The organism is Hansschlegelia sp., assembly GCF_035538955.1.
Lineage (GTDB): Bacteria > Pseudomonadota > Alphaproteobacteria > Rhizobiales > Methylopilaceae > Methylopila.
Window position 1 is genome coordinate 114,257 of the sequence record NZ_DATLJK010000009.1, and the last position, 57,671, is coordinate 171,927.

Annotated in this window: 46 protein-coding genes and 1 pseudogene (1 of these 47 cut by a window edge); 22 read left to right on the forward strand and 25 right to left on the reverse strand. The window is 68.5% G+C overall.

Annotated features, from left to right (window positions below; all coding sequences use genetic code 11):
• The first annotated feature begins 84 nt into the window (after positions 1-84).
• The 8 genes from VM780_RS05085 (at position 85) to VM780_RS05120 (ending at position 9,504) form a co-directional block, all read left to right on the forward strand.
• Positions 85-1,539: an NAD-dependent succinate-semialdehyde dehydrogenase gene (locus VM780_RS05085; RefSeq protein ID WP_414652797.1), complete on the forward strand. Its 1,455-nt coding sequence runs from the start codon at positions 85-87 to the stop codon at positions 1,537-1,539.
• 14 nt (positions 1,540-1,553) lie between these two features.
• Positions 1,554-2,282: a ribose-5-phosphate isomerase RpiA gene (gene rpiA / locus VM780_RS05090; protein ID WP_325445787.1), complete on the forward strand. Its 729-nt coding sequence runs from the start codon at positions 1,554-1,556 to the stop codon at positions 2,280-2,282.
• Complete coding sequence (locus tag VM780_RS05095) at positions 2,279-2,770, forward strand: DUF2059 domain-containing protein (protein ID WP_325445788.1); 492 nt, start codon at positions 2,279-2,281, stop codon at positions 2,768-2,770. Before rpiA ends, VM780_RS05095 begins: the two co-directional genes overlap by 4 nt.
• 24 nt (positions 2,771-2,794) lie before the next feature.
• Complete coding sequence (gene gor, locus VM780_RS05100; protein WP_325445789.1) at positions 2,795-4,159, forward strand: glutathione-disulfide reductase; 1,365 nt, start codon at positions 2,795-2,797, stop codon at positions 4,157-4,159.
• Positions 4,144-5,652, forward strand: coding sequence for an MFS transporter (locus VM780_RS05105; RefSeq protein ID WP_325445791.1), 1,509 nt, complete (start codon positions 4,144-4,146; stop codon positions 5,650-5,652). The genes gor and VM780_RS05105 overlap by 16 nt, the downstream gene beginning before the upstream one ends.
• Before the next feature lie 133 nt (positions 5,653-5,785).
• Complete coding sequence (locus tag VM780_RS05110; RefSeq protein WP_325446239.1) at positions 5,786-7,171, forward strand: class II 3-deoxy-7-phosphoheptulonate synthase; 1,386 nt, start codon at positions 5,786-5,788, stop codon at positions 7,169-7,171.
• Positions 7,172-7,294: 123 nt separating this feature from the next.
• The gene (locus tag VM780_RS05115) at positions 7,295-7,954 is read left to right on the forward strand and encodes a Spy/CpxP family protein refolding chaperone (RefSeq protein ID WP_325445793.1); all 660 of its coding nucleotides are present in this window, start codon (positions 7,295-7,297) and stop codon (positions 7,952-7,954) included.
• A 173-nt stretch (positions 7,955-8,127) separates the two neighbouring features.
• Complete coding sequence (locus VM780_RS05120) at positions 8,128-9,504, forward strand: glutamate--tRNA ligase (protein ID WP_325445795.1); 1,377 nt, start codon at positions 8,128-8,130, stop codon at positions 9,502-9,504.
• On the opposite strand, the gene VM780_RS05125 is transcribed toward VM780_RS05120, so the two are convergent.
• Positions 9,459-10,703, reverse strand: a complete 1,245-nt coding sequence (locus tag VM780_RS05125; protein ID WP_325445797.1) for a TIGR03862 family flavoprotein — start codon at positions 10,701-10,703, stop codon at positions 9,459-9,461. The two genes, VM780_RS05120 and VM780_RS05125, sit on opposite strands and share 46 nt — an antisense overlap.
• A 251-nt stretch (positions 10,704-10,954) precedes the next feature.
• Between VM780_RS05125 and VM780_RS05130 the strand changes: the two genes are divergently transcribed.
• Entirely contained in the window at positions 10,955-13,102 is a 2,148-nt protein-coding gene (locus VM780_RS05130; protein WP_325445799.1) for a putative bifunctional diguanylate cyclase/phosphodiesterase, read from the forward strand.
• Positions 13,102-15,693, forward strand: a complete 2,592-nt coding sequence (locus VM780_RS05135; RefSeq protein WP_325445801.1) for a hybrid sensor histidine kinase/response regulator — start codon at positions 13,102-13,104, stop codon at positions 15,691-15,693. Before VM780_RS05130 ends, VM780_RS05135 begins: the two co-directional genes overlap by 1 nt.
• 6 nt (positions 15,694-15,699) lie before the next feature.
• Here VM780_RS05135 and VM780_RS05140 read toward each other — a convergent pair whose 3' ends face one another.
• Positions 15,700-16,641 (reverse strand): crotonase/enoyl-CoA hydratase family protein, encoded by a 942-nt coding sequence (locus VM780_RS05140; RefSeq protein WP_325445803.1) that lies wholly within the window; start codon positions 16,639-16,641, stop codon positions 15,700-15,702.
• Positions 16,642-17,228: 587 nt separating this feature from the next.
• On the opposite strand from VM780_RS05140, the gene VM780_RS05145 reads away from it, so the two are divergent.
• Positions 17,229-18,266 carry a phytanoyl-CoA dioxygenase family protein gene (locus VM780_RS05145; protein WP_325445805.1) on the forward strand — a complete coding sequence of 346 codons (1,038 nt, stop codon included), beginning with the start codon at positions 17,229-17,231 and terminating at the stop codon, positions 18,264-18,266.
• A 10-nt stretch (positions 18,267-18,276) separates the two neighbouring features.
• Here the strand turns inward: VM780_RS05145 and VM780_RS05150 are convergent, their stop codons facing one another.
• Positions 18,277-18,696: a VOC family protein gene (locus VM780_RS05150; RefSeq protein WP_325445807.1), complete on the reverse strand. Its 420-nt coding sequence runs from the start codon at positions 18,694-18,696 to the stop codon at positions 18,277-18,279.
• A 294-nt stretch (positions 18,697-18,990) separates the two neighbouring features.
• Here VM780_RS05150 and VM780_RS05155 point away from each other — a divergent pair, with 294 nt between their 5' ends.
• Entirely contained in the window at positions 18,991-19,545 is a 555-nt protein-coding gene (locus tag VM780_RS05155) for a cold-shock protein (protein WP_325445809.1), read from the forward strand.
• Positions 19,546-19,570: 25 nt separating this feature from the next.
• Positions 19,571-20,041 carry a DUF192 domain-containing protein gene (locus VM780_RS05160; RefSeq protein ID WP_325445811.1) on the forward strand — a complete coding sequence of 157 codons (471 nt, stop codon included), beginning with the start codon at positions 19,571-19,573 and terminating at the stop codon, positions 20,039-20,041.
• An 18-nt stretch (positions 20,042-20,059) separates the two neighbouring features.
• Here the strand turns inward: VM780_RS05160 and VM780_RS05165 are convergent, their stop codons facing one another.
• The 7 genes from VM780_RS05165 to VM780_RS05195 all read right to left on the reverse strand — a co-directional run bounded on the left by VM780_RS05165 (position 20,060) and on the right by VM780_RS05195 (position 24,014).
• Positions 20,060-20,197 (reverse strand): hypothetical protein, encoded by a 138-nt coding sequence (locus VM780_RS05165; RefSeq protein WP_325445813.1) that lies wholly within the window; start codon positions 20,195-20,197, stop codon positions 20,060-20,062.
• Between the two features lie 112 nt (positions 20,198-20,309).
• The gene (locus tag VM780_RS05170; RefSeq protein WP_414652792.1) at positions 20,310-20,603 is read right to left on the reverse strand and encodes a BrnA antitoxin family protein; all 294 of its coding nucleotides are present in this window, start codon (positions 20,601-20,603) and stop codon (positions 20,310-20,312) included.
• A gap of 13 nt (positions 20,604-20,616) precedes the next feature.
• Complete coding sequence (locus VM780_RS05175; RefSeq protein ID WP_325445815.1) at positions 20,617-21,456, reverse strand: tetratricopeptide repeat protein; 840 nt, start codon at positions 21,454-21,456, stop codon at positions 20,617-20,619.
• 239 nt (positions 21,457-21,695) lie between these two features.
• Positions 21,696-21,917, reverse strand: a complete 222-nt coding sequence (gene rpsU / locus VM780_RS05180) for a 30S ribosomal protein S21 (protein ID WP_183393587.1) — start codon at positions 21,915-21,917, stop codon at positions 21,696-21,698.
• A gap of 193 nt (positions 21,918-22,110) precedes the next feature.
• Complete coding sequence (locus VM780_RS05185; RefSeq protein WP_325445819.1) at positions 22,111-23,193, reverse strand: 5-(carboxyamino)imidazole ribonucleotide synthase; 1,083 nt, start codon at positions 23,191-23,193, stop codon at positions 22,111-22,113.
• Between the two features lie 3 nt (positions 23,194-23,196).
• Positions 23,197-23,706, reverse strand: coding sequence for a 5-(carboxyamino)imidazole ribonucleotide mutase (purE, locus tag VM780_RS05190; protein WP_325445820.1), 510 nt, complete (start codon positions 23,704-23,706; stop codon positions 23,197-23,199).
• A gap of 83 nt (positions 23,707-23,789) precedes the next feature.
• Entirely contained in the window at positions 23,790-24,014 is a 225-nt protein-coding gene (locus tag VM780_RS05195) for a YdcH family protein (RefSeq protein ID WP_325445822.1), read from the reverse strand.
• A 178-nt stretch (positions 24,015-24,192) separates the two neighbouring features.
• On the opposite strand from VM780_RS05195, the gene VM780_RS05200 reads away from it, so the two are divergent.
• Positions 24,193-24,375, forward strand: a complete 183-nt coding sequence (locus VM780_RS05200) for a YdcH family protein (protein WP_325445824.1) — start codon at positions 24,193-24,195, stop codon at positions 24,373-24,375.
• A gap of 106 nt (positions 24,376-24,481) precedes the next feature.
• Here the strand turns inward: VM780_RS05200 and VM780_RS05205 are convergent, their stop codons facing one another.
• From VM780_RS05205 to VM780_RS05265, 13 genes and pseudogenes are all read right to left on the reverse strand, one after another.
• A complete protein-coding gene (locus VM780_RS05205) occupies positions 24,482-25,078 on the reverse strand; it encodes a L,D-transpeptidase (protein ID WP_325445826.1) in 597 nt (198 codons plus the stop codon).
• Positions 25,079-25,308: 230 nt separating this feature from the next.
• A complete protein-coding gene (locus VM780_RS05210; protein ID WP_325445828.1) occupies positions 25,309-26,619 on the reverse strand; it encodes a UDP-glucose/GDP-mannose dehydrogenase family protein in 1,311 nt (436 codons plus the stop codon).
• Positions 26,620-26,721: 102 nt separating this feature from the next.
• Complete coding sequence (gene glgA / locus VM780_RS05215; RefSeq protein WP_325445830.1) at positions 26,722-28,161, reverse strand: glycogen synthase GlgA; 1,440 nt, start codon at positions 28,159-28,161, stop codon at positions 26,722-26,724.
• A 73-nt stretch (positions 28,162-28,234) separates the two neighbouring features.
• Positions 28,235-29,497 (reverse strand): glucose-1-phosphate adenylyltransferase, encoded by a 1,263-nt coding sequence (gene glgC / locus VM780_RS05220; protein WP_325445832.1) that lies wholly within the window; start codon positions 29,495-29,497, stop codon positions 28,235-28,237.
• A gap of 34 nt (positions 29,498-29,531) precedes the next feature.
• Complete coding sequence (locus tag VM780_RS05225; protein WP_325445834.1) at positions 29,532-32,042, reverse strand: glycogen/starch/alpha-glucan phosphorylase; 2,511 nt, start codon at positions 32,040-32,042, stop codon at positions 29,532-29,534.
• Positions 32,043-32,221: 179 nt separating this feature from the next.
• Positions 32,222-32,452 carry a hypothetical protein gene (locus tag VM780_RS05230; protein ID WP_325445836.1) on the reverse strand — a complete coding sequence of 77 codons (231 nt, stop codon included), beginning with the start codon at positions 32,450-32,452 and terminating at the stop codon, positions 32,222-32,224.
• A 118-nt stretch (positions 32,453-32,570) separates the two neighbouring features.
• Positions 32,571-35,213, reverse strand: coding sequence for a malto-oligosyltrehalose synthase (treY, locus tag VM780_RS05235; protein ID WP_325445838.1), 2,643 nt, complete (start codon positions 35,211-35,213; stop codon positions 32,571-32,573).
• Entirely contained in the window at positions 35,210-37,297 is a 2,088-nt protein-coding gene (gene malQ, locus VM780_RS05240; protein ID WP_325445840.1) for a 4-alpha-glucanotransferase, read from the reverse strand. Before malQ ends, treY begins: the two co-directional genes overlap by 4 nt.
• Positions 37,294-39,048, reverse strand: coding sequence for a malto-oligosyltrehalose trehalohydrolase (gene treZ, locus VM780_RS05245; protein ID WP_325445842.1), 1,755 nt, complete (start codon positions 39,046-39,048; stop codon positions 37,294-37,296). Before treZ ends, malQ begins: the two co-directional genes overlap by 4 nt.
• A 4-nt stretch (positions 39,049-39,052) precedes the next feature.
• Positions 39,053-41,179, reverse strand: a complete 2,127-nt coding sequence (glgX, locus tag VM780_RS05250) for a glycogen debranching protein GlgX (protein WP_325445844.1) — start codon at positions 41,177-41,179, stop codon at positions 39,053-39,055.
• A 78-nt stretch (positions 41,180-41,257) separates the two neighbouring features.
• Positions 41,258-43,444, reverse strand: a complete 2,187-nt coding sequence (glgB, locus tag VM780_RS05255) for a 1,4-alpha-glucan branching protein GlgB (protein WP_325445846.1) — start codon at positions 43,442-43,444, stop codon at positions 41,258-41,260.
• On the reverse strand, positions 43,441-46,755 hold the full coding sequence (gene treS / locus VM780_RS05260) for a maltose alpha-D-glucosyltransferase (RefSeq protein ID WP_325445848.1): 3,315 nt from the start codon (positions 46,753-46,755) through the stop codon (positions 43,441-43,443). The genes glgB and treS overlap by 4 nt, the downstream gene beginning before the upstream one ends.
• Positions 46,755-48,725 (reverse strand): annotated as a pseudogene (locus tag VM780_RS05265) (alpha-1,4-glucan--maltose-1-phosphate maltosyltransferase); the annotation flags it as partial. The pseudogene VM780_RS05265 and the gene treS, both read right to left, overlap by 1 nt.
• A gap of 163 nt (positions 48,726-48,888) precedes the next feature.
• Here VM780_RS05265 and VM780_RS05270 point away from each other — a divergent pair.
• A complete protein-coding gene (locus VM780_RS05270; protein WP_325445849.1) occupies positions 48,889-49,269 on the forward strand; it encodes a DUF2934 domain-containing protein in 381 nt (126 codons plus the stop codon).
• Positions 49,270-49,374: 105 nt separating this feature from the next.
• Entirely contained in the window at positions 49,375-51,447 is a 2,073-nt protein-coding gene (gene glgX / locus VM780_RS05275) for a glycogen debranching protein GlgX (protein ID WP_325445850.1), read from the forward strand.
• Positions 51,448-51,474: 27 nt separating this feature from the next.
• Here glgX (VM780_RS05275) and VM780_RS05280 read toward each other — a convergent pair whose 3' ends face one another.
• Both VM780_RS05280 and VM780_RS05285 read right to left on the reverse strand, forming a co-directional pair.
• On the reverse strand, positions 51,475-53,472 hold the full coding sequence (locus VM780_RS05280; RefSeq protein ID WP_325445852.1) for a hypothetical protein: 1,998 nt from the start codon (positions 53,470-53,472) through the stop codon (positions 51,475-51,477).
• Positions 53,473-53,659: 187 nt separating this feature from the next.
• On the reverse strand, positions 53,660-54,049 hold the full coding sequence (locus VM780_RS05285) for a hypothetical protein (RefSeq protein ID WP_325445854.1): 390 nt from the start codon (positions 54,047-54,049) through the stop codon (positions 53,660-53,662).
• 259 nt (positions 54,050-54,308) lie between these two features.
• Between VM780_RS05285 and purC the strand changes: the two genes are divergently transcribed.
• The 6 genes from purC to purL form a co-directional block, all read left to right on the forward strand.
• Entirely contained in the window at positions 54,309-55,112 is an 804-nt protein-coding gene (gene purC / locus VM780_RS05290; RefSeq protein WP_325445856.1) for a phosphoribosylaminoimidazolesuccinocarboxamide synthase, read from the forward strand.
• A 116-nt stretch (positions 55,113-55,228) separates the two neighbouring features.
• Complete coding sequence (gene purS / locus VM780_RS05295; RefSeq protein WP_325445858.1) at positions 55,229-55,471, forward strand: phosphoribosylformylglycinamidine synthase subunit PurS; 243 nt, start codon at positions 55,229-55,231, stop codon at positions 55,469-55,471.
• Complete coding sequence (locus VM780_RS05300; RefSeq protein ID WP_325445860.1) at positions 55,471-56,055, forward strand: hypothetical protein; 585 nt, start codon at positions 55,471-55,473, stop codon at positions 56,053-56,055. The genes purS and VM780_RS05300 overlap by 1 nt, the downstream gene beginning before the upstream one ends.
• 40 nt (positions 56,056-56,095) lie before the next feature.
• Positions 56,096-56,782, forward strand: a complete 687-nt coding sequence (gene purQ, locus VM780_RS05305; RefSeq protein ID WP_325445862.1) for a phosphoribosylformylglycinamidine synthase subunit PurQ — start codon at positions 56,096-56,098, stop codon at positions 56,780-56,782.
• Positions 56,782-57,597: a DUF72 domain-containing protein gene (locus VM780_RS05310; RefSeq protein ID WP_325445864.1), complete on the forward strand. Its 816-nt coding sequence runs from the start codon at positions 56,782-56,784 to the stop codon at positions 57,595-57,597. Before purQ ends, VM780_RS05310 begins: the two co-directional genes overlap by 1 nt.
• Before the next feature lie 60 nt (positions 57,598-57,657).
• Positions 57,658-57,671: the 5' portion of a phosphoribosylformylglycinamidine synthase subunit PurL gene (purL, locus tag VM780_RS05315; RefSeq protein ID WP_325445866.1), read on the forward strand. It continues 2,218 nt past the right edge of the window; 14 of the gene's 2,232 nt are visible here — the first part of the coding sequence; it begins with the start codon at positions 57,658-57,660; the stop codon falls past the right edge of the window.

The following is a 57,671-nucleotide window of genomic DNA, read 5'->3' on the forward strand; positions in this document are numbered from 1 at the left end:
GCGGGAGGCGTCGCTGACGCCGCTCTGGCCGCGCGGTGCGGCGTCGTGTTAAACCGCGCCACTCTCAGCATGGAGCTCGCCCGGATGGACGGCCCGACCGATCCTTCGCTGCATCTCATGCCGGCCTATATCGACGGCGCTCTGGTGGGCGAGCCGACCGAGGCGGTGACGGACCCCGCCACCGGCCGCCTGGTCGGCCGCGTGCCGGATCTCGGGGCGGACCACGCCGCGCAAGCGATCGAGGCCGCCCAGCGCGCCTTCCGCCCCTGGGCGGCGAAGACCGCCAAGGAGCGCTCCGCGATTCTGCGGCGCTGGTTCGATCTCGTCATCGCCAACAAGGAGGAGCTCGCGCTGCTGATGACGCGCGAGCAGGGCAAGCCCCTGGCGGAGGCCCGCGGCGAGATCGACTACGCCGCCTCCTTCATCGAGTTCTACGCCGAAGAGGCGAAGCGCGTGTCGGGCGACACGCTGCCGAGCCACCGCGCCGACGCCCGGATCCTGGTGTTGCGGCAGCCGGCGGGCGTTGTGGCGGCGATCACGCCGTGGAATTTCCCGGCGGCGATGATCACCCGCAAATGCGCGCCGGCGCTGGCGGTCGGCTGCACCTTCGTGGTCAAGCCCGCGATGGAGACCCCGCTCACCGCACTCGCGCTCGCGCGCCTCGCCGACGAGGCGGGACTCCCGAAGGGCGTGCTCAACGTCGTCACCGGGCAGGACGCGGCGGCGATCGGCAAGGTGTTCACTAGCCATCCCGCCGTACGGGTGGTGTCGTTCACCGGCTCGACCGAAGTCGGCAAGATCCTGATGAAGCAGGCGGCCGCCGGCGTGAAGCGGGTAGCGTTGGAGCTTGGCGGCAACGCGCCCTTCATCGTCTTCGACGACGCCGATCTCAACGCTGCGGTCGAGGGCGCCATGGTGTCCAAGTACCGGAACATGGGGCAGACCTGCGTCTGCGCCAATCGCATCTATGTGCAGTCGGCCGTCTATGACGCCTTTCTCGAGAAGCTGACCTCCGCCGTCTCCCGTCTCAAAGTCGGCTCGGGAGCCGAGGAAGGCGTCACGCAGGGGCCGTTGATCACTGCGGAGGCGGTGGAGAAGGTGGAGCGCCATCTGAGCGACGCGGTGTCGAAGGGCGCGCGTGTCGTCGCTGGCGGCAAGCGCCATGCGCTCGGCGGCTCCTTCTTCGAACCGACGGTCGTCGCCGACGTTACGCAAGACATGGCGGTCGCCCGCGAAGAGACCTTCGGGCCCGTCGCGCCGATTTTCCGCTTCGAGACCGAGCAGCAGGCGATTGAATACGCCAACGCCACCGAGTTCGGACTCGCGGCTTACTTCTATGCGCGGGATGTGGGGCGGATATTCCGCGTCGCGGAGGCTCTTGAATACGGCATGGTCGGCATCAACTCTGGGCTACTATCGACCGAGCTCGCGCCGTTCGGCGGCGTGAAGGAAAGCGGTCACGGCCGCGAAGGATCGCAGCGCGGCGTCGACGAGTTCGTCGACATCAAATATCTGCTCGTCGCCGGGATCTCCGGCTGAAAGGACGGGACGTCTTGAGCATTGAGGATTTCAAACGCGCCGCCGCGGAGGCGGCGCTTGCGCATGTCGAGCCCGGGATGAAGCTCGGTCTCGGCACAGGCTCCACCGCGGCGATCTTCGTCGAGCTGCTCGGCCAGCGGGTTGAGCAGGGGCTCGACGTCGTCGGCGTCCCGACTTCCGAGGCGACGCGCGAACTGGCGGAGCGCTTCGGCGTCCCGCTGACGACGATGAAGGACGAGCCGGAGCTCGACCTCACCATCGACGGCGCAGACGAGGTCGACCCGCAATTGCGACTGATCAAGGGCGGCGGCGGCGCGCTGCTGCGCGAGAAGATCGTCGCCTATGCGAGCAAGCGGATGATCGTCATCGCGGACGAGAGCAAGCGCGTCGAACGGCTGGGCAAGTTCCCGCTGCCGATCGAGGTGGTCCCGTTCGGCAAGGAGTCGACGCTGCGCGCGATCGCCAAGCTCGCCATCGAGCTCGGCGTAAACGGCGAGGTGGTGCTGCGGCGCTCCGAGGACGGCTGCCCTGTGGTGACCGACAGCGGCCACGTCATCCTCGACGGCCACTTCCACCGCATTGATGAGCCGGAGCGGCTCGCGGCGGCGCTCGTCAGCCTTCCCGGCGTGGTCGAGCACGGCCTGTTCATCGGGCTCGCCAGCCTCGCCATCATCGCCGGCGAGAACGGCGTCTCGACCATCGAGCCAACCGAAGTCCAGCAAGCCTCCAGGAGGATCGCATGATCCTGTCGCTCGCTCCGCGTCGCGTCGCATCGGCGGTGCTGTTCGCAGCCGTGCTTGCGAGCGCGCCGGCGTCCGCAGCGGACCTGAAGCTCGCCCGGGAAGTCGTCGAGGTCTCCGGCGCCGCCGCGAGCTTCAAGGACATCGTGCCGATCTTCCTCGACGAGGCGAAGCGCACCTTCGTGCGCACCAACCCCGAGCTCTCCAAGGATCTGGATCAGGCGATCAAGGTTGTCATGCCTGAGTTCGAGCGCCGGCGGGAGCAGCTTCTGGACCAGATCGCAGGCGTCTACGCCGCGCGGTTCACGGACCAGGAGCTGACGGAGATCAAGGCGTTCTATGAGACGCCGGCCGGCGTGAAGCTGGTGAAGGCGCTGCCGGGCGTGCTGCAGGACAGCTACGACAAGACCAACGCCTGGAGCCGGCAGATGAGCCAGGACGTGGTCACGCGGCTCCGCGAGGAGCTGAAGAAAAAAGGTCACGATATGTGACTTGGCGTGCGGAGTGCGGTTCCGGTGAGTGAGTACGACGTCGACCTCTTCGTGATCGGGGCGGGTTCCGGCGGGGTGCGCGCCGCGCGCGTCGCGGCGGGCTATGGCGCGCGGGTCGCGATCGCGGAGGAGTTCCGCATCGGCGGCACCTGCGTCGTCAGGGGCTGCGTGCCGAAGAAGCTGCTCGTCTACGCCAGCCGGTTCCCGGACGCCTTCGAGGACGCGCAGGGTTTTGGCTGGAGCCTGCCGCAGGCGCCGCAGTTCTCCTGGCCGGCGCTGATCGCCGCCAAGGACCGCGAGATCGCGCGGCTCTCGGGTCTCTACGAGGCCAATCTCGAACGCTCGAACGTCATTGTTCACCAGCAGCGCGCCGTGATCGACGGACCGCACGCGGTGCGGCTTGCCGATGGCGGCCGGATCACGGCCGGCGCCATCCTGATCGCGACCGGCGGCCACCCGGTGGCCATGGAATTCCCCGGTCTGGAGCTCGCGATCTCATCGAACGAAGCTCTCGATCTAGCTGAACTTCCTGAGCGAATTGTCATCCAGGGCGGCGGCTACATCGCGGTCGAGTTCGCGTCGGTTTTCGCCGCCCTCGGCGTCGAGACGATTCTGATCCATCGCGGCAGCAAGGTTTTGCGGGGCTTCGACGAAGATCTGCGCGACGACGTCCAGGAGGCGATGGCGCGGCGAGGCGTGAAGTTCCTGCTGAACGACCACGTCGTCGGAATCGAGCCGACGGACGCCGGCAAGCTTGTCCGCACCGATTGCGGCGAGACGCTCGAGGCGAGCGAAGTCATGATGGCGATTGGGCGGCGGCCGCTGACCGCCGGGCTCGGCCTGGAGTCCGTCGGCCTCGAGTGCGACCACAAGGGGGCGGTCGCAGTCGACGCGTTCTCCCGCACCTCCGTGCCTTCGATCTATGCGATCGGCGACGTCACCAACCGGATGAACCTGACCCCGATCGCGATCCGCGAGGGCCACGCGCTCGCCGACACGCTGTTCGGCGGCCGCCCGACCAGGATCGATTACGCGAACGTGCCGACTGCCGTCTTCACGACGCCGGAGATCGGCACGGTCGGGCTGAGCGAGGAACAGGCCCTCGAGGGCGGGGGTGCGATCGACATCTACAAGACCCGCTTCCGGCCGATGAAGGCTACCTTGTCGGGCGCCGAAGACCGGATGCTGATGAAGCTCGTGGTGGACGCGGAAAGCGACCGCGTGCTTGGCGTCCATGTCCTGGGCGAGGACGCCGCCGAGATCATCCAGGTGGCGGCGATCGCCGTGAAGATGGGCGCGACCAAGGCCGACTTCGACCAGACAGTCGCCCTCCATCCCACGGCCAGCGAGGAACTCGTCACGCTGCGGACGAAATGGACGGGGGTCTGAGCTCGGCCGCGCCTCCCGCTTCCCGGCCGCCGCGGGAGACGCCGCCCGCGGCCAGCGTCCAGACCGGCGGCTCGCCGCTTCCGGAGGCCCGCAAGCGGCAGATCGTGGTCGGCGTGCTGGTCGCGATGCTGCTCGCGGCGCTCGACCAGACGATCGTGGCGCCGGCGATGACCACGATCGGCCAGAGCCTGGGGCACACCGAATACCTGCCCTGGGTGATCTCGGCGTACTTCGTGACCGCGACCGCCGTCACGCCGCTCTACGGCAAGCTCGCCGACATCCACGGCCGGCGGAGCATGATGTTCCTCGCGGTCGCGATCTTTCTCATCGCGTCGGTCCTGTGCGCCCTGGCGCCGTCGCTCTGGGCGCTGATCGCCGCCCGCGCGCTTCAGGGACTTGGCGGCGGCGGGCTGATCGCGCTCGCCCAGACCGTCATGGGCGACCTCGTGCCGCCGAAGCAGCGCGCGCAATACGCCGCGCAAATCTCCGCCGTCTGGGCGACCGCGAGCGTGCTCGGGCCGCTCGTCGGCGGCGTGTTCGCGCAGCACATGCACTGGTCGCTGGTGTTCTGGATCAACCTTCCGCTCGGCGTGGCCGCGCTCGTGATGATGAACGCGCCGCTGAAGGACCTGCCGTTCCGCCCGCACCCGCACCGGCTCGACGCGCCGGGCGCCGCGCTCGTCGTGCTGGGCACCTCCATCGCGATGCTGGCGCTGTCGATCGGCCGCCAGAGCGGCGACTGGAGCTCGCCGACCGTGCTCGGCCTTGCCGCTGCGTCGGCGGCGTCCTGGCTGCTGTTCGGCATCCGCCTTAAAACGTTCGCAGAGCCCCTGATCCCGGTCGAGGTGTTGCGGGACAGGGTTGTGCTGTGCGGCACCGTCGCTGTCGCCATGGGGATGGCGAGCTTTGTCGGGCTGGCGGCGATCGCGCCGGTCTATTTCGAGGTGCAGAACCAGGTCAGCCCGGACGTCGCGGCGCTCGGGCTCATCGGCATGGCGGCCGGATCGGTCTCCGGCGCCGCCATCACGGGGCGCTCCATCCCGAAGCTCTTGCATTACCGCCGCCCGGCGGTGTTCGGCCTCGCGCTCTCGGCGGGCGCGCTGGTCGCGCTCGCAGCGACCATCGAGATGCGCTCCTTCGCTCTCGCCGACGGGCTGCTGTTCCTCTACGGGCTCGGTCTCGGGCCGATCTTCCCGACCGTTACGGTCAGCGTGCAGAACGCGGTCGCGCGCCGCGACCTCGGCGCCGCGACCGGCCTGCTCGCCTTCCTGCGCTCCCTCGGCGCGGCGTTCGGCGTGGCGATCCTCGGCGCGATCGTGCTCGGCGCCGGCGGGGAGGGCGCAGCCAATGCCGGACTCGCCGTCGATCCAGCCGACTTCCGCCTCGCCTTTATCGCAGCGCTGATCGCGATCCTGATCGGGCTCGGCTGCCTCGCCGCCATGCCGGAACGGCCTCTGCGGGACACGATGGAGCCGCACGTCCCAGGCGACTGAAGGGTGGCGTGACTGACGGGTGGCGGTGGTGGCCGGGCGGTGCTAGAAGCCCGCCAACGAGCGGCCGGCTGCGGCCGGGCGACGCATGGTCGTTTCCATAATTGAGCCGCTCGCGACTGAGATGGAGCAGGACATGTCGGAGCGTTGGAGCCCGTCGAGCTGGCGCGACAAGCCGATCGAGCAGTCGCCGGTCTATCCGGATACGGCTGCGCTCGCGGCCGCAGAGGCGCAGCTCGCAAGCTTTCCGCCGCTCGTCTTCGCGGGCGAGGCGCGCAAGCTGAAGCGCCAGCTCGCCAAGGTCGCGGCCGGCGAGGCGTTCCTGCTGCAGGGCGGCGACTGCGCCGAAGCCTTCGCGGAGCACTCCGCCGACAACATCCGCGACTTCTTCCGCGTGCTGCTGCAGATGGCGGTGGTGCTGACCTATGCGGCCGCCTCGCCGGTGGTGAAGGTCGGCCGCGTGGCGGGCCAGTTCGCCAAGCCCCGCTCGTCTCCGACCGAGGTGGTCGACGGCGTCGAGCTGCCGATCTATCGCGGCGACATCGTCAATGGCACCGAGGCGACGCCCGAGGCCCGGATCCCCGATCCGCGCCGGCAGCTCGAGGCCTATCGTCAGTCGGCCGCGACGCTCAACCTGCTGCGCGCCTTCGCGAATGGCGGCTACGCCAATCTCGATTTCGTGCACCAGTGGATGCTCGGCTTCGTGAAGGAGAGCCCTCAGTCCGGCCGCTACCGCGAGGTCGCCGACCGGATCGCGGAGGCGCTCGACTTCATGCGCGCCTGCGGCATCGATCCGGAGTCGCATCCGGAGCTGCGGACCACCGACTTCTTCACCAGCCACGAGGCGCTGCTGCTCGGTTATGAGCAGGCGCTGACGCGCGTCGATTCCACCACCGGCGACTGGTACGCGACCTCCGGCCACATGATCTGGATCGGCGACCGCACGAGGCAGCTCGACCACGCCCATGTCGAATACGCCCGCGGGGTGAAGAACCCGGTCGGCCTGAAGTGCGGCCCATCGCTCAAGCCCGACGAACTGATGCGCCTCATCGACGCGCTTGACCCGGACAACGAGCCCGGCCGGCTGACGCTGATCGCGCGGTTCGGCGCCGAGAAGGTGTTCGATCACCTGCCGGGGCTGGTGCGCGCCGTGAAGGCGGAGGGCCGCAACGTCGTGTGGTCCTGCGATCCGATGCACGGCAACACGATCAAGTCCGCGTCCGGCTACAAGACCCGGCCGTTCGAGCGCATCCTTCAGGAGGCGAGGGCGTTCTTCGAAGTCCACCGCGCCGAAGGCACCTATGCGGGCGGCATCCATGTCGAGATGACGGGCAAGAACGTCACCGAATGCACCGGCGGCGCCCGGGCGATCTCGGACGCAGACCTGCACGATCGCTACCACACGCATTGCGATCCGCGGCTCAACGCCGAGCAGGCGATCGAGCTCGCCTTCCTGGTCGCCGAAGAGCTCAAGAAGGAGCGGCTGGCGCGCGGTCCCAGGCAGGTGATCGCCGCAGAGTGATCGCGGCGGAGTGATCGCGGCGCCCGAAGAAGGGGCGGCGCCCTGAGCAGGGATGCGCCTTGGGCGGCGTGGCAGAGGGAAGGGCGGCACAAGCGCCGCCCGTCCCGCCACACGAGGAAACCGATGCGCAAGCACCTGCTCCTTCCGTCCGCTCTCGCGCTCGCCGTCTGCCTGACCGGCGCGGGATTCGCCGCCGCGCAAGCCGGGCCGCCGCCGCCTCCGCCTCCGCCGCATCATGGAACGGCCCCCGGCGGCGAAGGCCCCGGCGGGATGCGCGGCATGCCGATGGATGGCATGCCGATGCACGGCATGCACGGCATGCACGGCCATGGGCCGGGAATGCGCGGCGCTGATCGCGCGATGCGGCTGGCGAAGCATCTCTCGACCATGGAGACTCTGCTCGGCATCCGGTCAGACCAGCTCGACGCCTGGCGGGCCTTCACCTCCGCGGCGATCGATTTCGTGTCGCCGTCGCGGCCGAAGCCGATGGCGGACGATGACAAGCCGGACCGCGGCGAGGCGTTCGCGATGGCGGATCGCATGGCCGACAAGGCGATCGCGCGGGCCGAAAAGGCGAAGGCCCTGAAGGACGCCGTCGCGGCGCTTCGCCAGAAGCTGACGCCTGAACAGCTCGACCGCGTGAAGGCCGTCGAGGGCGAAATGCGCGAGCGCTTCCGCGGCCGCCATGGCGGCTTCGGGGGGCCTGGCCGCGCCGGACCGATGCGCGGGCCCGGCGGACCGGGCCCGGACGCGCCGTCTGCGCCCGATCAGCAGCCCAACTGATCAGGTCCAGAGCCCCGAAAGCCCCGCAACCGCTGCGGGGCTTTCTTCTGGAGGCCGTCGCCGATTGCCCAAAGAGGGGCGGGCCGCTAGACGACCCTCATGCCGCACCGTTCACCCGCACCCGGCCTGCCCGGGACCTCGCCTGAAGCGCCGGCGCCTGCGGGGTCTGGGCGATGAACGTCTACCGTTTCGCGCCGTCGCCGACGGGCTATCTGCATCTCGGCAACGCCCGCACGCTGCTGCTCAACGCGCTGCCGGCGCGCGCCGGCGGCAAGTTCATCCTGCGGCTCGACGACACCGACGCGGCGCGCGTGCGCGAGGAGTTCGTCACAGGGATCCGGGAGGATCTCGCCTGGCTCGGCATCGCCCCCGACGAGGAGCGCCGGCAATCGGAACGGACAGAGATCTACCGGGCCGCCTTCGAGCGCCTCCGGGTAGCGGGGCGCATCTATCCAGCCTACGAGACGCCGGAGGAACTCGAGCGGGCCCGGCGGCTGGCGCGGCTCTCGGGCCGTCCGCCAGTCTATGACCGTCGCGCCTTGAGGCTGACGGAGGCGGAGCGGGCGGCGCTTGAAGCGGAAGGTCGCCGGCCGCACTGGCGCTTCCGCCTCTCGCAAGGCCGGGCAGGCTGGGCCGATGGCTTCCGCGGCCCGCAGGAGATCGATCTTGCAAGCCTCTCGGACCCGGTGATCGTGCGGGACGACGGCGCGTTCCTCTATGTCTTCACCAGCGTCGTGGACGACGCCGATCTCGGCGTCACCTCGGTGGTGCGCGGCGAGGACCACGTCACCAACACGGCGGTCCAGCTCGACATCTTCGCGGCCCTCGGCGCTGCGCCGCCCGCCTTCGCGCACCACAATCTGCTGACCACGGCGGACGGCGAGGGGCTGTCGAAGCGGCAGGGCAGCCTGTCGCTTCGCTCGCTTCGCGAGGAGGGCCTCGAGCCGCTGGCGGTCGCAGCCTATGCGGCGCTGATCGGCAGCTCCGAGGCGGTGCGGCCGGTCGCGGATCTGGACGAGCTCGCGGCTCTGGTCGCGTCCGCCCGCCCGTCGCGCGCGCCGGCGCGGATCGATCCGGACGAACTCGCCGCGCTCTCGGCCAAGACCGTCCATGCGCTCGATTTCCAGGCGGTCGCGGCCCGGCTCGAACAGCTCGGCGTGGGCGGCGGCGCCGTGTTCTGGGAGACCGTGCGCGGCAACCTCGCGACCTTGGCGGAGGCCGCGGACTGGTGGCGCATCGCGCGCGAGGCGGCTGCGCCCTCGTCGCCAGCCCCCGAAGACGTTCCGCTGCTCGCCGAGGCCGTGCGGTCGCTGCCGGCCGAGCCCTGGGATGAAACGACGTGGAAGAGCTGGACCGCCGGCCTTTCGGCCGCGACCGGACGAAAGGGGCGCGCGCTGTTCGCGCCGCTGCGGCTTGCGCTCACCGGCATGCCGCATGGCCCCGAGCTCGCCCGCCTGCTGCCCTTCATCGGGCGGGAGCGGGCTCTGGCGCGGCTAACCGAGGCTCAGCGCCGCGCGGCCTCTCCGGCGGCCGGCTCCAGAGCAGACTGATCGCGCAACCAGTCGAGCAGGCCGTCGGCCGCCGCGACGCCGGTGGCGAAACAGGCCTGCAGCAGATAGCCCCCGGTCGGCGCTTCCCAGTCCAGCATCTCGCCGGCGACGAACGCCCCCGGTCGGCGGAGGAGCATGAAACGGTCGTCGACCTGATCGAGGCGCACGCCGCCCGCGGTCGAGATCGCCCTGTCCAATCCGTAAGGCGCGACAAGCGTCAGCGGCAGGTTCTTGATGCGCTGAGCGAGTTCGGCCGCGTCCTGTGGCAGCGGTCCCATCTCGCGCAGCAGCGCGACGGCGACCGGCGGCAGCGCCGCGGCCTTGCGGAGGTGGGTCGACCATGAGCGGGCCCCGCGCGGCGCTGCGAGCCGTCTTGCGAGCTCGTCCTGCGGGAGGTCCGGGCGGAGGTCGAGCAGCGGCCGGGCGGAGCCGTCGCGGTCGGTCGCATCGCGCAGCTCAGCGGAGACCGCATAGATCAGCCCGCCCTCGACGCCGTCGCGGGTGACGACCGCCTCGCCGCGCGCGCGGCGGCCCGCGAACGTGAGGGCGGCGCGCTTTATCGGCTCGCCGGCGAAGCGGTTCGCAAAATGCTCTGACCAGTCGACCCTGAAGCCGCAGTTCGCCGGCCGCAGGGGCGCGGCCTCGACGCCTTCGGCCATGAGGATCTCCAGCCAGCCGCCATCGGCGCCGAGCCGCGGCCAGCTCGCGCCGCCGAGCGCCAGCACGACCGCCGTAGACGAAGCGATCAGCCCGCCCTCGGGGGTCGAAAAGCGCAGCGCCCCGTCCTCGGCGAACCCCGTCCAGCGATGCCGGAGCCGGAACGCGACGCCCTGGCCTGCGAGCCGACGAAGCCAAGCGCGCAACAGCGGAGATGCCTTCAGTGGCTTCGGGAAGACGCGGCCGCTGGTGCCCACGAAGGTCTCGACGCCCAGCCCATGGCACCACGCGACGAGCTCCGCCGGCGGAAAGGCGCGCAAGGTCCGCTCGAGCGCCGGGGCGGCGGCGCCGTAGCGCTCCAGCATGCGCTCGAGCGGTTCGGAATGCGTGAGGTTGAGGCCGCCGCGCCCCGCGAGCAGGAATTTGCGCGCCGGCGCCGGCATTCGGTCATACACGGTCACGGCGCATCCGGCCGCCGCCAGCCGCTCCGCCGCGATCAGCCCGGCAGGCCCCGCGCCGACGATCGCGACGTCGGCTTTCAACTGCGGGCGCTCCGCCGTCGACGCGTCGCTAGGGCGCAAGCGGGTGCGCGCAAAGGCTTTAGATCAGGAGCCTTACCCCCTGATTTCTCAGAGCTCATTGTCTTTTCTTTAAGGCGCTTTTGTTAGACCCGGCAGGATCGCGTCAGTTGCGACGAGAGCCTTCCGGCGTCGAGAACGCGCCAGCCAGTTATCGTCACTCGCCCGGTTTACGCGAGCGGGCCCGGCGCGGCCAAGAGGTTTTGACGACCGACATGCCGCTGATCTGCATCCTGGACGACCGGGTCACCAACCGGAACATCTTCGCCAAACTTGCGGCGTCGATCGAGCCGGACGTGACCGTGCGCGCGTTCGGGAGCCCGCTCGAAGCGCTCGCCTGGATGGCGGAGAACACGCCCGATCTCGTCATCACCGACTTCAAGATGCCGGAGCTCGACGGCGCGGAGTTCACGCGCCGCTTCCGCGCCCTGAGGGGCTGCGAGGACGTCCCCGTGGTGGTGCTGACGGTCTATGAGGAGCGCAGCTTCCGCCTCAGCGCGCTCGAGGCCGGCGCGACCGACTTCCTGCAGAGCCCGGTCGATCATCACGAGTTCCTGACGCGGGCCCGCAACCTCCTGAAGATGCGCCGGCAGCAGCTCGTCATCGCGAGCCGCGCGGTCACGCTGGAGAAGGAGCTGAGGACCAGCGAGCGTTCGCGCGAGCAGGCGCTGCGCGACTCCTCCGAGCGTCTCGCGCAGGTGATCGACACCGTGCCGGCGATGATCAGCGCCGCGGACCGGTCCGGCCGGTGCATCTTCGTCAACGCCTATCAGGCCGCCATGAAGGGCGTCGAGGCGCCGGCGCTGCTCGGCCGCTCGGCGATCGACATGTTCGGCCCGGAGCACGGCGCCCGCAGCGCCGCCCTTGATCGACTGATCTGCGAAAGCGGAGCGACTATCCCCTCCTTCGAGGAGGAGATCACCACCCGGGGCGGCGAGCGGCGCTGCTTCCTGACCACGAAGGCGCCGCTGCGCGACGCGGCCGGCGAGATCGTCGCCGTCCTCACCACCTCGCTCGACATCACCGACCGCAAGCGGGCGGAGGGGCATCTCCGGCATCTCGCCCATCACGACGCGCTGACCGACCTGCCGAACCGCGCGCTGCTGCACGAGCGCGTGCGCCACGAGATCGCGCATGCGCGCCGCACCGACCGCAAGTTCGCGCTGCACCTGTTCGACCTCGACCGCTTCAAGGGCATCAACGACGTCCTCGGCCACCACGTCGGGGACCGGCTGCTGCGCGCGGTCTCGGAGCGGCTGAGAGCCACGGTGCGGGAGAGCGACACCGTCGCCCGGCTCGGCGGCGATGAGTTCGCCATCCTGCAGGCTGATGTGGGAAGCGTCGAGGACACCACGGAACTGGCCCGGCGGGTGCGCGAGGCGCTCGCGATCCCGTTCCGGTTCGACGGCGAGGAGGTCTCGACCTCGGCCAGCATCGGCATCGCGTTGTTTCCGGATAACGGCTTCGACGTCGACGAGCTGCTCAAGAACGCCGACCTTGCGATGTATCGCGCGAAGGCCGACGGCCGCGACGGCTTCCGCGCTTTCGCCGCCGACATGGACACCAGCGCCCGCGCGATCACCGTGCTGGAGAGCGATCTGCGCCGCGCGCTGGCCCGCAACGAATTCGAGCTGCACTACCAGCCCCAGGTCGACCTCTCGACCGGCCGGATCGTCGGCGCAGAGGCGCTGATCCGGTGGCGGCGCGAGAATGGCGATCTGGTCAGCCCCGGCGAGTTCCTGCCGCGCGCGGAAGAGAACGGCCTGATCGTGCCGATCAACGAGTGGGTGCTGCGCGAGGCCTGCGCGCAGGCCGCCTCCTGGCCGAAGCTCGGGCTCCCGCCGATCCGGATCGCGGTCAACCTGTCGGGCGTGCAGTTCCGCAAGGTCGACGTCAGGCAGGTCGTGCTCGACGCGCTGGAGGTTTCCGAACTCGATCCGAAGCGGCTCGAACTCGAGCTGACGGAGACGATCCTGCTGCAGGACACCGGCACCGTGGTCGGCCAGCTGAAGGCTCTGCAGGAGCGCGGCGTCACCTTCTCGATCGACGATTTCGGCACCGGCTACTCGTCGCTCGCCTATGTGAAGAACTTCCCCGTCGACCGGCTCAAGATCGACCGCAGCTTCGTCGACAACCTCAAGAACGACGCCAATGACGCCGCCATCGTGCGCGCGATCATCAGTCTCGGGCACAGCCTGGATCTCGAAGTCATCGCCGAGGGCGTCGAGACCGCAGCCCAGGTGGCGCATCTGCGCGCCGAGGGCTGCGACGAGGTTCAGGGCTTCTACTTCGGCCGTCCGATGCGCGCGCCCGATCTCGTGGAGCTGGTCCGGCGCGAGACGCTGCTGGTCAGGACTGCATGATGACGCGCCGGGCGCGCGGGACGGCGGCGCAGCAGCCGCCTGCTCGGCCGTCAGTTCTGCGCTGGCTCGTCGCGCGCCTGAAGAACCGGCCCGACGGCGAGCACGAGATGGCGCTGAACCGGCTGGTGCTGGCGCTTCTGGTGCTCGGCTATCTGAGCGTCCAGGCCTATGAGGAAAGCAACCCGTTCACCCGGCCGTTCGAGATCACGGCGATCTTCGCGCTCGGAGCGCTCGGCTTCCTCGTCCACATGCTTTGGCGGCCCGGTTCGTCGCTGCCGCGGCGCGCGCTTGCGATGGTGTTCGACTTCGCAGGCATCTCGTATTGCCTGCACGCCGGCGGCGCCCTCACGGCGATCATCTACCCCACTTATCTGTGGGTGATCTTCGGCAACGGCTTCCGGTTCGGGATTCCGTCCCTGCTCGCCGCCGCCTCGGTCGCCATCGCGAGCTTCGCAGTGGTGATCGCGACCACGCGCTACTGGCACGACAATCTCGGCCTCTCGCTCGGCCTGCTTTTCGGTTTGCTGATCCTGCCGGCCTATGCGGCGACGCTGATCAAGAAGCTGCAGCGCGCGAAGCTCGCCGCCGAGGAGGCGAGCCGGGCGAAGAGCCAGTTTCTCGCGAGCGTGAGCCACGAACTGCGCACGCCGCTCAACGCCGTGATCGGCCTGACCGATCTGCTCGACGCCACCGAGCTCGACGCCGAACAGCGCGACATGGTCCGCACCACGGGAGAGTCGGGCCGCGTGCTGCTTGGGCTGATCGACGAACTGCTCACCTTCAGCCGGATCGAAGCCGGCCGGATGCCCACGAACATCGTCGATTTCGACCTGCACGAGCTGCTCGCGGGCGTGCGGGGGCTGCTGATGACGCAGGCCCGCGGCAAGAATCTGCGGTTCGGGATCCACGCTACGCCGCGCACCCCGTACCGGCTGCGCGGCGAGTCCCGCCAGATCCGCGACGTGCTGCTCAACCTCGCCGGCAACGCCGTCAAGTTCACCGAGCAAGGCGGCGTGGTCGTCAGCGTCGATCTGGTGGGAGGCTCTGCCGAGCGGCCGCGCCTGCGTTTCGAGGTGACGGACACCGGCATCGGGATCGCGCCCGAAGCCCGCACCCGAATCTTCGAGAGCTTCACGCAGGCTGACGAAACCATCATCAACAGCTATGGCGGCACCGGCCTCGGCCTCGCCATCTGCAAGCAGTTCGTCGAGCACCAGGGCGGCACGATAGAGCTGGAGAGCGAGCCCGGAGTCGGCAGCACCTTCGCGTTCGAACTCGATCTGGAGGCCGCGGCCGAGCCCTCCGCCATACCGGATCGCCTGGAGGCGCAGGTCGTCGCGCTGGCGCCCCGGGAGGCCGCCGCGGCCGCGCTCGCCGAGGCGCTCAGGGACATCGGCGTCGAAGCCGCCCCCGCCGTTGACGTCCGCTCCGCGCTGCGGCTGCTGCGCGCGCAGCCGGGCGGTCGGCGCGTCGTCGTCGTCGAGGCGCAGCCGGGCGAGCCGGACGCGGAGGCGCTGGCCAGCGCGATCCGAGCCGCGGACACGGAAGAGCTCGTCGAGATCGCGCTGATCGACCCGTCCTTGGGCGCGGGCCTGCCCGATGTCGACCTGCGCCTGTTGTGCGCCGCTGCGGCCGCCCGCCCGACGCCGGGCAAGCTGGCGGCGATGGTCAGGGCCGCGAGCGCAGGCTCGGGCGGTCGCGCCGGCGTCCGCCGCGTGGCCGGCCAGACGAAGGTCGCAGATCGGCGCCTCGCGATCCTGGTCGCCGAGGACAACCGCACCAACCAGAAGGTCATCACCAAGATTCTCGAGCGCGCCGGCCACGAGGTCCGCATCGCCGACAATGGCGAACTGGCGCTCGACGCGCTGACGGAGCGCCAGTTCGACCTGGTGCTCATGGACGTCAACATGCCGGTTCTGGACGGCATCGAATGCGCCAAGCTCTACCGGTTCGCCTCGATCGGGAAGACGCGCGTCCCGATCGTGGCGCTGACGGCCGACGCCACTCCGGCGGCGCGCGAGCGTTGCCTCGATGCCGGGATGGACGCCTGCCTGACGAAGCCCATCGAGCCGGACCGGCTGCTCGCGATGATCGACGAGATCACCGCCGGGGCGCCGGGCCTCGCGACAGCCGAGGCGGAGCAGGCCGCCGCCGAGTCGCAGACCGTCGATGACGAACTCGTCGCGAACATCGCCGAGCACCCGAACTTCCGGCCGGCGCGGCGCGCGGTGGTCGACAAGCGGACGCTCTCGGACCTTGAGGATCTCGGCGGCAGGGAATTCGTCGGCGACCTCGTGGGCGAGTTCATCGGCGAGGCGGCGGGCGTGCTCAAGGCGCTCCAGCAGGCGGTCCAGATGGGCGAACCGAGCGCGTTTCGCGAACAGGCGCATGCCCTGCGCAGCGGCGCGGCGAACATCGGCGCGCGCGGCATCTATGAGATCTGCCTGTCCTGCCGGAACATCGACGCGCGCGAACTGGCGGCGCACGGCGCCGAGCGCGTCAGTCGGCTCGAAGCCGAGTTCGAACGCGTCCGCAAGACGCTGCTGCGGCAGTTCCCGGACCGCGAGGAGCGGCAGGGGGAGGGCGGCTGAAGCCGGCTACTCGGCTGCGTAGGCCGCCGACCCGGCCTGAAGCCGGCGATCCTGGGCGGCCGTAAGCCGCCCCATCTTCCGCAGGTCGGACTCTTCGACCTGCAGGGCCGCGTCGACCCAGATGTCGGTGATGTCTCGCAACTCGTCGTAAAGCAGCGGGGCGACCCGCCGGCCGGCGCGGAACAGAGCGGAGAGGCCATTGTGCCGGCGCAGGTTGCGGCTCAGCAGCCGGTGCGTCTCGGCGACGCCGTCGCCCGGCTCGGCAAGCGCCTGCACGAGCCCACGTTCGTGGAGCTCTTCGGCCGAGTACAGCTTGCCGCTGGCGATGATCTTTTCGGCCTCGGCCATGCCGACGCGGCGCGCCAGCAGGCTGTAGGCGCCCATTCCCGGGAACAGGTTGAACAGGATCTCCGGCAGACCGAATTTCGCGCCGCGCTCCGCGACGATCATGTCGCAGGAGAGCGCGGCCTCGAAGCCGCCGCCGAGCGCGTCGCCCTGAACCAGCGCGACGGTGATGACGGACTGGTCGAACCCGATCGCGTTCTCGTGCAGAACGTCGATGCAGGCGCGGGCGTAGTTCCGCAGCCCTTCCCGATCCTGGGCGCGGATCCAGCCGCGGAACAGGTCGAGGTCGCCTCCGAGGTTGAAAATGCCCGGTAGGCGGGAGGCCAGCACCCAGTATTTCAGCGGCGGCCCGTCGGGAGCAGGCTCCGCGAACGCCTGCCGTATCGCGCGCTGATGCGCAGAGATGTCGCGGAGCAGACCGGGGGTGAAGCTGGGCGCGCCCTGCGGGTTCATCCAGCACCAGCAGGCGCTTTGGCCGGCATCGAGCTCGACCTCGATCTCGCCATAGCGGATCGAGTCGAGAGCCTGCCGTTCATGGGCCTCGCGAGGCGACGCCGGGCCGAGCGCTGTCCGCAATTTCGCGCGGGCGCGGTCGAGGCTCAAAAAGGGGCGACCTTCAGGGAGGCTCATCGATATCGACATTGCGAACTCACCCAACACAGCTGACAAGCGCAGAGCGTCCGTCCTCAGGATATTAACGTTCTGTTTACCTGTCTGAAAGGGGCGGCCAATTCAGCTGCTGTCATTTACCCCGTGTTAACTATATATCTGAAGTCAACGCTCGCCGAGTGGGACGGGAGAGTGCTGTATCACTCCGGGAATACTGAGAAATTACGTTTGTCTATGCAGTATATCGACGAGGTCTCCGCGTCGGCGTACTCATTAGGTCGTCTCACGACGAGCCCCAGCTCGCGGCGGCGTTGAATACAGCACGGTGACGGAGCGAGCCGCGCGGCGATCTGCTTGTCATGCGGTCACCATTTCAGTCCCTCCCGATCAAACGAACTGGGCAGGATTGGCGAGGAAGGGCGCCTCAGCTGAGTCGGCTTACAAAACAGCCTGCGGCGTTTTGACGCGCATGCGGCCGGTGATCCGCCCCTGCCGGCCTGCTGCCTCGCGGCCGGGTCGGGAGACACTGAACGGCGGACCGGGTAGGTTCCGCAGCGAGGCTGAACTCGGACGGATTGGTGATGACAGGACTGCGTTGGCTGCTCGCTCCCCTTTGGGCAGCCCAGATCTTCACCGGGGCCAAGTCGTTCTGCGACAACGGCATCCTGGGCAGCGAGACATTGAATCGGCGAGGCCTGCACGTCTGGCGGGTGCGGCTGGCTTACCGGCTCGCCGAGAAACGACGCGCGCGTCTGGCCTCCCGCGTCCCCCCGGATGATCGAGAGGCCTTCGCGCGCGACGGGTTCATCCTGAAGAGCGATTTTCTGCCGCCGGAGGATTTTCGCGCGCTGGTGGCCGAGCTCGAGAACGCCCACGCTCCCGCCAGGGAGATGAAGCAGGGCGACGCCGTCACGCGGCGGATCGCGCTCGATCCGGAAAACCTAAAGAACCTGCCAGCCTGCGCCTCGCTCGTCCGCCGGCCTGAGTTCCAGAACCTGCTGCGCTACGTGTCGAGCTTCGACGCCGAGCCGATCATCTATGTGCAAACGGTGTTCGCGCAGGTCGACCGGTCCTCGACCGACCCGCAGACCTCCGTGCACGCCGACTGCTTCCATCCCACCATGAAGGCGTGGCTGTTCCTGCACGACGTGGAGGAGGATCTCGGCCCGTTTGTCTACGTGCCGGGGTCGCATCGGCCGACGCCGCGGAAGCTCGCCTGGGAGAAGCGGATGAGCGTTCGGGCGTCCGCGCTGGACCGGCTGTCGGCCCGCGGCTCGTTCCGTGTCCGGCCGGACGATTTGAAGCGCATGCGGCTTCCGGAGCCGAAGAAGTTCGCGGTGCCGGCGAACACGCTGATCGTGGGCGACACCTCCGGCTTCCATGCCCGGGGCAAGAGCGAGCGGCCTTCGACGCGCGTCGAGATCTGGGCCTATTCGCGGCGCAATCCGTTCCTGCCGTGGACCGGGCTCGACATCTGGACGCTCGCGCCCTTGCGCGGCCGACAGGCCCCGCTGTTCTGGGGCCTGCTCGACCGGCTCGAGCGCTTCGGTTTGGGCCGCAGTCCGTGGCGGAACGCAGGCGTGGTGACGGCCTCGTCGCCGCCGGCCCCGCGTCAGTAGCCGCCGGCGCTCACCACTTCCCGACATTCGGCATTGAGGCCCAAGGCTCCGCCGGCGGCTTGGCGGGCCCGGCCTGCAGCAACTCGATCGAGATGTTGTCGGGCGAGCGGACAAACGCCATGCGGCCGTCACGCGGCGGCCGGTTGATCGTCACGCCGCCCGCCATCAGCCGCTCGCAGGCCGCGTAGATGTCCTCGACCTCATAGGCGAGGTGGCCGAAGTTCCGCCCCTCGCCGTAGACCTCGGGGTCCCAATTGTACGTCAGCTCGACCTGCGCGTCCGTCTGTCCGGGCGCGGCCAGAAAGATCAGCGTGAAGCGCCCCTGCGGACTTTCGGTCCGGCGGACCTCCTGCAGTCCGAGCTTGTCGCAATAGAAATCGAGCGAGGCGTCGACGTCGCTTACGCGCACCATCGTGTGCAGATATTTCATGCGGGCGTTCTCCGGCTTGCGGCGGTCCGCGTAGCTATAGGGCGGCGCGCGAACCGCAAGGGCGCGGCCGTCCGGCGGGACCGGAGCGGCCGAATCTCGACCCCCGCTTTAACCGCATCTTCGCCCTGTGCATGGAGCCCGCGCCTTGATTGGGCCATTTTTCGCTTCCCCCCACTCCCGCGGATGCTATCGTTAGTCTGATCGAGTCGGGGCGGCGGCTCTCGTTACGCGGTGTATCCGGGCGGGCGGTTCGTAATGGGTGCTGACAGGGCGAGGAGTGGTTCCCCGGGAACGATGGAGCGGCCGAGCGCTTCGTCCGAGGCGGCGCCCATCGATCTGTACGAGGTGTCCGGCACCATCAAATGGTTCGACGTCGCCAAGGGATACGGCTTCATCGTGCCCGACAATGGCGGCCCGGACGTCCTGCTGCACGTCACCTGCATGCGCCGGGACGGCTTTCAGACGGCGAATGAGGGCGCGCGCATCGTCTGCGAGGCCCAGCTCCGGCCGAAAGGCGCTCAGGCGTTTCGCGTGCTCTCGATCGACGACAGCACGGCGCTTCATCCCGGCGAGCTTCCGCCGCCGCGCACCCACGTCTCGGTCACCCCGACAAGCGGGCTCGAACTGGTCGAGGTCAAGTGGTTCAACCGGCTGCGCGGCTTTGGCTTCCTGACGCGCGGCGACGGTTCGCCCGACATCTTCGTCCATATGGAGACGCTGCGCCGGTTCGGGATCATGGAACTGCGCCCCGGGCAGAAGGTGTTCGTGCGCTACGGTCCCGGGCCCAAGGGTCTGATGGCGGCCGAGGTCCGGCCCGATGGGCCGGGCGGCGCCCCGTCCTCGCACTGACCGCGCCCCGTACGCGAGGGGCCGCATGACCACGCACGTGCTGGCGCGCCTGGCGCTCGTCTTCGCTCTGCTTGCCTGCGGGGTCGGCCTCGGTCGCGCCGCTCCTCTCGAAAAACTCACCTTCGAGACCGCGACCGGCCCCCATGTTTTCATGGTCGAAGTCGCCGTCACGCCCGAGGAGCGCGAGGTCGGGCTGATGTACCGCCGGTCGCTGCCGGCCGACCACGGCATGCTGTTCGATTTCGGCAGGTCCGACGAGATCGCGATGTGGATGCAGAACACCTATGTGTCGCTCGACATGGCGTTCGTCTCCGCCGACGGCCGCGTGATGCGGGTCGAGCGGTCCGCGGAGCCGCTGTCGACCCGGATCATCCCCTCCGGCGGGCCGGTGAAATATGTTGTCGAGCTCGCTGCCGGCGCAGCCGACCGGATCGGCCTGAAGCCGGGCGACCGCGTGATCCATCCCCGGATAGCCGCGCCGCCCGCGGCCCGGTGAGCAGGCGCAGCCGCTCCGTCAGATCTTCTTGACCGCGCCCGCGCCCACGCCGAGTCGGTCGAGCTCCTCGCGCGACAGCGGCAGCAGCGGCGCGCTGGACGCCGATAAGGCATAGGGGATCGCCCGGCGGGCCGCCTGGTCGGGGATCGGCGGCACACGAGCCCGGCTTCGCCCGATCCTCACCCCGGAGATTCGCCAGCGGCAGGGTCAGCCGCCAGACGGCGGGAGTCTTGCGGCGCGCGGCGCCGCGACAGACGCAGGTCCCGCCTCAGCCCGCGCCGTCATCGTTCTCGCTTGTCAGCTGGTCGACGGGAATCGAGCCCTGGCCGGAGGCGGCGGCGAGCCGCGCGCGCATCGCCTCCCGCAACGTCTCGTTGATGCGGTCCTGCCAGCCGGCGCCGTCGGCGCGGAACAGCTCGAGCACGTCGGCGTCGATCCGCAACGTCACCTGTTCGCGCGCGCCCGGGATCGCCGGTCTGCGTTCGGGCGCCGGCGGGGGCGGGGCCTTCGGTCGAAAGGCGGCTTCCGCCGCTGCGCGAGGGTCGGTCGGTCGACGGGACATCGATGCTGCTGCCTTACTGCTCGCTATAGGTTTCGCCGCGCCGGCCGCCGACGCGCTCGAAGCCGGCGGTCGCGCGCGGATCCTTGCCGTCGAGGTTGAGCGCCTGCGCGAAGGAGGCGCGGGCGTTGCCAAGCTCGTTGCGCTTCTCGAACGCCAGGCCGCGGCCGATCCAGGCGTCGATATATTTGGGGTTGAGCGTGCGGGCGGTGTTGAAGTCGTCGAGCGCGGCCTTGTAGTCGCCCTGCGCCAGATAGCTCATGCCGCGCCCGACATAGGGCTCCGCGGCGGTGACCGAGATCGCCGTCGCCTTGGTGAAGTCGTCGATCGCCTCGTCCTGCCGGCCCTGGGCCTGATGGATCAGGCCGCGATTGTGCCAGGCCTGCGCGTTGTTGGGATCGAGCTGAATGGCCTGATCGTAATCCGCGACCGCGGCGTCGAGCCGGCCGGTCTGACGGTAGAGATTGCCGCGGCCCACATAGGCGGCGCTGTAGTTCGAATCGGCCTGGATGGCGCGATTGTAGTCGGCGAGCGCGGCGCTCATGTTGTTCTGCGAGCGGTAGGCCAGCGCCCGGTTGGCGTAGGCCTTGGCGAATGAGCCGTTCAGCTGGATCGCGTGATTGAAGTCGCCGACGGCGTTGTCGTACTGCCCGAGCCGCGCATAGGCCGAGCCGCGCATGTTCCAGGCTTCGGGATCGTTCGGATTGTTGTTGACCACCTGGGTCAGCGAGCCGAGGTCCGTCTGGCGCGCGGCGTAGACGTCGGGGTCGATCGAGCGCGACCCGGAGCCCGCGCCGACGGTGTCGCAAGCCGCGAGGCCGAGCGCCGCGAGGCCCATCCCCGCAATGCGGCCCAACGTTCGTGAAGCTCTGCGCCGTCCCATAGCCTGTCTCGCCTTCTGTTCGCCGCCGGATGGCCCGTCAGATAAGGCGATTGCGGCAGCAATGCGATTCTAGGGCGGCCCGGACTCGCCGTCGCGCCCGATCGGGCCGCTGGACGCAAAAACGCCCGCCGGCGTGGCCTGGCGGGCGCACTGGACAGACCTGGCGGCAGGGGTTTGGCCTGCGCGCCGCGTCGGCCGAAGCGTTCAGCGAATCACTTCTTCTTCATCGGCAGCAGACCCTCGCGCTGCGCGCGCTTGCGGGCCAGCTTGCGGGCGCGCCGGACGGCCTCGGCCGCCTCGCGGGCGCGCTTCTCCGACGGCTTCTCGTAATGGCCGCGCAGCTTCATCTCGCGAAAAATGCCTTCGCGCTGCATCTTCTTCTTGAGGGCCTTGAGGGCCTGATCGACATTATTGTCGCGAACGAGAACCTGCACGTCGTGCCTCGTCTGGGCGTTTCGGGATCGGCGAAACAGTCGGCCGCTTGCGCGGGCGCGTAAAACAAAAAACAGCGCGCCCGCATTGGCGCGGGCCGCCGTCTCGACGCAAACTAGCAAAGACGTTCAGGCTTGTCACGCGGGCGCGAGGCCCGGACGGCCGTTTTCCGAGGCGCGCTCGGGGCGGCGCCCTTCAGCTCTTCACGCGGGTCACATGGCCCATCTTGCGGCCAGGCGCAGGCTCCGATTTTCCATAGAGGTGGAGCGCGGCGCCGGGCTCGGCCAGCAGGGCGAGCCAGTCGTTCGCCTCGGCCCCGAGCAGATTCGTCATCGTCACCCGGCCGCGGGCGTCGGTCGCCCCGAGCGGCCAGGCGGCGATCGCCCGGACGTGCTGCTCGAACTGGCTCGTCATCGCCCCCTCGATCGTCCAGTGGCCGGAATTGTGCACGCGGGGCGCGATCTCGTTGACCACGACGCGTTCGCCGGTCGGGCCGTCCACCAGGAACAGCTCGACGCCCAGGACGCCGACATAGTTCAGCGCCTCGGCGATCTTGCGCGCGATCGCGACCGCCGAGGCGGCGGTCTCGGGCTTGATGGCGGCGGGCACGTCGGAGGTGCGCAGGATATGGTTTTCGTGGCGGTTCTCGACCACGTCGAAGGCCGCGAAAGCGCCGTCGCGGCCGCGCGCCGCGATCACCGACACTTCTGCGCGGAAGTGCACGAAGGCCTCGAGGATGGCCGGCTGGCCGTTCATCATCGCGAGCGCTGCGTCGAGGCCGAGCCCCTCGCGCACCAGCACCTGTCCCTTGCCGTCATACCCGAAGCGGCGCGTCTTCAGCACGGCCGGGCGTCCAATGGCTCCGACGGCCGCCGCCATGCTGGCGCGGTCGTCGACCGCCGCGAAGGCGGGCGTCGGGATCCCGAGATCGCGCACGAAGGTCTTCTCCAGAAGCCGGTCCTGCGTGGTCGCGAGCGCGCGGGCGTCCGGAAACAGCGGCCGGTGCTGCGCGACAAGCTCCGCGGTCGCGGCCGGCACGTTCTCGAACTCATAGGTGATGACGTCGACGCTGTCGGCGAACAGCGCGAGCGCCGCCTCGTCCTCATAGGCCGCGATCGTGCGTTCGGCGGCGACGTCGAAGGCCGGGCTTTTGGGGTCCGGCGCGTAGATGTGGGTCTTGAGACCGAGCGGCGCGGCTGCGAGCGCCAGCATGCGGCCGAGCTGGCCGCCGCCCAGAATGCCGATCGTGTCGCCGGGAGCGAGGATGCGGGAGGTCATGGATCAGGCGCTCCCAGATGGGGTCTCGGCGACGCCGTCGGTCTGCGCCCGGCGCCAGGCCGCGAGGCGCTCCGCGAGCGCCCGGTCGGAAAGCGCGAGCACCGCGGCCGCGAGCAGGGCGGCGTTGACCGCGCCCGAGCGGCCGATCGCCAGCGTGCCGACCGGAACGCCGGCCGGCATCTGCACGATCGACAGCAGGCTGTCGAGCCCGGACAGGGTGCTGGACTGGACGGGCACGCCGAACACCGGCAGCGCCGTCATGGCGGCGACCATGCCCGGCAGATGCGCGGCGCCGCCGGCCCCGGCGATCACGACCCGGAAGCCGTCGGTCTCCGCGCCCTTTGCAAACGCCACCAGCCGATCGGGCGTGCGGTGGGCGGAGACGATCCTCGCCGAATAGGGGACGCCGAGCGCATCCAGGGTTTCGGCGGCGTGCGAAAGCGTGGCCCAGTCGGACTGACTGCCCATCACGATGGCGACGGGGGGCGGCTCGGCGCGGTTGTCCGCGACCATCTGGGCATGCTCCGAAGGAAAGAGGGGATCAGGGCCCGACCATAGGCGCCGGCGGATTGGCAGGCAAGCAGAGGCGCGTCGCGTCAGGCGATGATGTCCGGCGTGAGCTGATCCTCGAGAAAGCTGATCCGGTCTTTCAGGCCGAGCTTGCGCTTCTTCAGCCGCTGGACCTGCAGCCTGTCGCCGGAGCCGAGCGCCTCGAGCGCGTCGATGGCGTGGTCAAGGTCGCGGTGCTCCTCACGAAGGCGGGCGAGTTCCTCCCGGGCCGCCTGTTCCTGGGCCCGCGTCTCCTCGTCCCGCCCCGTCATCAGCTGGCCTGTCTCTCATGCAAGCGATCTCCGCCTCCGAGTATCGCCGCCGCCCGGACAAGCGGCAAGCTCCGCGCGGCACGGCTCTGTGAGCGCGCGCGACGCGATCTCTGTTCGACAGAGGGCGCGGAGCGTGACATCATCGCCACGTCGATCTTAAAAAAGGGAGACGTGCTTTATGTCCATCGAGTCCCACATTGCTGAGCTCGAGAAGAAGCATCGCGCGATTGATCGAGAGATCGAAATTGAACTGACCCGTCCGAGCACAGACGATGTCCGGGTCGCGTCTCTAAAACGGAAGAAACTTCGCATCAAGGACGAAATGATGCGGTTGCAGTCGCCGCATCCAACCATTCATTAGCTGGCGTTTTCTGCACAGACACAGAGTTTGCGCCGCCGACCTCAGGGCCGGCGGCGCCTTTATTTCCAGCGCCCTTGTTCGGGAGCCAGGCCGGACGGCGCAGGCTTCAGCGAACCACGACCTTGGTGCCGATCGGCACGCGCTCATAAAGATCCTGGACGTCGAAATTGATCATCCGGATGCAGCCCGACGACATTGCGTGGCCGATGGTGAGCGGCTCGTTCGTGCCGTGGATGCGGAACAGCGTGTCCTTGCCGTCCCGGTAAAGATACATCGCCCGGGCGCCGAGCGGGTTCTCCGGGCCGCCTGACATGCGCAGCGGCAGTTCGGGGCGGCGCTGCAGCATCTCGGCGGGCGGGATCCAGTCCGGCCATTCCTGCTTGGCGCCGACCTTGGCTTCGCCGGTCCAGCCGAAGCCTTCCTTGCCGACGCCGACGCCGTAGCGCATCGCCTTGCCGTTCGGCTGGACGAAGTAGAGGAACTTGTCGTTGGTATCGATCACGATCGTGCCGGGCGCTTCGCCGGTGGGATCGACCACCTCCTGCCGCCGGTACTGGACCGGCAGGGCGGAGGGGTAGCTGGTCGACATCGCCGCAGCGATCGGATCGGAAGCGAGATTGCTGGAGCAGCCGGCCAGCAAGCCGGATGCGGCGAGCAGCGCGAACGCCGCGCAGGCCCGAACGACGTGAGACACTGAACTCATCTTGATCCTTGGCGTCCCGCGTAAGGCGCGAGGCTCACCCTGTGTGGCCCCGAGCCGCCGGCTCCCCTGTTCGGACGATAAACGCAGCAGTCGAGGTTTCGGGAGCGCCCGGTTGCTTCGCTGATCTTTTCAAAGGTGGTCGTGGCCCGCCGGCCACACCCCGCGTCCAGCAGCCCTCAAGACCACGCTAAGAAAAGATCACTCCGGAGATCGCCTCCGCCACGTGGTTTTCAGCCGTTGGGGCGGCCGATCCCATAATACACGAAGCCGTGGCGCTGCATTTCTTCCGGACGATAGACGTTCCGGAGGTCAACCACGATCGGCTCGCGCAGCACGCGCTTGACGCGCGCGAGGTCGAGCGCGCGGAACTCGTCCCATTCGGTGAGCAGCACCAGGACATCGGCTCCGTCGAGAGCCTCATAGGCGTTGCGGGCGTAGACCACGTTCGGCAGCTGGCTGCGGGCCTGCTCGGTGGCCTCGGGATCATAGGCGGACACGACCGCGCCGGCCGCCTCCAGCGTCGGGATCATGTCGAGGGCCGGGGCTTCGCGCATGTCGTCGGTGTTGGGCTTGAAGGCGAGGCCGAGCAGCCCGATTCGCTTGCCGGCCACCGACCCGCCACAGGCCGCGATCACGCGGTCGGCGAGCGAGTTGCGGCGCGCCTCGTTCACCTGGATGACGGTCTCCACGATCCGGACGGGCGAGCCGTATTCCTGCGCGGTCAGCGCGAGCGCCCGCGTGTCCTTGGGGAAGCAGGATCCGCCGAAGCCCGGCCCCGCGTGCAGGAACTTCGACCCGATGCGGTTGTCGAGGCCGATGCCGCGGGCGACCTCCTGGACGTTGGCCCCGACCTTCTCGCAGAGATCCGCGATCTCGTTGATGAAGGTGATCTTGGTCGCGAGAAACGCGTTCGACGCGTACTTGATCAGCTCGGCCGAGCGGCGGTCGGTGAACACCAGCGGCGCCACGTTCAGGTAGAGCGGGCGGTACAGCGCCTCCATGACGGCGCGCGCGCGCTCGTCCTCGACGCCGACCACGATCCGGTCGGGCCGCTTGAAGTCGTCGATCGCGGAGCCTTCGCGCAGGAACTCGGGGTTGGACGCGACGGCGAGGTCGACGCCCGGCCGCGTTCCGCGCAGCACACGCTCGACCTCGTCGCCCGAACCCACCGGGACGGTGGACTTGTTCACCACGACAGTGAAGCCCTCGAGCGCTTCGGCGATTTGCCGGGCCGCCTCCATCACGTAGCTCAGGTCGGCGTGGCCGTTCCCACGTCGGGACGGCGTGCCAACCGCGATCATCACGACGTCCGCCTCGCGCACCGCGGGCGCGAGTTCGGTCGAGAAGGTCAGCCGGCCAGCGGCCAGGTTGCGCTCGACGAGCTCATCGAGCCCTGGCTCGTAGATCGGCACGACGGCCCGGTTGAGCGCCTCGATCTTCCGCTCGTCGGAGTCGATGCAGGCCACCTGATGCCCGAAATCTGCAAAACACGCGCCGGAGACCAGCCCGACGTAACCCGACCCGATGACAGCGACGTGCAACGATGAGGTCCTTTGATGCCCCGCCCGCGGCGCGGGCCCGGCGGCGTGGTAAGCGATGGTCGCGTTCAAGGCAACGAAGTAGCGCGAGGGTCTGCCGCGTCCTCAGGGCAGAAGGTCGCGGTAAAGACCGGCGTAAATCCGGGCCGACGCCTCCCATGAGACATCCGTCGCCATGCCGTTGCGCTGGAGCCGTGTCCAGGTGGCCTGATCGGCGTAAAGAGCCGCCGTTCGCCGGATCGCGGCTTCCAGCGCGCCGCGAGCGACCGGAGAGAACTGCACGCCGGTGGCGACGCCCGCCGCCAGCGCCACCGGATTGGCGTCGATCACCGTGTCGGCGAGGCCACCGACCCGGGCGACGACTGGAACCGCGCCATAGCGCAGCGCGCAGAGCTGGGTGAGGCCGCAGGGCTCGAAGCGCGACGGCACGAGCAGCGCGTCGGCGCCGCCCTGGATCAGATGCGCCAGCGTCTCGTCGTAACCGAACGCGCAGCCGATCCGGCCCGGATTGGTCTCTGCAAGCGCGCGGAAGCGGCGCTCCAGCCCAGCGTCGCCTGCTCCCAGAACCGCCAGATTGGCGCCCGTCTCGAGCAAGGCCGGCGCCGTGTCGGCGAGAAGATCCAGCCCCTTCTGGTCCGACAGGCGGCTCACCACCCCGAATGTCGGGGCGCCGTTCGCCTGGCCGAGCCGGAAGCGCTCCGCCAGCGCCCGCTTGTTGAGCCGCCGCCCCGTCAGATCGCGCGCCGAATAGCGCATCTCCAGCCGGGGGTCCGTCTCTGGGTCCCAGACATCCACGTCGATGCCGTTCAGGATGCCGAAAAGGTCGCGCTTGCGGCTGCGCAGCAATCCTTCGAGGCCCATGCCGCCGGCCGGCTCCAGAATCTCGGAGGCGTAGCTCGGCGACACGGTCGTGATGCGGTCGGCATAGAAGATCCCGGCCTTCAGGAAGCCGATCCCGCCGTAATATTCGACGCCCTCGATCGACATCGCCTCAGACGGAAGGCCGAGGCGCGGCAGCAGCTGAGCCGGAAACCAGCCCTGGAACGCGATGTTGTGGATGGTGGCGACGATGCGCGGCCGCCGCTCCGCATGCGCCATGTAGGCCGCCGCGAGCCCGGACTGCCAATCGTGCAGATGCGCGATCTCCGGGGCGGGGAGAGCGGTCGCGCCGCGGCCGATTTCCGCCGCCACCCGGCCGAGAGCGGCGAACCGGAAGGCGTTGTCGGGCCAATCGCGGCCGTTGCCGTCGGCATAGAGGCCGCCCGGGCGGGCGTAGAGATGAGGCGCGTCGATCGCGATCACGTCGAGCCCCGCCGCGCGGCCGGCGACCGCCGCCGCGGGCCCGCCGAACAGGTCGTCGAAGCGCGCGACGATCTCGCCGTCCCGCAGGGCGTGCAGCACGTCGCCGTAGCCGGGCAGCAGCGTCTGCACGCGGACGCCTGTCGGCGCGAGCGCCGCGGGCAGCGCGCCGACCACATCCGCCAGCCCTCCGGTCTTGACCAGCGGGTAAGCTTCGGAGGCGACGGCCAAAACGCTCAACGACATCGGCTCTCTCTTCTGGGAGCGAGGCGACGTTCATATCGCCGGATCGGGCCGCAGACGACTCCGGCGTCCGGACTCAAAGCCGGTCGATCATTGACTGCGTGATCAGGCAAACGCCCTTCTTGGTTCGTCGGAAGCGCTGCGCGTCGAATTCAGGGTCCTCGCCGACGACCAGCCTGGGCGGAATCCTGACGCCGCGGTCGACCACGACGTTCTTCAGCCGGCAGGACCGGCCGATGTCGACATAAGGCAGCACGACCGCACGATCGACTTCGGTGTAGGAGTTCACCCGCACGCCGGTGAACAGCAGCGACTCGGTCACGCAGGCGCCTGACACCACGCAGCCGCCGGAGACCAGGGAGGACACCGCCTGGCCGCGACGCCCGTCCTCGTTGTGAATGAACTTCGCCGGCGGGACCATCTCGGCAAAGGTCGAGATCGGCCAGTTCTGGTCATACAGATCGAGCGCCGGCACGAAGTCGGTGAGATCGATATTGGCCTCGAAATAAGCGTCTACGGTGCCGACGTCGCGCCAGTAGGGCTCTTTCTCGGAGGATGACCGGACGCAGGAGCGCGAGAAGTGGTGCGCCACGGCGTTCCCGCCCTTCACGATCTGCGGAATGATGTCGTGCCCGAAATCATGCGCTGAGTTCGGGTCTTCGGCGTCCTTGCGAAGCAGGTCGAACAGGAAGGGCGTGTCGAACACATAGATGCCCATGCTGGCGAGCGCCTGATCGGGCTTGCCCGGCATGGCCGGCGGATCGGCGGGCTTTTCGAGGAAGTCGATGACGCGGTCGCGCTCGTCGACATGCATGACGCCGAACGCGCTCGCCTCGCTGCGCGCGACTTCGAGGCAGCCGATCGTCACGTCGGCGCCGCTCTCGACGTGCTGGGCGAGCATCTGCTCGTAGTCCATCTTGTAGATGTGGTCGCCCGCCAGGACGACGATGTGGCGGGGTGCGTAGTCCTCGATGATGTCGATGTTCTGATAGACCGCGTCAGCGGTCCCGAGATACCACGCACCCTCGGACACGCGCTGGCTGGCGGGCAGCAGGTCGAAGCTCTCGTTGCGCTCGGCCCGGAAGAAGTTCCAGCCCCGCTGCAGATGGCGGAGCAGGCTGTGCGCCTTGTATTGCGTGGCGACACCGATCCGGCGGATGCCGGAATTCAGCGCGTTCGAGAGCGCGAAGTCGATGATCCGGGACTTGCCTCCGAAATAGACCGCCGGCTTCGCGCGCCGGTCGGTCAATTCCCTCAGCCGGGACCCTCGGCCCCCCGCGAGGACGAACGCCATCGCCCCGCGGGCGTAGGGCGGGCCAAGCGGCGTTTTGGGGGGCATGCTCGTCTCCTGGGCGTCGCCTGGCTCCGCGGCCTCAGGCGAGTTCGCTCGAGGGCTGCACGTTCCAGATCTCCTTGGCGTATTCAAGTATGGTCCGGTCGGATGAGAACCAGCCCACCTGTGCGGTGTTCCTGACGCTCGCCGCCATCCATGCCGGCCGGTCGCGCCACAGCCTGTATACGCGACGCTGGGCCGCGAAATAGGCGTCGAAATCGGCCGTCACGAGGAACACGTCGTTGTCGAGCAGGCCGTCGACCAGGCCGCGATAGCGGCTCGGGTCGTCAGGCGAGAACACGCCGTTGCGGATCGAGTCGAGCACTTCGCGGAGCATCGGCGAGGCGTCCACGGCGGCGCGGGCGTCGAAGCCGCGCTGCTTGCGGGCCTGAACTTCCTGGGCCGTGAGGCCGAAGATGAAGATGTTCTCATCGCCGACGCGCTCGAGGATCTCGACATTAGCGCCGTCGAGCGTGCCGATGGTGAGCGCGCCGTTTAGCGCGAGCTTCATGTTGCCCGTGCCGGACGCCTCCGTTCCGGCGGTGGAGATCTGCTCCGAAAGGTCCGCCGCCGGGATGATCGCTTCGGCGAGGCTGACATTGTAGTTCGGCAGGAACGCCACCTTCAGCAGGCCGCGCACCGTCGGGTCGGCATTGACGATGCGGGCCACGTCGTTCGCGAGCTTGATGATCAGCTTTGCCTGGTGGTAGCTCGCTGCCGCTTTACCGCCGAAGATCTTCACGCGGGGCATCCAGGAGCGCATCGGCTGCGCCCGGATGGCGTTGTAGATCGCCACCGTCTCCAGGATGTTCAGAAGCTGGCGCTTGTATTCGTGGATGCGCTTGATCTGAACGTCGAACAGCGCGTCCGGATCGACCCAGACGTCGTTCCGGTCAGCGATGATCTTGGCGAGGGCGACCTTGTTCACGCGCCGCGCCTCGAGCAGCGCAGCGTGCAGCCCGGCGTCGTCGGCCATCGGCAGAAGCCGCTCGAGACGGCTCGGGTCGTCGAGCAGTTCCGCGCCCACGGCGTCGATCAGGATCTTGGTCAGTCGCGGATTGGCCTGCGCCAGCCAGCGCCGGAAGGTGATCCCGTTGGTCTTGTTGACGATCCGGTCGGGATGCAGCGCGTGCAGATTGCGGAACACGGTCTGCTTCATCAGGTCGGTGTGCAGCGCCGAGACTCCGTTGACCTTGTGGGAGCCAATGAAGGCGAGCACGCCCATCCGCACGCGACGGCCGCCATTCTCGTCGATCAGAGAGACGGAGGACAGCAGCGCGTCGTCGCCCGGCCGCTTGCCGCGCGCGCTCTCGAGCTCGAGAGCGTTGATCATGTAGATGATCTGCATGTGCCGCGGCAGCAGGCGCTCGATCAGCGGCAGCGGCCAGCTCTCCAGCGCCTCGGGAAGCAGCGTGTGGTTGGTGTAGGAGAACGTGCCGACCGTGATCATCCAGGCTTCGGCCCACGGCACCTCGTGCAGGTCGACCAGGATGCGCATCAGTTCCGGGATCGCGATCGCCGGATGCGTGTCGTTCAACTGAATGGCGACGTGATCCGGCAGCGACCGCAGGTCGCCATGTTCCTCCATGTGCCGGCGGACGAGATCCTGAAGCGAGGCGGAGGCGAAGAAATATTCCTGCCGCAGCCGCAGCTCCTGGCCGGCGGGAGTCTCGTCGCTCGGATAGAGGACCTTGGAGATCGACTCGACCCGCACCCGATCCGCGAGCGCGCCGACATAGTCGCCGCGGTTGAAGGCGGCGAGGCTCAGCGGGTCGGGAGCGCGCGCGGACCACAGGCGCAGCGTGTTGACGTGCCGCCCGCGCCAGCCGACCACCGGCGTGTCGAACGCCACGGCGTCGACCTTCTCGGCCGGACGCCAGATCTGCTTCGGCTGACCGCCGGAAGTGATCTGCTCGACATAGCCGCCGAAGCCGATCGCATAGTCGATCTCAGGGTGGGCGAATTCCCAGGGGTTGCCGAAGGAGAGCCAGTCCTCCGGGTATTCCTGCTGCCAGCCGTCGCGCATGCCCTGGCGGAACAGGCCGTGGTCGTAGCGGATGCCGTAGCCGAAGGCGGGTACGCCGACCGAGGCCATCGAATCCATGAAACAGGCCGCAAGCCGTCCGAGGCCGCCATTGCCGAGGGCCGCGTCCGGCTCGGCCTCGCGCACGCGGTCGAGTTCGACGCCGAGGCCGGCGAGCGCTTCGCGGGCGGCTTCGGTCAGGCCGAGATTGTGGAGGGCGTCGAACAGCAGCCGGCCGATGAGAAATTCGAGCGAGAGATAGTAGACGCGCTTGCGCGGCCGCGCGTGGTCGGGCGCGTGCTCCAGCACCCAGCGGTCGACGATCCGGTCGCGCACCGCAAGCGCCGTGGCGACGAACCAGTCGCGCGTGCTGGCGGTTTCGGGCGAGCGGCCGACCGAATAGGTCAGCTCGGCCAGTATCTCCTGCCGCAGCTTCGCGACATCGGTAGCGCCGTCCGCCTCTGAAGCCACCTTGCGCACAGGGCGGCGCGCCACGTCCGCCGCGGGGGCGGTGGGTGTGTCGTTCATCGCGCTGTCTCCGTCTTCGCCGGCGTCCGCACCGACGCCGCGGGCTCAGTCAATCACGTGAGGATCGCCATGGCGACCTCCCGAGCCGGCCTCTGGCGAAGATGACGCGCGCCCGAGGCGCAGCAGGCCGGCCAGGATGGTCGCTGGCGGGGAGGCTTCAGGCCGACAGGGGAATCCAGTCAGGCGCGGGCGAAGAGCAATACGTTGCCTTCCGGGTCGTCGGTGGCCTCGCGGATGGCGTCTTCCTGGCCGGCCGCGGCTTCAAGCCTGCCCCGGAGGGTGCGAACCGCTCCGAGCATCTCAAGGCCGAGGCCGAGCGGGGCGCACATCAGCGTCGTCGCATAGACGTCCAGAGCCTGGCCCAGCAGTTCGGCGTCGTGACGAGAGAGCGGAAGTTTCAGCGTATCCATGGCTGCACCATCGGTAGCCGTGGCGTGAGGGGGAGCTCTGACCCTGCGACTCACACAGTGTTGCCGGCTTCCTAGATGCTTGCTCTTCGGCCGCGTGAATTGACATACGCAGAATGTCTCATGCCGGACCGGAGAGGCTCAGCAGCGCGACCGGCAAGGTGAGGATTTTTTCCAAGGACATCTTGGAGTTGAGCTCTACTGTCCGGCCGGAAAACAGCTCCGTGGCGGCCCTCCCGACGAGTTCCGAAGGAAGGCTGATGTGACATTCACGCAACACATCGGGTTTCGCTGCGAGGGTCGGGAACAAAGCCTGTTTCTCGTACACGTTGCGCAGCCCCACCACACACACCGCTTCGTCGCCCAGCATTCGGGCGAACGCCACCACGTCCTCCGCCTGCGGTCCCTCGACCTCAAGCGGCACGTAGCTTCCGTCCGCAAACAGGGCGTCGCGACGGCTTCGCTCTTTCAGGACCGTCGCGATCAGCGCCTGCTTCACCGCCCCGTCGCGCCAGTGTTCGGCCGCGTCCAGCACGGTTTCGCCCTTGCTGAGGGAGGCCTGCCGCGCCGCATAGTCGACTGGTCGACGGTTGTCCGGATCGACTAGGCTGAGGTCCCAGAACTCGGTTCCCTGATAGGTGTCGGGAACGCCCGGAACCGTGAGCTTCAGCAGGATCTGAAGCAGGCCGTTGGCCGCGCCCGCCGGCCCGATCCGGTCGGCGAATGCGGCGATTTCCGACCGCATCGGAAGCCCCGGCTCGGTCAGGATGCGCGTCAGCAGGTCTCGGGCGGCCGCCTCATAGGCTTCGTTCTGCGCGCTCCAGTCGGTCGCGAGCTTGGCCTCGCGCATGGCCTTCTCCTGCCAGGCCACGAGCCGTTCCGCGAAGGCCTTGCAGCCCCCGAGATCGTCCGGCGCGAGATCGTGCGGCCAGGCGCCCACCAGGGTCTGGTACATGATCGCCTCGTCGCCGGGCGAGGGAGCCGCGTCGGTCCGCAGCGGCTCGGAGGCCGCGCGCCAGCTCCGGACGGCTTCAGCCCACGCGTCAGGCATTTCGCTCAGCACCGCGAGCCGCGCCCGGACGTCTTCGCCGCGCTTGTGGTCATGCGTCGCCGTGGTCAGCATGGCGCGCGGGAAGGTCTTGGCCCGCGCAAGCATCTTGTCGTGGAAGGTCTCGACGCTGATCGAGAAGGTCGCGACGTCGAAGCCGACATCGGTGCGCGAGAGCAGGCGCCCGTAGCGGTAAAAGGCGGTGTCCTCCACCGCCTTTGCGGCGACCGGCGCCGAAAGCTGCTGGAAGCGCTGGATCGCGCGGTCGCGCAGATAGAGCTGGTCCGCCGGCCCGATCTCGCCGCCGAGCCACTTGTCCAGCAGGTCCAGAACAGGCGCGTCGGCAGGCAGGATCGTCTGCCGCGCCTTTTCGAGCGCATGGCCGAACAGCGTCTTGTCGCTCTCGGTCCGGCCGGTCTGGGCGGAGGCGTAGGTCCGGTATGCGGGGAAATGTACGAGCAGCTCCGTCAGCGCGCGGCGGATGGCGGCGCGCGACGTGTCGCGGGTGCGGTAGTCCAGCCGGGCGACCGCGTGCAGCGCGTTCGTCGCCTGGTCGAGCTGCGCGGAGAAGGAGCGGTCGAGGATCTCGCGCCTGGCGATCTCCTCTTCGGCGTGGAAGTCGGCCGCGCGGCCACTGATCTCGGCCCAGAAGGCCCCGAGCTTCTCCTCGGCTTCGGGGGCGTGCAGCAGGGCGCTGACGTCGTCCATGAAGTCGTAGCCGCTGGCGCCGTCGACCTTCCAGTCGGCGGGAAGCCGCTCGCCAGGTCCGAGAATCTTCTCCACCACCAGATAGGCCGGCTGGTCGGCGAGCGCTCCCGGCCGTTCGTGCTGCACCTCCTCGAGATGTTCGCGCAGGTTGCGCGCATAAAGCTTCGGGTCGGCGAGGCCGTCGATGTGGTCGACCCGGAAGCCGTCGATCAGCCCCTCGGCATAGAGCCGCAGCAGCAGCTCGTGGGTGGCCTCGAACACCGCGGGATCGGAAATCCTGAGCCCGGCGAGCTCGTTGACGTCGAAGAAGCGCCGCCAGTTGATCTCGTCGCCGGCGACCGTCCAGGAGGCGAGGCGGAAGTTCTGCTTCTCGAGCAGCGCGTGCAGCAGGGCCTCGCCTTCGGGCGTCGTCCCGTCATAGGCCTCGAGGCCATGGGCTTCGATCTCCAGCCGGTCTTGCGGCCGCAGCGGGAACAGATGGTCGGCGTAACGCAGCGTCAGGCCGCCGCGCTTGCCCTCGCGGGTGATCTTGAGCTCGCCGGACCGCAGCGCCTCGCCATAGGACATGCCGAGGGTCGGCAGCAGGATCTTGCCGTGCAGCGCGGGGTCGGCGGGCTCCCAGTCGATGTCGAAGAAGTGCCCGAAGCGGCTCCCCCGCCCATAGGCCAGCACGTCGAGCCACCAGGCGTTGTCGTCGCGTCCGACCGCCATGTGGTTCGGGACGATGTCGACGATCATCCCGAGCCCCTCGGCGCGGAGCGCGGCGACCAGGGCGCGGAAGCCGTCCTCGCCGCCAAGCTCCGGATTGACGGTGGTCGGGTCGACCACGTCGTAGCCATGCATGGAGCCCGCGCGGGCGGTGAGGATCGGCGAAGAATAGAGGTGGCTGATCCCGAGGCGGCGCAGATAGGGGACGAGCGGGATCGCCGCCGAGAACGGAAAATCCTTGTGGAACTGCATGCGCATAGTGGCGCGAGGGGGGTAGATCGGCGCCGGCGCTTGCGTCACGAGGGGCGTCTCCTGTCGAGGGTTGAAAGCCGGGCAGCCGGTTCCGGCTCCGCCAGCAGCTGGGGGGCCGGCGCGGGAAGGCGGCGGCGCCAGTTGGGATGTTCGTCGAGCGTGCCCGGCAGGTTTGGCTGTTCGGTCTGGCCGAGCGCGTCCTCAAGCGGGAGCAGGACCAGGCGCGACGGCGTCTCGCTCAGGAACTTCACCGCGGCGTCCACGACCGGCGCGGTCTGCTCGGAGGAGGGCGGTTCGCCCGCGGCCGCGCCCGCCTCGCGGAAGGCGCTCCACAGCAGCGGCCGGTCCGCCGCCCGCTGGGCCCTGTCCTGCGCTTGATTGTCGCCGAACTGGTCGCTTGCGATCGAGGCCTTGAGCTCGATGTCGGCGCCGGACCACCAGCCGGCCATGGTCGGCAGATCGTGCGTGGTGGTCATCGCGAGCGCTTCGGCGGGATAGGCGTCCGGGCCGAAGAAGCGGCGCTCGTCGCGCTCGAACTGCAGCACGCGCATGCCGGCGATGCCGGCCTCGCCCAGCCGCTCCCGGAAGCCTTCGGGAACCGTGCCGAGATCCTCGCCCACGACCACCGCGTCGTTGCGATGGGACTCGAGCGCGATCAGCCTGAGCATGTCGTCGAGCGGCAGCCCGAGATAGGCGCCTTCGGTGGCGCGGGCGCCGTCCGGGACCATCCAGAGACGGGTGAGGCCCATGACGTGGTCGATGCGCACGCCGCCGGCGTGCCGCATGCAGGCGCGCAGCGTCGCCAGGAAGGGCGCGAAGCCGGTCGCCCGCAGCGCGAGCGGCGAGAAGGTCGCGAGCCCCCAGGACTGGCCGTTCGGGTTGAACAGATCCGGCGGGGAGCCGACGGAGAGCCCGACCAGCACGTCCTTGTGCCGGCTCCAGGCATGGCTGCCGCCGGCGTCCATGCCGACGGCGAGGTCCGAGATCAGCCCGATCGCCATCCCGGCGTCGCGCGCAGCCTTTTGGGCGGCCGCGAGCGACCTGTCGGCGATCCACTGCAGGAAGATGTGGAAGTCGACCTCGGACGCATTCCGGCCGGCGAATTCCGCGACCTCGGCGCTGTCCGGGTTGCGCAGCGGCTCCGGCCAGGAGCGCCAGTCCCACTGAGAACTGTCGGCGCCGAAGCGCTCCGCATGCAGCGCTTCGAAGCGGGCATGCTGCTCCAGCAGTTCGCCGCCCTCCTTGCGAAAGGCCGCGAAGTCGATGGCGAGCCGTCCGCCGGGCTCCCGCGCCCGCTCGACCGCGGTGAAGCTTTCGAACAGGGTTCTCAGCGTTGCGAGCTTTGCAGCGGCGGCCGTCGGCCAGTCGATCAGCGTCGCGGCTTCAGCCGCACGGCGGGTCTCGGCGGCGCCCGAAGCCGCGACGGCCTCTGCCACGCGGTCCTCGCCGAACAGGAATTCCGGATCGGCGTTGAGCGGGTTCAGGAACAGGCGACTCGAGGGCGAGTAGGGCCCGAAGTGGTGCGGGTCAGCGCTGAAGCCGGCGTGCAGCGGGCTCAGCGCCAGCGCGTCCGCGCCGGCGCGTCCCAGCGCGTCGGCGAGCTCGGCGACGCCGCCCATGTCGCCGATGCCGCCATCGCCCCGCCGCGGCAGCCCGTAGACCTGCGCGGCGACGCCCCACATCCGCCGGCCGTGGCCGGCGTCGAGAATGCTCAGGCCGTGCGCCGGGGCCACTGCGATCGTGATCGTCTGGTCTCCGACCTCGAGCCGATGATAGCCGGGCTCCAGGACCGGTCGCATCAGCGCGCGGCCATCCTCGGCCTGACCCAGGGTGACGTCGAACGCTGCGCCATCCTCGCGCACGAAACGCGCCGCCGCGTTCGGCGTCGCCTTAAGGGCGAACGGCCTCCCCAGCGGCGCAGTGACGAGCGGCTCCGGCGCGGCGTCGATCTCGTCGAGCCGCGCGAGCGAATCCTCAGCCTCGGCGTCGGAGCCGCACGGCAGGTCCATCGCTTCGAGCAGGCGGCGCAGCGTTTCGGGGGAGACGGTCTGCTGCTCCCCGCTCTGATCGGTCCAGTCGACCGAAAAGCCGACGCGGGTCGCAACCTTGCGAACGAGATCGTCCTTGCTCAAGCCGCCCGCTCCAGCAACGCCACGGTCGTATAGCCGGGGAGGCTTCCGGATCCGGCGGCCTCCGCGGCGCCGGCCGATGTCTCGAACAGAACCGGCCCCGCCAGGGGCGTGACGGCGACGGGGCCGTCGGACAGGTTCACCGCAATGGTGAGCAGGGCGCCATCCTGCGCCCTCCAACGCGCGACCACCGCCTTCGCGCCGACCACATCGGCGCCGGCCGCGGAAAAGCCGGGCAGGCGGGGCGTGATCTCGGCGGCCCGCAGACCCAGCAGGCGCCGGAACAGCGCGGTGCGCGCCTCGGCGAGCTGGGGGTGCGGCTCGGGGATCGACGCCTCGAACGTGGATATCGCGTTCGGGTCGGGCACTTCGGCGCCCGCAAAGGCGGCGAACTTCGCGAACTCCTTCCGACGGCCCTCCCGCACGGCGTCGGCCAACTCGCCATGATGGTCGGTGAAGAACAGAAAGGGCGTCTCGCTGGCGACTTCCTCGCCCATGAAGATCATCGGGATGTGCGGGCAGAGCAGCAGCACCGCGGTCGCGGCCTCCACGCCTTGTGGCGGGGCGAGCTTCGTCAGGCGGTCGCCGAAGGCGCGGTTGCCGATCTGGTCGTGGTTCTGCAGGAAGCTGACGAAGGCGGTCGGCGGCAGATGCGCGCTCGGCGTGCCCCGCGGCTTGCCCTCCTGATGCGGCGATGGATCGCCCTGATAGACGAAGCCTTCCTGCAGCGTGCGGGCGAGCTTGCCCGCGGTGTCCTCAGCGAAGTCCTCGTAATAGCCCTCGCGCTCGCCGGTCAGCAGAACGTGGAAGACGTGGTGGAAGTCGTCATTCCACTGAGCGTCCACCTCTCCGGCGAGGTGGCTCTGCTCGTTGAACTCGTTCTCCAGGATCAGATGGACGTGGCGGCCGTCCCCGACGGACGCGCGCACCGCATGGGCGGCTTCATCGATCCACTCCTGCTCGGAGATCGCGTGCACCGCGTCCATCCGCAGGCCGTCGAAGCGGTACTCCTCCAGCCAGTACAGCATGTTCTCGGTGAAGTAGCTGCGCACCTCCGGGAGCCGGAAGTCGATCGCGCCGCCCCAAGGCGTCTGGAGGTCGTCCCGAAACACAGGCGGGGCATAGGCCCCGATGTAATTCCCATCCGGGCCGAAGTGGTTGTAGACCACGTCCAGGATCATCATCAGGCCCAGCTCGTGGGCCCGGTCGACCAGCGCCTTGAGCTCGTCCGGCGTCCCGTATGCGGCGTCCGGCGCATAGGGCAGCACGCCGTCATAGCCCCAGTTCCGCGTTCCGGGGAAATCCGCGATCGGCATCAGCTCGATTGCGGTGACGCCGAGCTCCGCAAGCAGGGGCAGCGCCTCGGCGACGCCCGTAAAGCCGCCGAAGCAGCCGACATGAAGTTCATAGACGACGGCCTCCTTCCAGGGCCGGCCGCGCCAGTCCCCCGACCGCCAGGAATAGGCCTTGGGATCGACCACCACGCTCCAGCCATGCACGTCGCCGTCCTGGAACCGCGAGGCGGGGTCCGGAACTGTCAGCCCGTCCGGCAGATGGAACCGGTAGCGCGCGCCGGCCGGGACCTCGAGCGTCTTGCTGAACCAGCCGCCGTCTTTGCGCTCCATCAGGATCGGGTCGCGGTCGCGGATCTCGAGCCGGACCTCCGGATGCGCCGGCGCCCAGAACCGGAACGTCACGCGGCCATCTGAAAAGGCCGCGCCGAAGGGCAGGCGGCGTTCATACGCGGAGGACAAAGAGCTACGCTCCGGATTGGCCGGAAGCGGTGCCCGGCTCAGGCGAGGGGACGAGGGAGAGGCCCAGCACGGCGCTTTTCGCGGCGACCTGGACCACATCGCGATCGATGAGGCGCTCGGGCGCATCCGGCTGGGAGCTGTCGATCAGGAGAAAGGTGGGCAGGCCTGGGGACGGCAGCCGGAAGGCGCGGTCCTGTTCGGTTGGGTTGAGCATCAGGGTGAGAATGGGGGTCGAGCCGTCCTCGCGGCGCTCGGCTCGGCGGAGCGTCAACGTCCGCTCCGCCGGGTCGTTCCAAGCCTCCGCGCTGATCGGCGCGCCGTCCTCGTCGAACCAGGCGATGTCGAGCACGCCGGGCGCCGGCTCCTCCCGGCCGTGCAGGAAATTCTTGGAGCGTAAAACCGGCTGCGCCTTCCTGAGGGCGATCAGCCGGGCCACGAAAGCGGCGAGCGCCGCCCCCTCATCCTCATCGGCCAGGGTCCAGTCGATCCATGAGGTCTCGTTGTCCTGCGCGTAGGCGTTGTTGTTGCCGCGCTGGGTGCGGTCTAACTCGTCGCCGGCGAGCAGCATCGGCGTGCCGTTGGCGAAGATCGCAGTCGCCAGCATTGCCCGCGCGACACGGCCCCTGATCTCCCGGATGGCGGGATCGAAGGTCGGGCCTTCGACGCCCCAGTTCGCCGAATAATTCTCGTGATGCCCGTCGCGATTTTCCTCGCCATTGGCGTGGTTGTGCCGCTCGACGTAGGCGGTCGTGTCCGCCAGCGTGTAGCCGTCATGCGAGGCCACGTAGTTGATCGAGGCCCACGGCTTGCGGGAGCGGCGGTCAAACAGGTCGCTCGAGCCGGCGAGGCGCGCGGCGAGTTCCGGCCGCTGGCCGCTGTCGCCGCGCCAGAAGCGGCGGACGCTGTCGCGGAACCTGTCGTTCCATTCCGCAAAGCCCGGCGGGTGATGGCCGAGCTGGTAGCCGCCGGGGCCGATGTCCCAGGGCTCGGAGATCAGCTTCACGCGGGCGAGCGTCGGATCCTGGCGGAGCGCGTCGAAGAAGCCGGAGCCCGGGTCGAAGCCATGCGCCTCGCGGCCGAGGGTCACGCCGAGATCGAAGCGGAACCCGTCGACGTGGTAGGCCTCAACCCAATACCGCAAGCTGTCCATGACGACCTGAAGCACCCGGGGGTGCGAAAGGTTCACGGTGTTGCCGGTGCCGGTGTCGTTTACGCAGTAGCGCGGCTCGCCCGCGATCAGCCGGTAGTAGCTGGCGTTGTCGAGCCCGCGGAACGAGAGGGTGGGGCCGAGCTCGCTGCCCTCGGCGGTGTGGTTGTAGACGACGTCGAGGATGACCTCGAGCCCGGCGGCGTGCAGCCGGCGAACCGCCACCTTGAGCTCGTTCAGCGAGCCGTCCGAGAGGTAGCGGGCCTCTGGCGCGAAGAAGCCGAGGGTGTTGTAGCCCCAGTAGTTCCTGAGCCCCTTCTCGACCAGGACGCGGTCCTGCACGAAGGCGTGGATCGGCAGGAGTTCGATCGCCGTGACGCCGAGCCGCTTGTAGTGCTCGATCATCGGCGGGCTCGCCAGCGCCGCGAAGGTGCCGCGCTCATGCGCCCGAATGTCCTGGCGCAACATCGTGAGGCCGCGGACATGCGCCTCGTAGATGACGGTGTCGCTCCAGGGGACGTTGGGCGGCCGGTCGTCGCCCCAGTTGAATGCGTCGTCCGTCACCACCGCCTTGGGCATGGCGGGGGCGCTATCCCGCCGGTCGAAGGTGAGGTCGGCCCGCGGGCTGTGCAGCCGGTAGCCGTAGAGCGCGTCCGCCCAGCGCACCTCGCCGGCGATCTGCTTGGCGTAAGGGTCGAGCAGCAGCTTGTGCGGGTTGAAGCGATGCCCCTCGAGCGGCTCATAGGGGCCGTACGCGCGGAAGCCGTAGAGCAGCCCCGCGCGGGCGTCCGGCAGGTAGCCGTGGAACACCTCGTCGGTCTTCTCCGGCAGCGGCATGCGGGCGATTTCCCGCCGGCCCGACGGGTCGAACAGGCAAAGGTCGATCTGCTCGGCGTTCGCGGAAAACACCGCGAAATTTACGCCGAGCCCGTCCCAAGTCGCCCCGAGCGGATAGGGCGAGCCCGGCTCAAGCACGGGGCTCAAACCGCGGTCCCCAAAACATCGCCGCCTGTCAGGCCTCTAGCATAAGAGGCTGAACCATCCTGGCAGCGCGCCTCTCGCTCAGGCCGCCCTGAACGCCACCACACCGAGCGGCGGGAGGACGAGGTCCAGCGACTGGGCCTCGCCGTGGCTCGCGGCCTCGACCGTGGCGACCGCGCCCCCATTGCCGACGTTTGATCCGCCATAGATCTCCGCATCCGTGTTCACGATCTCCCGCCAAACCCCGGCCGTCGGGACGCCGATGCGATATCCGTGCCGGGGCACGGGCGTCATGTTCGCCACCACCAGCACCGGCGGCGCGCCAGCCTCACCGTAGCGCAAGAACGCGAAGACCGAGTTCGCGCGATCATCGCCGATCACCCAGCGGAAGCCGGCCGGCTCGGAATCCTTCGCATGCAGCGCCGGCTCGGCGCCGTAAACCCGGTTGAGGTCGCGGATCAGCCGCTGCACGCCGGCGTGGTTCGGGTTGTCGAGCGCGGGCCAGTCGACCTGGTCGTCGTGGTTCCATTCCCGCGCCTGAGCGATCTCGCAGCCCATGAACAGCAGCTTCTTGCCCGGATGGGTCCACATCAGGCCGAAGAGCGCGCGCAGATTTGCGAATTTCTGCCACGCGTCGCCGGGCATCTTGCCGAGCAGCGAGCCCTTGCCGTGCACCACCTCGTCATGGCTCAGCGGCAGGACGAACTTTTCGGAGAAGGCGTAGACCAGCCCGAAGGTGATGCCGTCATGGTCGTACTGACGGTAGATCGGGTTCTGCTGCATGTAGTGCAGCGTGTCGTGCATCCAGCCCATGTTCCACTTGTAGTCGAAGCCGAGGCCGTTCTCCCCGGTCGGGCGGGTGACGCCGGGCCAGGCGGTCGACTCCTCCGCGATGGTGACGGCGCCGGCGACGCGCTCGCGCACCACGGCGTTGAAGTGCTGCAGGAAGCCAACGGCTTCGAGGTTCTCCCGGCCGCCATACTGGTTCGGGATCCACTCGCCGGCCTTCCGGCTGTAGTCGCGGTAGAGCATGGAGGCGACGGCGTCGACGCGCAGGCCGTCGACATGGAAGTGCTCGAGCCAGAACAAGCCGCTCGCGATCAGGAAGTTCTGCACCTCGCGGCGACCGAAATTGTAGATCGCCGTGTTCCAGTCGATGTGGAAGCCCTCGCGCGGATCGGCGTGCTCATAGAGCGCCGTGCCGTCGAAGCGGTAGAGGCCGTGGCTGTCGGTCGGGAAATGCGCCGGCACCCAATCGACCACCACGCCAATTCCGGCGGCGTGCGCGGCGTCGACGAAGCGCGCGAAGTCCTCGGGCGCGCCATATCGTCCCGTCGGCGCAAAAAGGCCGAGCGGCTGGTAGCCCCACGAGCCGCCGAACGGGTGCTCAGCGACCGGCAGCAGCTCGATATGCGTGAACCCGAGATCCACCACATAGGGGATCAGTTTCTCGATCGCGAAGTTCCAGTCGACATCGCGGCCGTGCGGCTTCATCCAGGACCCGAGATGGACCTCGTAGAAGGTGAGCGGCGCGTCTGGCGCCTGCCGCTCGCCGCGCTTCGCCATCCAGTCGCCGTCGGTCCAGCGATACGGCTCCGCGGATGCCACGATCGAGGCGGTGCCGGGCGCCTTCTCGGCGGCGCGTGCGACCGGATCAGCCTTGTCGGGCAGGCGCGCGCCGTCGGGGCCGATCAGGGCGAACTTGTATCGCTCGCCCGGCTTCAGCCGGGGGACGAACAGCTCCCATACGCCGGCGGGAAGGCGGCGGCGCATACCATGGCGGCGGCTGTCCCAGGAGTTGAAGTCGCCGATGACCGCGACGCGCCGGGCGTTGGGCGCCCAGACGGCGAAGCGGACGCCTTCGACGCCGTCGATCGTGGTCGGGTTGGCGCCGAGCGCAGAGGCAAGCTCGAAATGCCGGGATTCGCCAAGGAGATGGAGATCGAGATCGCCGAGCAGCAGGCCGAACGAATAGGGATCCTCGGTCTCCTGGACGCCGCCCGGCCATTCGATCCGCAGAAGGTAAGGGTCGACGCTCGAGACCGGGCCCTCGAACACGCCGCTTTGTTCGATCTCGCTGAGGATTCCGAAGGACCGGCGGTCGTCGCGTGCGAGCACCTCCACCGACAACGCGCCCGGCAGAACCGCGCGGACATAGGGGCCGTCGCCATCGTCACGCCGGCCGAGCACGGAGAACGGATCGCCATGGGTCCCGTCCGCCAGCGCCGCGAGCGCGCCTGGGTGGAGCGAAGTCGTGGCGACGCTCATGCCGGGCCTCCTTCTCCAGGGGCGAGCCGTTGGGCGAGCGCAAACAACCCGCCCAGCGGGACGTCGAGCCAGGTCGGCCGATTGGCGGCCTCATAGGCGATCTCGTAAGCCGCCTTCTCGATCAGGAACATGTCCAGCAGCTCCAGAGATAGCGCGCCGCCAGCCGCCAGAACGGTCTCGCGGTAAGCGCTCAGGAAGGCCTCGGCCGCATCGGCGCGGAAGCGTTCCAGAAAGTCTTCGCGGCGGGCCCCGCTGACATGGGGCGACGCCTGTTCGTTGCGGCCGACCATCGCGGCCGCATAGTCGAAGGAGCGCAGCACGCCGGCGACGTCGCGCAGCGGGCTCGCCTTGCCGCGGCGCTCCTCGAGCGGCCGGGCCGGTTCACCCTCGAAGTCGATGAAGATCGCGTCTTCGCCCGAGACCAGAATCTGGCCGAGATGAAGATCGCCATGGATGCGCGTCATCGGAGACCCGACGCCCGCGTCCGCCAGTCGTCCGATCGCGGCCTTGAGCGCGTCCTTGCGCTGCAGGAGAGAGGCGGAGCGCGCCGCGTCCGCCTCGCGTTCCCAGCTCGGCCGCGCCTCGAGCGCATGCATGGCGCCGTCCAGCAGGCCGAGCGCGCGCGCCTTCCAGCTCTCCACCTCGCGGGTCGCCGCCGGGATCGGCGCGAAGTCCGGATCGGAGGTCGGCCGCGCCAGCACCCCGTGCAGTTCTGCGAGCCGCGAACCCAGATTGGCGGCGAACCGCGTGAACTCCGTGAAGCGGTGGTGCTCCGACATCTCGCCGCCGCCCGCGGCGCCGAAATCGTCGAGCCCGCGGGTGAGGTGGTCAAGCGTCCACTGCCAGGCATCGCCCTGGTTGCGGACATAGCCCTGGATGATGGCGAGGGTCGCCCGCGAACCGTCCGGCGCGACCCGCACCATCTCGCCCAGGAAGGGGGCGGCGTTGGCGTAGCCCTGCTCGGTCAGGTAGCGGCCCATCTCGGCCTCGGGATGGGCGCCCGGCGCGATCTTGCGCAGAAGCTTGATCATCATCGCGTCGCCGGCGATGAGCGACGAATTCGACTGTTCGGCCGACAGCCAGAGGATCTCGGCGTCCTGCGGCAGCTCCGGCGTCTCGACGCCTGCGGCGCGCTCGAAGATGATTTCGCCTTCGCCGCTTTTCAGGCGCTTGCCCTCGCGCAGCGAATTGGCGATCGCGAAGGCGAAGGACGGCAGCGAGAACGCGTCGGTCAGAAGCTGAACCTCGCGTCCGCGACGCACGCGGGCCAGCGCCAGCCGGCTCGCGAGTGCGGACAGGCGTTCATCCTCGGACACCACCGCGAGCGGCAGCAGCCAGCGCGTCGGCTCAGCCCCGCCGGTGACCTCGACCTCAATCAGGCCGATCTCCTGCGCGCCGCCCGGAAGCCGGGACAGCGCCTTGATGCGCGCCACGATCTGCTTCTGGTCCTTGCCCGAGAACCAGCGGCGTTTCGCCAGGTAATTCGGCAGCACCGCGCTCTCGAGCGTCTTGCGCGCTTCGGTCTGCATCGCGTCGTCCACGCCAGCGCGCAGCACGAGAGTCTCATAATCAGCCATGGGTTCCGGCGCCGGTGTGTGCCAGGCGGGCGTGGATTCCTCGGCGGCGAGGACGAACCAATAGAACCCGTAAGGCGGAAGGGTGAGCAGATACGTGAGCTGGCCGATCGGCGGGAACACGGAGCCCGCCGTCAGCTCGACCGGGACGCGCCCGGCGAATTCGGAAAGCTCGAGTTCGACCGCCTGCGGCGACCGCCCCATATTGGCGACGCACAGGATCGTCTCGCCGTCGAACTCGCGCAGATAGGCCAGCACGCGCCGGTTCTGCGGGAACAGAAAGCGCAGCGAGCCGCGCCCGAAAGCGGGGTGCTGGCGCCGCGTGGCCAGCATGCGGCGCGTCCAGTTCAGCAGCGAATGCGGGTCGCGGGCCTGCGCCTCGACATTGATGGCGAAGTAGCCGTAGAGCGGGTCCATGATCGGCGGCAGCACGATCGAGGCGAAGTCGGCCCGCGAGAAGCCGCCATTCCGATCGATCGACCATTGCATGGGCGTGCGGACGCCGTCGCGATCGCCGAGATGGATGTTGTCGCCCATCCCGATCTCGTCGCCGTAATAGATCACCGGCGTCCCGGGCATCGACAGCAGCAGGCAGTTCATCAGCTCGACGCGCCGCCGGTCGCGCTCGAGCAGCGGCGCGAGCCGCCGCCTGATGCCGAGATTGATGCGCGCCCGGCGGTCGCTGGCGTAGGTGCTCCAGAGGTAGTCGCGTTCCTTGTCGGTGACCATTTCGAGCGTCAGCTCGTCGTGGTTCCGCAGGAAGATCGCCCACTGGCAATTATCGGGGATCGCAGGAGTCTGCCGCATGATGTCGGTAATCGGGAAGCGGTCTTCCCGCGCGATCGCCATGTACATGCGCGGCATCAGCGGGAAGTGGAACGCCATGTGGCATTCGTCGCCGTCGCCGAAATAGTCCTTGGTGTCCTCCGGCCACATATTGGCTTCCGCGATCAGGAAGCGGTCCGGATAGGTCCGGTCGAGCTCGGCCCGGATCTTCTTGAGGATCTCGTGGGTCTCGGGAAGGTTCTCGTTCGAGGTGCCGTCGCGCTCGATCAGGTAAGGCACGGCGTCGAGGCGCAGACCGTCGATGCCGAGGTCCAGCCAGAACTTCATCACCTTGAAGACGGCCTTCAGCACCTGCGGATTGTCGAAGTTCAGGTCGGGCTGATGGCTGTAGAAGCGGTGCCAGAAATAGGCGCCCGCGACGGGGTCCCAGGTCCAGTTCGACCGCTCGGTGTCGAGGAAGATGATCCGGGTGCCGGAATAGAGCGTGTCGGTGTCCGACCAGACATAGAAATTGCGGTGCGCCGAGCCGGGCTTCGCCCGCCGCGCCCGCTGGAACCAGGGGTGCTGGTCCGAGGTGTGGTTGATGACGAGCTCGGAGATCACCCGCAGCCCGCGCTTGTGGGCCTCGGCGATGAAGCGCTTGACGTCCGCGAGCGTCCCGTAATCCGGCGAAACGCCGGTGTATTCCGAGATGTCGTAGCCGTCGTCCAGCCGTGGCGAGGGGTAGAACGGCAGCAGCCAGATCACGTTGACGCCGAGATCGGCGATGTAGTCGAGCTTGGAGATCAGGCCGGGGAAGTCGCCGATGCCGTCGTCATTGGAGTCGAAGAACGACTTGACGTGCAGCTGGTAGATGATCGCGTCCTTGTACCAGAGCGGATCGACGCCCTCGCGGGCCACGACGGTTCCGCGCGGCTTGGTCAGATCGGCATGGGCCAAAGGCGCATTCATCAAGCGACTCCCTGAAGGCGGCTCAGCCTCCAAACGTGAAACGGCATTTCCTTGGGATTGAAGTAGATCGACTGGCTCTTGCCGGTCAGCGTGAACCGATTGCCCCGCATGAGGTCCTCCACGGCGAGCGCGCCATGGTCCGGAAGACCAAACTCCCAAAGCGGCAATTCGTAGGTGGCGTGACGTTCGAAATCCGGATCGAGCGAGATCAGGACCAGGATCATCTCTTCAAGCGCCGTCCCGTCCGGCGTCTGGCGCGGCTTGCCGAAGCACAGCACCATGTCGTCGAACGCGTTGTAGAAGCGGACGTTCCGGTGCGTGTGCAGCGCCGGGTTCTCGCGCCGTATCCGGTTCAGCCTCGTGATCTCGGTGACGATGTTGCCCGGCTGGTTCCAGTTCCGGACCCGGATCTCGTACTTCTCGCTGTCGAGATATTCCTCCTTGCCCGGCAGCGGCGCGGCCTCGCAAAGCTCGAAACCGTTGTACATGCCCCAAAGGCCGGACAGCGTGGTCGCCAGCGCCGCGCGGATCAGAAAGCCGGCGCGGCCCGAGGTCTGCAGGAAGAACGGGTTGATGTCCGGCGTATTGACGAAGAAATGTGGCCTGAAGAAGTTCTTCGGCGCAGTCGTTGTCAATTCCGTGAGATATTCCTGGATTTCCTGCTTGTGGTTCCGCCAGGTGAAGTACGTGTAGGACTGTGAATAGCCGAGCTTCGCGAGCCGGTACATCACCTTCGGACGAGTGAAGGCCTCGGCGAGGAAGATCACGTCGGGGTGCTCGGCGCGGATGTCGGCGATCATCCATTCCCAGAACGCAAACGACTTGGTGTGCGGGTTGTCGACCCGGAAGGTTTTGACGCCCTGCTCGACCCAGTACAGGACGACGTCGCGCAGCGCCTGCCACAGCCCCGGCACGGCGTCCGGCGCGTAGAAGTCGACATTGACAATGTCCTGGTACTTCTTGGGCGGGTTCTCGGCGTATTTGATCGTGCCGTCTGGCCGCCAGTCGAACCATCCCGGATGCTCCTTGAGCCACGGATGGTCGGGCGAGCACTGGATCGCAAAATCGAGCGCGATCTCAAGCCCGTGCTCGGCGGCCGCGGCGACCAGCGCGCGGAAATCCTCGATCGTGCCGAGCTCGGGATGGATCGCGTCGTGGCCGCCCTCGGCCGACCCGATCGCGTAAGGCGAACCGACATCGGCCGGACCCGGGGTCAGGGTGTTGTTGCGGCCCTTGCGGTTGGTCGCGCCGATCGGGTGGATCGGCGGGAAGTAGAGCACGTCAAAGCCCATGTCGCGGATCATCGGCAGCCGCCGGATGACGTCGCGGAACGTGCCGTGCCGCCGGGGGTCGCCGCTTTCGGAGCGCGGGAACAGCTCGTACCAGCTCGCGAATTCGGCCTGCACGCGCTCCACGTCCAGCGGATAGCTGTCGCTGCGCGAGGCGAAGGCGCGGCGGTCCGCCCGAAGCGCGGCCGCATGCATCGCAGGCGAGAGCAACTGCGTCACCCGCGCCGTGACGTCGGAGGCGCGCGCCTGCAGGATCAGATCGGCGAGCGGACGGGCGACCTCCGCGGGCGCGGCCGCCGCCATCTTCTCGAGCAGGATGAGGCCCTCCTGGGTCTCAAGCGAGACGTCGAGACCGACCTCGCGCTTCTTCGTCAGGTCGCGCCGGAACGTGCCGAACTCGTCCCACCAGGCCTCGATGACGATCTCGTACCGGCCGATCGCCTGCGGCTTCAGCACGGCCTCCCAGCGGTCGTTCGCGATCAGCCGCATCGGCTCGCGGCGGAACTCCTGGTCGCCGGGGCCGCGCCACAACACGTCCGCGAGCAGCATCTCGTGGCCGTCGGCGAAGATGTCGGCTTCGACCGTCAGCGGCCGCCCCGTGATCGTTTTGACCGGGAAGCGGCCGCAATCGACCGTCGGGCTCACCGCCTCGATGGCTATCCGCGGCCGCCTCGCTGCCTCGACGGATCCGGGAGAGACATCGCGCATGAGATAACTCCGGCTGGTTCAGCGACACGCAGGATTGTTCAAGGCGGGGAACGCCGCGCGGGGTTTCGCCCGGAACCCGACACATCGGTCGGAGGTTCTCCCCGACAACCCCTGAGCGCCAGGAAGGAAGCCCGGAATGAACGACCGCGAACGCCGAATTCGGGAAACCGCCTATCAGCTTTGGGAGGAGGCCGGGCGGCCGGAGGGCGAGGAGCACAAGCACTGGCTGGAGGCCGAGCGACGCTTGGCCGCGGAGGCCGGAGAGCCTGCGCCGGAGACTGTGCAAGAGGCCGGCAAGAAGCCCGCGAAGGCGCCGAAGGCGGCGGCGCTCGGGGCGGCGGACGCCGCCAAGGCGGCGGTCGCCGCCGGCAAGGGCAAGGCGGATCCGAAGATGCAGCCCAAGCTCGCGAAGAAGGAAAGGTCTGCGGCCGACACGCCCGCGGTTTCGGCGCCGCCGATCGGGGCCGCAGGCGGCAAGTCGGTCAGCGCCAAACCGACAAAGTCTCCGAAAAAATGAATCACGCTCGGCCTGCCGCAGCGGGAACGCCGGTCACGCTACGCCGTTAGGAAGGCTGCGATCGACGGGCGGACGGGCCGCCGTCGGAAAGGGGCTACAATCCACATGAGCGACATCAGGACGGACCGCCGGGCCGAAGCCGGGCGGCCGACGCCGCTTGGCGCGACCTACGATGGGGAAGGCACGAATTTCGCGCTTTTCTCAGCCTATGCCGAGCGGGTGGAGCTCTGTCTCTTCGACGACAATCAGAACGAGGTCGAGCGGATCACGCTGCCGGAATACACCGACGAGGTCTGGCACGGCTACGTTCCCGACATCGTGCCCGGCCAGCTTTACGGCTACCGCGTCCATGGCCGTTACGCCCCGGAGGAAGGGCACCGCTTCAATCCCAACAAGCTGCTGCTCGACCCCTACGCCAAGACGATCACCGGCTCGATCGAGTGGGACGATTCCCATTTCGGCTACACGCTCGGCGCCGAGGACAAGGATCTGTCCTTCGACGAGCGCGACAGCGCGCCCTTCACGCCGAAATGCGAAGTGCCGGATACCGCGTTCGACTGGCTGGGGGACACGAAGCCCAACATCCCGTGGGATCGCACCGTGTTCTACGAGGCGCACGTTCGCGGCTACACGATGCTGCATCCGGACGTGCCGGACGACATGCGCGGCACCTTCGACGGGATGGGGCAGAAGGCGGTCATCGACCACATCAAGTCGCTCGGCGTGACCTCGGTCGAACTGCTGCCGATCCACGCCTTCCTGGACGACCAGCACCTCCTCAGCAAGGGCCTCAGGAACTACTGGGGCTACAACAGCATCGGCTTCTTCGCCCCGATGGGCCGCTACGCCGGCGGCTACGGCAAGTCCGGCCGCGCGCGGCTCGCGAGCTTCAAGCACATGGTTCGGCAGTTCCACAACGCCGGGCTCGAGGTGATCCTCGACGTGGTCTACAACCACACCGCCGAAGGCAACGAGCTCGGGCCGACGCTGTCCTTCAAGGGCATCGACAACCTAAGCTACTACCGCACGATGCCGGACAACCACCGCTACTATATCAACGACACCGGCACCGGGAACACGGTCAATACGAGCCATCCGCGCGTGCTGCAGATGGTGACGGACAGCCTGCGCTACTGGGTCGAGGAGTGCCATGTCGACGGCTTCCGCTTCGACCTCGGCACTATCCTCGGGCGTGAACCCTACGGCTTCGACCAGCGCGGCGGCTTCTTCGACGCGGTCGGGCAGGATCCGGTTCTGCGAAACGTGAAGCTCGTCGGCGAGCCGTGGGACATCGGGCCGGGCGGCTATCAGGTCGGCGGCTTCCCGCCGGGCTGGGCGGAGTGGAACGACAAGTACCGCGACGAGGTCCGCGACTACTGGAAATCAGGCGCCGGCCACCTCGGCAACTTCGCCGCGCGCGTCACCGGCTCGGGCGACGTGTACGACCAGCGCGGCCGGCGGCCATGGGCGGGCGTGAACTTCATCACCGCGCATGACGGGTTCACGCTGCACGATCTCGTCTCCTACAACGAGAAGCACAACGAGGCGAACGGCGAGGACAACAACGACGGCCACAGCGACAACCGCAGCTACAATTACGGCGTTGAAGGCGAAACCGACGACCCCGGGATCATCGCGGTCCGCGAGCGCCAGAAGCGCAATCTGATCGCCACTCTTCTGCTCAGCCACGGCACGCCGATGATCCTCGCGGGCGACGAGTTCGGCCGCACCCAGGGCGGCAACAACAACGGCTACTGCCAGGACAATGAGATCTCCTGGGTGAACTGGGAGCTCGAGGAGAAGGACGAGATCCTGCTCGCCTTCACCCGGCGCCTGCTGCGTCTGCGCGCCGAGAACCCGATCCTGCGCCGCGCGAGTTTCCGCGACGGCATGGGCGTCACCTGGATCAACCCGGGCGGCGGCGAGCAGACGGCCGAACAATGGGCCGACGAGGGCGCGGACTGCATCGGCCTGCACCTCAAGACGGCCGACGGGGCGGAAGCCGTGCTGGTCTTTAACGCCCATGACGGCCCGGTGCCCTTCGTGCTTCCAGAGCGCGAGGGCGGGGGACCCTGGAAGATCGTCGTCGACACCGACCGTCCGGATGACGACGCCCGCGAGGCGACCGGTCCGGAGCCTATCGAGGTCCACGGCCGCTCGCTGCTGCTGATGATGTGAACTCATCCGCGAACGAGCTGCGCCCCGTCACTTGGAGCGCTGGGCCTCATCCGAGGCCCAGTTCAGACAGGCCTTCGGCGCACGCCAGTTGGACCACTGCGCTTCGATGACATCGTCGCCGATCCAGCCTAGCAGCTGGGCGGCGACGGCTCGCTCGCGCGCCAGGCAAGCGAGGTTCGCGGCGGCGTTGAGGTTCCATTGGCTGGGATAGCGCGCGAGAAGCACATCCAGTCCGGCTTTCGCGCGCCGCCAGTCAAGTTCGGTGAGGCTGGGGATATCGGACGTCTTGTTGTTCCGGGCGATCATCAAGACGCCACGGGCGTAGACCTCGTTGGCCTGCCCAGCAGGAGACGCGGCTGTCATCACCTGGAGCATGTATGGGAGTGAGGCGGGTGACCGCGGCCCAGCCGCCCGGGCGAGCACGGCCTCGATGAGGGGATCGTAAGTCGACTCGCGCGCCATGGCTTCGGCTACGAGCGAGTCGAACTGGGGCTGGTCCGCATGAAGCGCTTGTGCGACCTGCAAGGCGGTGGCCCACCATTCCGGATCATTGCTGGCCCATGCTTTGCTGTCGTCCAGGAGCTTCCGCGCCGCCGACAGTTCGTCCGTCGCCTTGGCGGCCTTCTGTTCAGCGGTCAGAGCGGTCTGCGCCCGTCCATGCCTGAGCTCCATGGCTTCGGAAAGATGCAGGCGAGCGCGGGCGATGACTGCCCCGCCGGACGCCGGAGCGGCGGCAAGCCATGCATCCGTCTGCTTCCGTAGCGCATCGAAGCTCGGCTGGTCCACGCGCGCCCCTGCTTCATAGAGCATGCTCAGGGGGGCCACCCCTTGGTAGAACAAGGCGAGTTTCCAATATCCGCTCGCCGTCGTCGCCTTAGCGGCGAGGAACGCCGCGTAAGTCGCACCAAGGCGGTCGAACCGCCCGGCGGCGAAGTCCTCGGTCACTGCGGCCGCGATCACCTGGCGCGCTCTCGTCTCGTCTGGGATCGGAGCCGGTTTCGCGAAGTGCGCCAAATCCTCCTCCTCGAGCCGCTTGCGTGCGGGCGCTGACGCGCAACCTCTCATGAAGTCGCCGCTTGGCCACACCTGAGGGTCCAGCCGTCCATGCAGCCGATCGAGGACTGTCGAGAGGGCGCCGACATCACCTGACAGGCACGCCAAGCCAGCGTAAATGTTCAGGTTCCAGTCTGTGGGGTATCTAAGGACCACGTCATCCAAGCCCTGCTTCATCAGCGGCCAGCTAGCTTTCGACGTCTTGAACAGGTCCCACGGGAGTTCGACGTCCCGGAGCCACCAGTAGGCGCGCGCGTAGAATTCGAGTCCGTAACGGTCCTTTGTTCGCGACACGATCTGCTGCGTCGCCGCTTCGACGGCCTCGTAGCTCCCGCCCCATTTGGGAAGCATGGCGCGCAAAATCGCCTGATGAATCGCGATTTGGTCGGGGTGAAGCTCGAGAGCTTCGAGCGCGATCGCGCTGAAGCGCTCCCAGCCTTCGCCGCTTTCTAGCGCGCTACGAAGCCGTTCCACGTACCAGGCGGGGTCGTTGCGGGAGGTCTGCGCCACCCGATCCAGCTGGGCGGCGGCGAGCGCAAGCTGGGCCTTGAATCCTTTCCACTGGGCCTCGGTGACCCCGCTCGCAAAGCCCGGCCCGCGGATCGCCCAGCCGATCTCCGTTTCGGCTTTGGCCGCTACGATCGCGGCCGCCGTGGAGCGAGGGCGGGCGCGCACCCAGAGACGAGCCTGCGCCCTGAAAGGATCGTCCTTGAGGCGGCTCGGGGCTGCGTAGAGAAATCCCGAAGCGAAGCTATTGTAGAAGACCGTGAGCTTCGGAACGCCGCTCGCCGTTTTCTCTCCTGTCGAGCGATAGCGCTCGCGCGTAGCCTCCAGCTCATCGAAACGTCCGGCTAGGAAGTCGGCTTTGGCCGCCCGATTGATTTCAGCGCGCTCTTCCGCTTCCCCGGCCAGAGCTCCCGTCGCAACCAGGCAGAGCGCCGCCGCCGCCAGCCAACGCATCGTGATAGACATGTCGCCCCCGCTCAAAGCAGCGGGATCATCATCACTGCTTCCCGTGAAAGCGGCGAAAAGCGTCAGGCTCTAATGCCCATGCGCTTTCTGACGATTGGTTAACCGTAGCCCCGCGGTTCCTCCCCGAGGGCTCGTCAATCGGGGGCGCTTCGTCCCGCGGCCCTGGCCGCCGGAGCGATCGGTCACGTCAGCCGCCGGTGACCAGATGGGCGAAGCAGGCGGCGAGGGCGGGCGGGATGCCGGCCGCGTTCTGCTCGACCTCGCGGCGGATGTCCTCATACTCGTCCGGCCGACCGAGGCCGGGCGACAGGTAGATGCGCTCCGAGCGGGCAGGGTCGGCCTTGAAGAACAGCCAGAGCGGGTCCGCGGTCTGCGGCTTCACGTGGTAGATTCGCCAGCCGCCGTCCTGCAGCTTGCGATCGATCGGCAGGGCTCCGTTGCTGATCTGCCGGCCGACCGCCGCGGCTTCCGCGGGAGCGGCCGCGTTCGAGACCGTCACGCCGGAGCAAAGCGGCGCAGCGCGGCATGGCGCGGCCAAGGCGGCGGCGAGGCAGCAGGCGAGCGCGAAGGACCGCATGAGAATCTCCCGGCAGGGGGCGCGGGCGCACTGTTTCGCGGGCAGTATGGCCACCATATGACTCGTGGACCAGCCGGCGCAGGCCGCCGCGCACAGCGTCTGCGCGAGATTCAGTCCCGGGCCGGATCGTTGTGCTTCATGCCTTGATCGGCTAGGGTCCGGCCCGCGCGCGACGTCGCCTCAAAGCGGCGACTTCCGATTCGCGCGCGCGCCGGAACGACGACCGCATCCGGTCATGCCCGACCAACCGGCAGGTGTTATGGATTTCCTCAAGCCACGGTATACGCCGATGAACCGCCGCCGCCGCATTTATGAAGGCAAGGCGAAAGTCCTCTATGAGGGCCCCGAGCCCGGCACCCTGATCCAGCACTTCAAGGACGACGCGACCGCGTTCAACGCCAAGAAGCACGAAGTGATCGACGGCAAGGGGGTGCTGAACAACCGCATCTCCGAGTTCATTTTCCAGAACCTGAACGACATCGGGGTGCCGACGCATTTCATCCGGCGGCTGAACATGCGCGAGCAGCTCATCCGCGAGGTCGAGATCGTTCCGCTCGAGGTGGTGGTGCGCAACGTCGCCGCCGGCTCGCTGGCGACCAAGCTCGGGCTTGAGGAGGGCACGCAGCTCCCTCGCTCGATCATCGAGTTCTATTACAAGAACGACGCGCTCAACGACCCGATGGTGTCGGAAGAGCACATCACCGCGTTCGGCTGGGCGACGCCCCAGGAAATCGACGACATCATGGCGCTCGCCATTCGGGTCAACGACTTCCTGTCGGGCCTGTTCCTCGGCGTCGGCATCCGTCTCGTCGACTTCAAGATGGAGACCGGGCGGCTCTGGGAGAACGACACCGTTCGGATCGTGGTGGCCGACGAGATCTCGCCGGATTCGTGCCGGCTGTGGGACATCAAGTCGAACGACAAGCTCGACAAGGACCGCTTCCGCCGCGACATGGGCGGCCTCGTCGAGGCCTACACCGAAGTCGCGCGCCGGCTCGGCATCCTGCCGGAGTTCGAGGTTCCGAACGGCCGCGGCCCGGTGCTAGTGACGTCCAAGGACTGAACGAGCGAAGATCCCAAAGGCCCCGCCACGAGCGGGGCCTTTGTCGTTTCGGGTGGACGCCGCAGGCCGCGACCCTCTAAACGGATCGCCATGCTGACCCCAGCCAGGGAGCCGATATGAAGGCGCGCGTCACCGTCACCCTCAAGAACGGCGTGCTCGACCCGCAGGGCAAAGCCATCCAGGGCGCCCTGGGTTCGCTCGGAGTGGGCGGGGTCGAGAGCGTGCGCCAGGGCAAGCTGTTCGACGTCGAGCTTGCGACCAGCGACCCGGCTGAGGCCGAAGCGACGCTCAAGGCGATGTGCGAGAAGCTGCTCGCGAACACCGTCATCGAGAGCTACCGCTACGAGATCGCAGGCTGATGCGCGTCGTCGCCCTGATCGCAGGCCTGCTTGGGCTGATCGCCTCGCCCGCCGGGGCCGAGCAATTCGTCGGCCCGAACGGCAGCTTCACGCTCGATTTCGGTCCCGAATGGCAGGTGATCCAGGCCCAGAACCGGGGCGGGGTGATCTGCAAGGACGAGGCCTGTGGCGGAGACCGCGTGTTCTGCATCCTGCTGCCGCGCGCGGACGAGGGCGCGACCCCAGGTCAGGCGCTGCCCGACACAGTGGTGAAGAAGTTTGCCGAAGGCGTCGTGCGGATGCCGCCGCCCGGGATGAAGTCAGAGTTCGTCGCGCCGTTCACGCCGCGCACGCTGGGCGCGGTTCCGGGCTCATGGGGCGAGATCGTCACCCGCGGCGACAAAGGCGCGACGCATTTCGGCCTGTTCCTGTTCGCCGCGCCGGGTTTCGACGTCGCCTTCAGCTGCGGCGCGCCCGACGGCCGCTGGGCGGCCCATCGCGGCAAGATCGAAACCCTTTTGGCGACCGCCAAGGTGAGCGCCGCCGCAACTCCGCCGAGCGCGCCCGGCGCGCATCCGGCCGAGCCGGAGGCGCAGCCCCGGTGACCCGCAGGCTGTCGCTGACCATCGAGACTCGAGGCCCCGAATGAAGTCCGCGGTGCTCCTCTTCCCCGGCTCCAACCGCGAGCGCGACGTCGCCCGCGCGCTGAAGCGCGCCGGCGCCGCGGTGGAGATCGTCTGGCATGCCGAGACCGAGCTCCCGGCCGGAACGGACCTCGTCGTGCTGCCCGGCGGCTTTTCCTATGGCGACTATCTGCGCTGCGGCGCGATCGCGGCGCGCGCTCCGATCATGGACGCGGTGCGGGCGCACGCCGCGCGCGGCGGGCTGGTGCTCGGCATCTGCAACGGCTTCCAGATCTTGGTCGAAGCCGGCCTGCTGCCCGGAATCCTGACCCGCAACGCCAATCTGCGCTTCATCTGCCATCTTCAGCATCTGAAGGTGGAGCGCGCCGACACGGCCTTCACCCGCGCCTATCAGCTCGGGCAGACGATCGAGGTGTGCGTGGCGCATGGCGAAGGCAACTACTTCGCCGACGCCGAGACGCTGGCGCGGCTCGAAGGGGACGGCCGCGTCGCCTTCCGGTACTGCGACGCCGAGGGCACTGTCGGCGGCGACGCCAACCGCAACGGCTCGCTCAACGATATCGCCGGGATCTACTCCGAGAAGCTGAACGTGCTCGGCATGATGCCTCACCCGGAGAACCTGATCGACGCCGCGGTCGGGGGCACGGACGGGGCGAAGCTGTTCGCCGGGCTGGCGCAGGCGGCTTGATGGCGGCCGGCGCGATCCGGCTCGGGATCGGCGGCTGGACCTACGAGCCCTGGCGCGGCGCGTTCTATCCCGCCGACCTGCCGCAGAAGCGAGAGCTCGCCTACGCGGCCGAGCGGCTGACGGCGATCGAGATCAACGCCACCTTCTATGGCGCGCAGAAGCCCGAAAGCTTCCGCAAATGGGCGGCGGAGACGCCGGAAAACTTCGTCTTCGCCGTGAAAGGCCCGCGCTTCGCCACGCAGCGGCGCGTCCTCGCCGAGGGCGCGGAGTCCGTCGCGCGCTTTCTCGATGGCGGCGTGACGCAACTCGGCCCGAAGCTCGGCCCCATCGTCTGGCAGTTCCCCGCGACCAAGCGCTTCGACGCCGCGGACATCGAGAGCTTCCTCAAGCTGCTGCCGCCGGAGCGCGGCGGCCTCCGCCTGCGCCACGCGATCGAGGCGCGCCACGAGAGCTTCGCCGATCCGGCTTTCGTCGACCTGCTCAGGAAGGCGGAGGCGGAGGTGACGCAGGTCGTCCTTGACGATCCGGACCACCCGATGATCGCCGACGTCACCGCCGACTTCGTCTACCTCCGGCTCGAGCGCGCTCAAGAGACGGTCGAGAGCGGCTATCCGGCCGAGGATCTCGACGGCTGGGCGAGCCGCCTGCGGACCTATGCGGGCGGCGGTCAGCCTGGCGATCTGCCGGCGCTGACCGGCGCCACACCGAAGAAGCAGCCGCGCGACGTGTTCGCGTTCTTCATCTCCGGCGCCAAGGTTCGCAATCCGGCCGCCGCCATGGCGATGATCGACCGGCTTGGCGCCGGCGCGGACTAGCGCGCCACGCCTCGTTAGCGTAGCAAGGCCTCACCTTTCCAGCCCCAGCCCACGAGTCCGATGCCGACGTCCGA

What these genes read in the sequence shown, in the direction of transcription:
- VM780_RS05095 (WP_325445788.1), top strand. Translation starts at nt 2,279, where the DNA reads ATGATCCTGTCGCTCGCTCCGCGTCGCGTCGCATCGGCGGTGCTGTTC.
- VM780_RS05185 (WP_325445819.1), bottom strand. Translation starts at nt 23,193, where the DNA reads ATGACCTCCCGCATCCTCGCTCCCGGCGACACGATCGGCATTCTGGGC.
- purE (WP_325445820.1), bottom strand. Translation starts at nt 23,706, where the DNA reads ATGGTCGCGGACAACCGCGCCGAGCCGCCCCCCGTCGCCATCGTGATG.
- VM780_RS05230 (WP_325445836.1), bottom strand. Translation starts at nt 32,452, where the DNA reads ATGGATACGCTGAAACTTCCGCTCTCTCGTCACGACGCCGAACTGCTG.
- VM780_RS05085 (WP_414652797.1), top strand. Translation starts at nt 85, where the DNA reads ATGGACGGCCCGACCGATCCTTCGCTGCATCTCATGCCGGCCTATATC.
- VM780_RS05310 (WP_325445864.1), top strand. Translation starts at nt 56,782, where the DNA reads ATGGCGGCCGGCGCGATCCGGCTCGGGATCGGCGGCTGGACCTACGAG.
- VM780_RS05300 (WP_325445860.1), top strand. Translation starts at nt 55,471, where the DNA reads ATGCGCGTCGTCGCCCTGATCGCAGGCCTGCTTGGGCTGATCGCCTCG.
- VM780_RS05170 (WP_414652792.1), bottom strand. Translation starts at nt 20,603, where the DNA reads ATGTCCCGTCGACCGACCGACCCTCGCGCAGCGGCGGAAGCCGCCTTT.
- VM780_RS05225 (WP_325445834.1), bottom strand. Translation starts at nt 32,042, where the DNA reads ATGAACGACACACCCACCGCCCCCGCGGCGGACGTGGCGCGCCGCCCT.
- VM780_RS05115 (WP_325445793.1), top strand. Translation starts at nt 7,295, where the DNA reads ATGCGCAAGCACCTGCTCCTTCCGTCCGCTCTCGCGCTCGCCGTCTGC.
- VM780_RS05150 (WP_325445807.1), bottom strand. Translation starts at nt 18,696, where the DNA reads ATGAAATATCTGCACACGATGGTGCGCGTAAGCGACGTCGACGCCTCG.
- purS (WP_325445858.1), top strand. Translation starts at nt 55,229, where the DNA reads ATGAAGGCGCGCGTCACCGTCACCCTCAAGAACGGCGTGCTCGACCCG.
- VM780_RS05110 (WP_325446239.1), top strand. Translation starts at nt 5,786, where the DNA reads ATGTCGGAGCGTTGGAGCCCGTCGAGCTGGCGCGACAAGCCGATCGAG.
- treS (WP_325445848.1), bottom strand. Translation starts at nt 46,755, where the DNA reads ATGAATGCGCCTTTGGCCCATGCCGATCTGACCAAGCCGCGCGGAACC.
- VM780_RS05105 (WP_325445791.1), top strand. Translation starts at nt 4,144, where the DNA reads ATGGACGGGGGTCTGAGCTCGGCCGCGCCTCCCGCTTCCCGGCCGCCG.
- VM780_RS05280 (WP_325445852.1), bottom strand. Translation starts at nt 53,472, where the DNA reads ATGTCTATCACGATGCGTTGGCTGGCGGCGGCGGCGCTCTGCCTGGTT.
- glgX (WP_325445850.1), top strand. Translation starts at nt 49,375, where the DNA reads ATGAGCGACATCAGGACGGACCGCCGGGCCGAAGCCGGGCGGCCGACG.
- VM780_RS05120 (WP_325445795.1), top strand. Translation starts at nt 8,128, where the DNA reads ATGAACGTCTACCGTTTCGCGCCGTCGCCGACGGGCTATCTGCATCTC.
- VM780_RS05200 (WP_325445824.1), top strand. Translation starts at nt 24,193, where the DNA reads ATGTCCATCGAGTCCCACATTGCTGAGCTCGAGAAGAAGCATCGCGCG.
- glgB (WP_325445846.1), bottom strand. Translation starts at nt 43,444, where the DNA reads ATGAGCGTCGCCACGACTTCGCTCCACCCAGGCGCGCTCGCGGCGCTG.
- VM780_RS05285 (WP_325445854.1), bottom strand. Translation starts at nt 54,049, where the DNA reads ATGCGGTCCTTCGCGCTCGCCTGCTGCCTCGCCGCCGCCTTGGCCGCG.
- glgA (WP_325445830.1), bottom strand. Translation starts at nt 28,161, where the DNA reads ATGTCGTTGAGCGTTTTGGCCGTCGCCTCCGAAGCTTACCCGCTGGTC.
- VM780_RS05195 (WP_325445822.1), bottom strand. Translation starts at nt 24,014, where the DNA reads ATGACGGGGCGGGACGAGGAGACGCGGGCCCAGGAACAGGCGGCCCGG.
- VM780_RS05145 (WP_325445805.1), top strand. Translation starts at nt 17,229, where the DNA reads ATGACAGGACTGCGTTGGCTGCTCGCTCCCCTTTGGGCAGCCCAGATC.
- purC (WP_325445856.1), top strand. Translation starts at nt 54,309, where the DNA reads ATGGATTTCCTCAAGCCACGGTATACGCCGATGAACCGCCGCCGCCGC.
- glgC (WP_325445832.1), bottom strand. Translation starts at nt 29,497, where the DNA reads ATGCCCCCCAAAACGCCGCTTGGCCCGCCCTACGCCCGCGGGGCGATG.
- VM780_RS05155 (WP_325445809.1), top strand. Translation starts at nt 18,991, where the DNA reads ATGGAGCGGCCGAGCGCTTCGTCCGAGGCGGCGCCCATCGATCTGTAC.
- purQ (WP_325445862.1), top strand. Translation starts at nt 56,096, where the DNA reads ATGAAGTCCGCGGTGCTCCTCTTCCCCGGCTCCAACCGCGAGCGCGAC.
- VM780_RS05130 (WP_325445799.1), top strand. Translation starts at nt 10,955, where the DNA reads ATGCCGCTGATCTGCATCCTGGACGACCGGGTCACCAACCGGAACATC.
- VM780_RS05270 (WP_325445849.1), top strand. Translation starts at nt 48,889, where the DNA reads ATGAACGACCGCGAACGCCGAATTCGGGAAACCGCCTATCAGCTTTGG.
- VM780_RS05205 (WP_325445826.1), bottom strand. Translation starts at nt 25,078, where the DNA reads ATGAGTTCAGTGTCTCACGTCGTTCGGGCCTGCGCGGCGTTCGCGCTG.
- VM780_RS05135 (WP_325445801.1), top strand. Translation starts at nt 13,102, where the DNA reads ATGACGCGCCGGGCGCGCGGGACGGCGGCGCAGCAGCCGCCTGCTCGG.
- VM780_RS05160 (WP_325445811.1), top strand. Translation starts at nt 19,571, where the DNA reads ATGACCACGCACGTGCTGGCGCGCCTGGCGCTCGTCTTCGCTCTGCTT.